The organism is Sphingopyxis sp. QXT-31 (assembly GCF_001984035.1).
GTDB lineage: Bacteria > Pseudomonadota > Alphaproteobacteria > Sphingomonadales > Sphingomonadaceae > Sphingopyxis.
Genome location: NZ_CP019449.1, coordinates 3,380,457 through 3,434,835 on the forward strand (window position 1 = coordinate 3,380,457; position 54,379 = coordinate 3,434,835).

Here is a 54,379-nt window from a genome sequence, read left to right on the forward strand (position 1 = left end):
CCGAGCTGCTGATCTCGGTCAACGGCAGCCCCTATGAGATCGACAAGGACGAGCGGCGCCTCAGCCAGGTTTTCGCGGCGCGCGTCGCCGAAACCGCGCTGCCGGTGATCTTCCTCAACCGCATCGGCGGGCAGGACGAGATCGTGTTCGACGGCTGCTCCTTCGTGCTGAACGGCGACGGGACGACGGCGCACCGGCTGACCGACTGGGAGGCGGAGGAACGCGTCACGCATTGGACGAAGGGCTCGGCGGGATGGACTTGCGAACCCGGCGCGATCGCCGAATGGGAGGCGCATCCCGCCGATATCTACAGCGCGATGATCCTGAGCCTGCGCGACTATGTCGAGCGCAACCACTTCCCGGGCGTGGTGCTCGGGCTGTCGGGCGGGATCGATTCGGCGATCTGTGCCGCGATCGCCGCCGACGCGCTCGGCCCCCACAAGGTGTGGTGCGTGATGCTGCCGAGCCGCTTCACGGGGCAGGCGAGCCTCGACGATGCCGCGGGCTGCGCGGCGATGATCGGCTGCCGCCTCGACACGATCCCGATCGCGCCCGCGGTCGACGCCTTCGATACGATGCTTTCGGACAGCTTCGCCGACCGGAATGTCGATACGACCGAAGAAAATGTCCAGTCGCGCATCCGCGGCGTGACGCTGATGGCGCTCAGCAACAAATTCGGCCCGATGCTGCTGACGACGGGCAACAAGAGCGAGATGAGCGTCGGTTATGCGACCATCTATGGCGACATGGCGGGCGGCTACAACCCGCTGAAGGACGCGTACAAGATGACGGTCTTCGCGCTCGCCAAGTGGCGCAACGAGACTATCCCGCGGCTGTCGCGCAATCGCGTGACGCCTATCATGCCCGACACGATCATCACCAAGCCGCCGAGCGCCGAGCTGCGCCCCGACCAGAAGGACGAGGACAGCCTGCCGCCTTACGCCGATCTCGACCGCATGCTGCAAATGCTCGTCGAGGAGGAAAAGAGCGTCGACGATGTCGTCGCGACATATGGTTTCGATCGCGATACGGTGGCGCGGATCGAGCGTCTGCTGGCGATTGCCGAATATAAGCGCCGCCAGGCGCCGCCGGGGGTCAAGCTCTCGACGCGCAATTTCGGGCGCGACCGCCGTTATCCGATCACCCACGGTTTCCGAACGGGTTGACGCGCCAAAAAGGGGAGAGGAAATGGCTTTTGTCGGACCGCAAGTGTCGCCCGCGCGCGCTGCGACCGCGATGGAGGCACTGCGCATCACCGTCGCGCTGCTGATCCTGATCCACGGGGTCTACCGGCTGACGATGGGGCTCGTCGAACCCTTCGGGACATGGCTGGACAGCATCGGCCTTCCCTATAGTTATGGCTGGGCGATGGCGGTGACGCTCTACGAGCTTATCGGGCCCGCGCTGATGCTGGTGCGGCGCTGGACCAGCCTCGCCGCGCTCGGCCATGCCGCGATCCTGACGCTCGGCGCGATCCTCGTGCACCTCCCCGCGGGCTGGTTCGTCGTCGGCGCGGGGCGCAACGGGGTCGAGTACAGCGTGCTGCTTATCGCCGCGCTGCTCGCGATCGCCTGGGCCTGGTGGCCGCTGCGACCGGCGGGGGCGGCGGCGACGCGGCACTGACCGGCGCAGCGTCGCGCGCGGGTTTGGCGGCGTAAAGCGCGGCGTCGGCGACGCGCATCAGCTCGAGCAGGTTGACGCCGTCGGCTGGCGCCGCGGCGAGCCCGGCGGTGGCGCCGATGCGGATCGGCTGGCCGTCGATGGGGAAGGGCGGGGCGAGCGCGGCGAGCAGCGCGCTGGCGCGTACGTCGAGCGCGGTGGCGTCGCCATCGGGCAGCAGGATCGCGAACTCGTCGCCGCCGATGCGCGCCACCGTGGCGCCCTCGCCTGCATGCGCGCGCAGGCGACCGCCGATGGCAATGAGCAGCCGGTCTCCCGCGGCGTGGCCGTGGCGGTCGTTGACCGGCTTGAACCCGTCGAGGTCGAGCAGGATCAGCGCCGCGCCCGCACCGCCCTCGGCGAACATCTCGTCGGCGGCCATGTGCAGCGCGCGGCGGTTGGCGAGCCCGGTCAGCGGGTCGGTCATCGCCTGGCGCTGCAGGCGGCGGCGGAGCAGCAGCATCTCGACCTGCTGCGCATGCTGGTCGGACACCAGCCGGATCAGGAAAACGACCGCGAGCAGGACGATCGCGACCGCGATCTGGTCCATGCGGTTGCCTGTGGCGAGCAGCGACACGACGATGGGGGCGAGCCCCGCGCCGAGCACCGCGAGCGTCGCGCCGCGCACCGAGGCGAGGCAGAAGGCGGTGGTGAGCGTGCCCATCACCATGAACATCGGATAATAGCTGCGCTGGCCGGGTTCGGCGAGCAGCCAGCTCGCCGCGGTCCAGGCGCCGCACAGCGCCGCGATCGGCACCGCGATCAGGGCAAGCCGCGCGGTCAGGCGGCGCGCGGCGGCAGCGGTCATCGGCCGCGACCGGCTGCGCAGCCAGTGGACGAGCCGCACGGCGGAGATGACGATGGCGGTGAGCGGCATGCCGTAGCGGATCAGCCAATGCGCCTCGCCCGCCGCGGCGAGCATCGCGACCGCGACCACCGCGATCATCGTGGCATAGAGGATCGGTACCAGCACCTGCAGCCGTGCGACGCGCGCGAGCGCGAGCTCGTCGGCAATCGCCGCCGGTACGCGCGGCCACAGCCGCGAGCGCCATCCCCTCGTTTCACCCTCCATCGCGCCGGGCTAGCGGCAAAGCGCGAAGAAGCGGTTAATCGCGGCGGGGCGGCGCAAGAGATGGGTAAAGAGGGGGGCAAGTTGATGGTCGCCACACTGCGATCATTGCGGCTATAGGCGCGACCATGACCGTCACCACGCGTTTCGCCCCCTCGCCGACCGGCAGCCTCCACGTCGGCAATGTCCGCACCGCGCTCCACAATTGGCTGTGGGCGCGCAAGCATGGCGGGCGTTTCCTGTTGCGCATCGACGACACCGACCTCGAGCGCTCGAAGGAGGAATATGTCGCGGGGATCCGCGCCGATCTCGCGTGGCTCGGGCTCGATATCGACGGCGAGGAACGCCAGTCGGCGCGCTTCGCGCTTTACGAGGCCGAGTTCGAGAAATTGAAGGCGGCGGGGCGCGTCTATGCCTGTTACGAGACCCCCGAGGAGCTCGACATCCGCCGCAAGGTGCTACTTTCGCGTGGGCTGCCGCCGGTCTATGAGCGCAAGCCCGAGGGCGCGCCGGTCCCCGAGGGCGTGGCGCCGCACTGGCGTTTCCGTCTCGACCATGAGGCGGCGATCATATGGACCGATCTGGTACGCGGGTCGCAGCATTTCGAACCAAAGACTATGTCCGACCCAGTGGTGCGCCGCGCCGACGGCAGCTGGCTCTATCTGCTGCCCAGCGTCATCGACGATGTGGCGATGGGCATCTCGCATGTGGTGCGCGGCGAGGACCATGTGTCGAACACCGCGGCGCAGATCCAGATGTTCGAGGCACTCGGCGCAAAGCCGCCCGCATTCGCGCATGAGGCGCTGCTCGTCGGGACCGAGGGCAAATTGTCGAAGCGCCTGTGCTCGCTCGGCATGGCGGCCTTGCGCGAACAGGGGATCGAGCCGGTCGCGCTCGTCGCGCTGCTTGCGCGCCTCGGCACCAGCGATCCGGTCGAGCCTGTCACCACTGCCGCGCCGCTGATCGACACGATCGATTTCGCGCATTTCGGTCGCGCCCCCGCGCGCTTCGACGAGGCCGAACTGGCGCTGCTCAACCAGAAGATCGTGCATCAGCTGGACCATGGCGACGTCGCCGCCCGGCTCCCCGCCGCGATCGACGCCGCGCGCTGGCACGCGATTCGCCCCAATCTGATGACCGTCGCCGAAGCTGCCGACTGGGTCGCGGTGTTCGACGGGCCGTTCGCGCCGCCGCCCGCCGCCGCTGAGGATCGCGCCGTGCTCGAAGCCGCGGCGGCCGCGGCCCCCGGCATCGACTGGGGCGTCGACCCCTGGCACGCGCTGACCGGCGCGGTGAAGGACGCGACCGGCGCCAAGAGCCGCGCGCTGTTCCTGCCGCTGCGCCGCGCGCTCACCGGCCGCGACCACGGCCCCGACATGGCCGAACTGCTGCCGCTGATCGCGCAGGAGCAGGCGGTGGCGCGGCTTTCGGCGTAAGCTTCTCTCAGCGTCGCCGCCTTGCCGACCTTTCCGCTTGACAATTGTGGGGATGTTATAATATCACATCATTCCGACCTGGCCGACAGCAGCACAAGCGCGGCGGCCCGGGGTCGCTCACGGCAAGGAGAGAGGCCATGACCCTGATACCGATGCTTTCGTCCGTCCTGTCGGCACGCCGAACCGCAGTGCCCGCCGGACCCGACCTGTTGCAGCGCGGCGGTTACAACCCGGGCGCCGGGCATCGACCTGCCGCCGCGGCGATCGCGATCGGCCTGTCCGCGGCGCTGCTCGTCGCGGTCGCGCTGTCGCCGATGATCATCGAACCCAAGCCGATCGTCGAGCCGACCATCGGCACGCTGATCGAACTCGACAAGCCGGTGCCGCCGCCCCCCGACCCCACCGACCAGGCGCTGCCGCCGCAAAGCGCGCTGTCCGCGGCTCCGCCGCTTGTCCCGACGCCGCCGACGAGCGACTTCACCGCCCCGGTGCTGCCCCCGATTCCGGTGCCGCCGACTGCCGAGCCGGGGCCGGTCTCGATCCCCGAAACGCCGCCCGCGCCGCCGCCCAAGCTGGTGCTCGCGCAGCTCGACCAGCGCTATATCGGCGGTTTCCAGCCCGACTATCCGCCGCGCGAGCAGCGCGAGGGGATCGAAGGTGTGGCGAAGGTCCGGGTGCTGATCGGCGCCGACGGCAAGGTGAAGCAGGTCGAACTGGTCAGCAGCGACAGCCCCGGTTTCTTCGAGGCGACCAAGCGGCGCGCGCTCGCCAAATGGCGCTTCAAGCCCGCGACGCGCGGCGGGGTCGCCGAGGAAAGCTGGAAGGAGATGACGGTGCGGTTCGAAATCCGCAACGCCTGACTCTCCCCCGGGCGGGCGGCGGCCGCGCACCTGACACCGGCCGTCGTTCGTTCGTTTCGCTTGACATAAGCGCCGAATCCCGTCAGAGGCGCGCGCTTATCGGGGGCGGCGTGCTTGCGCGCTGCCCTGTTGTTTTTCACACCATCAGTCGGGGCCAACCGTCCCGCGCGCCGCGACCGCCACCGGTTTCTGCGTCAAATTTTCGAGGAACAGGGCCATGGCCAAGCCGACGACCGTCAAGATCAAGCTCGTGAGCACCGCCGACACCGGCTTCTTCTACGTCACCAAGAAGAACCCGCGCACGATGACCGAGAAGATGGCGCAGCGCAAATATGACCCCGTCGTGCGCAAGCATGTCGAGTTCAAGGAAGCCAAGATCAAGTGATGCATTTCTCCGTGCGCTAATAGCGCGCGGGCCGGAAATGCATCGTCCCGCGAAAGCGGGGATCGCGATCCCGAAGGGCGGCCGTTGCGCCGCCCTTTTTCGTGCGCGCGGGAAGGGGCGGGTTCGGGGTGGTTTCCAAGCCGGCCTCCATTTCCGTTCGACACGAACGGGATTTATAACTTGGCTCGGCAGTTGGCGCCCAAAACCCCGCCACCCCTCACCCCTCACCCCTCGCGCAACGGGCGCCGCGCGACGTCGTTCTCGATGATGTTGCGGATCGCGATCATCGTCGTGAAGCTGTGCACGCCCCTGTCCTCGCCCAGCGCGCGGCGGGTGAAGCGGTCGTAATCTTCCATCGTCCCGACCTGGACCTTGAGCAGGAAGTCATCCTCGCCGGTGACATCCCACGCGCCGGTGATTTCGGGGTGGCGGACAATCTCGCGCGCGAAATGGTCCATAGTCTGCGGCCCCGCCTGCTGCATCCGGACGAGCACATGCATGGTCAGCGCCGAGCCGGTCAGCGCTGGATTGACCACCGCGATATCGGCGACGATTACCTTCTCGTCGCGCAGCCGCCGCAGGCGGCGCAGCACCGCCGACAGCGACAGTCCGACCTTGTCGGCGAGCACCCGCGCGGGCTGTTGATTATCCTCGCGCACCAGCGCGAGCAGGCGGCGGTCGAAGATGTCGAGATCGGGCATTTTTCGCATGAATCGCCCTATAGCGCGAAAATTGGTCGCAGATATGATCAATTTCAGCGCCAATCGCCGCGCAGGCGGGCGTATAAAAATCGCGTCCGGGCCGCCCTCCCCACCCTTGCCGGCCCGGACACAGGAGACACCCCATGACTCATGCCCGTAACGAATCGAACTGGATCGCCAGGCTCTACGCCGCGCTGGTCGAGGCCTCGGCGACCGCCGTCGCAGTGCACTATGACGCGCCGTGGAAGCGGGCGAATTGCGATAGAGCCGCTAAGGTCTGAGCGGTCCGACGGCCAATGCGGACCATGTACCGCCGACGCGCGGTCAACGATTATCCCTGCTATTCGGTATAGGAAAATGGCGGGAGCGCTCCGGCAATGGCCACTTTCGCGCTGAGATGTAGCGGGACCGCCTGGCCCAGTGCAAAGAGTTGGTCGTCGGAAACGGCAGGAAGTATCAGCACAGCCAAGCCTTCATCGTCGCGCTCGACCCTTATAGGCGGATAGCCGCGCTCGGCGAGATAGGCCACTGCCTGTTCTGCATTCTCGGGCAGAACGCAAAATCGTATCGACGTCGGCTTAGCCATATGGTCTCCCAATCAAGCGAAAGCCCCCACGCTCTCGATGAACTTGATCACCGAAATCGGTTTCGAGACATAGGCCTCGGCCCCTGCGGCGCGGATCTGGTCCTCGTCGCCCTTGCCGGCATAGGCGGTGACCGCCATGATCGGCACTTCGCGCAGCATCAGGTCGGCCTTCATCTGGCCGATCAGTTCGAGCCCGCTGACGTGCGGCAGCTGGATGTCCATGATGATCAGGTCGGGGGTCAGCTCGCGCGCCTTGTCGAGCGCATCGCGCCCGTCGCGCACCGGATGTGCGCTATAGCCATGGGCGTTGAGCAGATCGCAGAACAGGCGCAGGTTGAGTTCATTATCCTCGACCACCAATATGGTCTTGCCCATGATTAATCGCTTCCCCACCTTGTATCTGCGGCCCGTTTAGGCGAAGCGGCCCGCGGAAACAATCGCTGCGACCGGAAAGCCGGGGAAGGAAGGATCGCCCTTGCACGATGCCGACGAAGCGCTGGCGCTGAACGCGCTGGGCTGGATCCTGACCGACGAGCCGCGCGCCGAACGGCTGGTCGCGCTCACCGGGCTGGCGCCCGAGACCTTGCGCGAATCGCTCGGCGAACGGACGACGCTTGCGGCGATCCTGTCGTTTCTGACCGCGCATGAGGCCGACCTCGTCGCTTGCGCTGTCGGGCTCGACATCAAGCCCGAGGATATCGCTGCCGCTGCCCATCGCCTGTCCGGCGACGAAAGGATCGATACATGACCCGCCCGCTCGTCATCACCGATTGCGACGAAGTGCTGATGCACATGGTCGTGCCCTTTGCCGAGTGGGTCGACGCCGAACATGGCGTGCTGTTCCGCATCGAGGATGCGAGCTTCGCCGGCGCGCTCAAGCGCAAGGAATGCGGCACGCCCTTGGAGGCGGCCGAGGTCTGGCCTTTGCTCGACGGTTTTTTCACCAGCCAGATGACACGGCAATATCCGATCCCCGGCGCGCTCGCCGCGATGGCTGAGATTGCGAAGCACGCCGACATCGTCGTGCTCACCAATGTCGGGCCCGAGCATCAACAGCGCCGGATCGACCAGCTCGCGGAGCATGGTTTCCATGCCCCGGTGATCGGCAGCCGCGGCGGCAAGGGCGAACCCGTACGCCGGCTGATCGAGCAATATAAGCCTTCGGTCGCGGTGTTCATCGACGACCTCGGCGGGCATCACACATCGGTGGCGCAGGAGGCGCCGGAAGTGTGGCGGCTCCACCTCGTCGGCGAGCCCGCGATCGCGGACAAGATCGCGCCGTCGAAACACGCGCACGCGCGGATCGACAACTGGACCGAGGCGCGGGACTGGATTTTGGCGCGCCTCACCGAAAACATCCCTGCCCCCGCCCCCGTCACCGTATAAGGAATCCCACATGGATATCGCCGCCAAGCTCGCCGACCTCGGCCTCGAACTGCCCAAGGCCGCGGCGCCCGTCGCCGCCTATGTGCCCGTCGTCGAACAGGGCGGCATGCTCTATGTCAGTGGCCAGCTGCCGTTCGACGACGGCAAGGTCGTCACCGGTCGGCTCGGCGCCGATGTCGATGTCGCGGGCGGCTATGACGCCGCGCGGCGCTGCGCCTTGATGCTGCTCGCGCAGATCGGCAATGCGCTGGACGGCGACTGGTCGCGTGTCGAGAAAGTCGCGAAGCTCGGCGTCTTCGTGAACAGCACGCCCGATTTCACCGACCAGGCCAAGGTCGCCAATGGCGCGTCCGAATTATTCGAATCGCTGTTCGGCGATGCCGGGCGCCATGCGCGCGCGGCGGTCGGGGTCGCGGTGCTGCCGCTCGGCGCCGCGGTCGAGGCCGACGCGATCGTCGCGGTGCGGCCGGCCTAAGGACGCTGGTGGCCGAGGCCGACCCGCCCGCGCGCAGCATCTCGCTCGGCACCGGCGTCGAGGCGATCGACGCCGCGGCGTGGGATGCGCTGCACGACGGCGGCAATCCTTTCGTCTCGCACCGCTTCCTGTCGCTGCTCGAACGATCGGGCAGCGTGGGGCCGGGGACCGGCTGGCAGGCCGCGCCCTTGCTGGTCGAGGACGAGGGGGGGGCGCTCGTCGCCGCGGCGCCCGCTTACCTCAAATCGCACAGCCAGGGCGAATATGTCTTCGACCACGCCTGGGCCGATGCCTGGGCGCGCGCGGGCGGCGATTATTATCCCAAGCTGCAGATCGCCGCGCCCTTCACCCCGGTGCCGGGGCCGCGGCTGCTCGCGAAGAATGACGAGGACGCGATCCTGCTGCTCCGCGCCGCCGAGGCCGTGGTGCGCCAGAACGGCCTGTCGTCGGCGCACGCCACTTTTGTGGCGCCCGAACAGATGCCGCTGTTCGAGGAGGCGGGCTGGCTTGTCCGCCGCGACATCCAGTTCCATTTCGCCAATGCCGGCTATGCCAGCTTCGACGATTTCCTCGCCACTTTGACCTCGATGAAGCGCAAGCAGTTGCGCAAGGAGCGCGCGCGCGCGGTCGATGGCCTACGGATCGAAGAGTTCAGCGGAGCCGCGATCCGGCCCGGGCATTGGGACGCGATGTGGCTTTTCTATCAGGATACCGGCGCGCGCAAATGGGGGCAGCCGTATCTCACGCGCGAGGCGTTTGACCTGATGGGGCAGACGATGGCCGAGGATATCATTCTCGTCCTCGCCTTTGACGGTGACGGGCGCGCAGTCGCGGGCGCGATGCATCTGCTCGGCGCCGACACGCTCTACGGGCGTTACTGGGGCTGCCTGATCGACATCCCCTATCTGCATTTCGAACTCTGCTATTATCGCGCGATCGACATCGCGATCGCGCGCGGCCTGAAGCGCGTCGAGGCGGGCGCGCAGGGCGGGCACAAGCTCGCGCGCGGCTACGGCCCCGTCGCGACCTGGTCGGCGCATTTCATCGCCGATCCGGGTTTCCGGCGCGCGGTCGCCGACTATCTGGAAACCGAACGCCGCGCCGAAGAATCGGAAATGGAGTGGCTCGAAGGGCATATGCCCTTTCGGCAGAAGGTCTGAGCCGACCTCAAATCCCGTTTGTGTCGAGCGAAGTCGAGACACGCTGAACACGGGGCGTCCCAAGCGTGTCTCGACTACGCTCGACACGAGCGGGGAAGGTAGGCGTGCCTCAGGCAGCAAACCGCCGGGCGGCCGGGCGGCGCGCGGTTTCGTCGAGCCAGGCGCGCGCCTGACGCTGCGCTTCCGCGATTTCCTCGCGCGTCATTTCGTCGGACAGGTCGGCGCGGCATTGCTGGCCTTCCTTGTTGCCGCCGAGCGCCGCGAGATTGAACCATTTATGCGCCTGGATCAGGTCGACGTCGACCCCGCCGCTTCCGGTCGAAAAGGCAATGCCGAGATCGAAATAGGCATTGGCGTCGCCGCGCGCGGCGTCGAGCAGCCGGCTTTCGATCAGATATTGCGCAGACTTCAGACTGTTGGCCATGATAACCCCCTGTCGCCTCTCCCCACCGAGAAGCTTCGGGTTCGAACCTTGCGGATCATGGTCAACAAAGCGTTAACGATGCGGCGACTTTTTCGGGGATAAGTGGCGAAAGCGGCAGAAATCTGCCATTTCCAGCGTTAATCAGCCGACCGGATAATTGTCGATCAGCCGCGTTTTTCCGATTCGCGCCGCCGCGAGCAGCCGCGTGGGGGTGCGAAACTCGCCGAGCCGTTCGAGGCTTTCGGCGTCGGCGAGCGCAACATAGTCGACGCTGTCGAACCCGCCCGCGACGATCGCCTTTTCGGCGGCGGCAAGGCTTGAAGCGACGTCGGCGCCGCCCATAATCGCCGCGGCTGCGGCTTTCAGCGCATCGGGAAAGGCGGTCGCCGCCGCGCGCTGCGCCTCCGAAAGATAGGCGTTGCGCGACGACAGCGGGAGCCCGTCGGCATCGCGCGCGATCGGCGCGCCCAATATGTCGAGCGCGAAGTCGAGGTCGCGCGCCATGCGGCGGATGATCGCGAGCTGCTGCCAGTCCTTCTCGCCGAAGATCGCGACGTCCGCGCGCACCTGATTGAACAATTTGGCGACGACGGTCGCGACGCCGTCGAAATGGCCGGGCCGCGCGGCGCCGCAATAATCGCTGCCGAGTTCGGCGACCTCGATATGCGTCGAATGGCCGCCGGGATACATGGTCGCCACATCGGGCGCCCAGAGCAGGGCGACGCCCTCTTGCGCCAGCATCGCGGCGTCGCGCGCCTCGTCGCGCGGATAGGCGTCGAAATCCTCGTTGGGTCCGAACTGCGTCGGGTTGACGAAGATCGACACCACGACATGATCGGCGACGCGTTTGCCCATCCGGACCAGCGACATATGGCCGTCGTGCAGCGCGCCCATCGTCGGGACCAAGGCGACGCTCTTGCCGCCCTGCTGCAGTGCCGAAACGGCACGGCGGAGCATCGCGATGTCACGGATGATTTGCACGGCTGCCCCGCCTCCGATAATGGCGGCGCATACGCCACCCACGCGGCCCCCATGCGCCGCCGACAGGAAAATCGCAACGCCCATGACGACCCCCGCGCCGCACCGCATCATCTTTGCCAATGAAAAGGGCGGGACCGGGAAATCGACCTGCGCCGTGCATTTTGCGGTCGCGCTGGCGGCGCAGGGCTGGAAGGTCGCGGGGCTCGATCTCGACCCGCGCCAGCGCACCTTTCACCGCTATCTCGAGAACCGCTTGGCGACCGAAAAGCGCCGCGGCATCGACCTGCCGACCCCCGAATTCGAGGTGTTCACCGGATCGACGATCGCGGAGCTCGACGAGCAGGTCGCGCGCCTTTCCGCGGGCGCCGATTATTTCGTCGCCGACACCCCGGGCCGCGACGATGTTTTCGCGCGCCACCTCGCGACCGGCGCCGACACGCTCATCACCCCGATCAACGACAGCTTCATCGATTTCGACCTGATCGGCCAAGTCGATCCCGAGACGTTCCAGGTCACGCGCCCCAGCTTTTATTCGGAGCTGATCTGGGATGCGCGCAAGGCGCGCGCGAAGACCGACGGGCGCACGATCGACTGGATCATCCTGCGCAACCGCCTCCAACATGTCGATGCGCACAATATGCGCCGCGTCGGCGAGGCGCTGACCCAGCTGTCGCGCCGCGTCGGCTTCCGCGTCATCCCCGGGCTCGGCGAGCGCGTTATCTATCGCGAACTTTTCCCCGCGGGGCTCACGCTGCTCGACAAGGCGCATCTCGGCGGCATGGGCATCGGCCATGTCGTCGCGCGGCAGGAACTGCGCGAAGCTATGGCGGGACTGAACCTGCCCGTGCGCCAGCGGCTGCACCCCGACGGCGACCTGTTCGCCGCCGCCTGACCTCTCTTCTCTCCCCCAAGAGGACCGACGATGACCCATGATTTCCACCCGACGATGCTGCGCGAATATGATATCCGCGGCGTCGTCGGCGACACGCTGTCGGACGCCGACGCCTATGCCATCGGGCGCAGCTTCGCGACGATGATCCGCCGCGCGGGCGGCAAGTCGGTCGCGGTCGGATACGACGGGCGGCTGTCGTCGCCGATGCTCGCCGAGGCCCTGATCCGCGGGATCAACGAGGCGGGGGTCGATGCGCTGAACGTCGGGCTCGGGCCGACGCCGATGCTCTATTATGCGGCGTCAACCGAGCCAGTGGACGGCGGCATACAGATAACCGGCAGCCACAATCCCCCCGACTATAACGGCTTCAAGATGGTGTTTCAGGGACGTCCGTTCTTCGGCGCCGATATCCAGGCGATCGGCGCGATGGCCGCGGCGGGCGACTGGGACAGCGGCGAGGGATCGGCGCAGACCATCGACATCGTCGACGCCTATGTCGACCGGCTGGTCGAGGGTTTCGCCGGCACCGCCTTCCGCATCGGCTGGGACGCCGGCAACGGCGCCGCGGGCACCGTCATCGAAAAGCTCACCGCGAAGCTGCCGGGCGAGCATTTCCTGTTGTTTACCGACATCGACGGCCATTTTCCGAACCACCATCCCGATCCGACCGAAGAGAAGAATCTGGCGGATTTGCGGAAGCTCGTCGCCGAGAGGAACCTCGATTTCGGCGTCGCTTTCGATGGAGACGGCGACCGCATCGGCGCGATCGACGGCGAGGGGCGGGTGATCTGGGGCGACCAGCTGCTGCAGATCTACGCCGCCGCAGTGCTGCAGGACCGGCCCGGCGCGACGGTGATCGCCGATGTGAAGGCGAGCCAGGCGCTGTTCGACCGCGTCGCCGAGCTGGGCGGCCAGCCCTTGATGTGGAAGACCGGCCACAGCCTGATCAAGGCGAAGATGAAGGAGGTCGGCAGTCCGCTCGCGGGTGAGATGAGCGGGCATATCTTCTTCGCCGACCGCTATTACGGCTATGACGATGCGCCCTATGCCGCGATCCGCCTGATCGAGGCGGCGACGAAGCTTGGACAGAGCGTCACTGAACTCCGCGGCGGCATGGCGCCGATGGTGAATACGCCCGAACTGCGCTTCCAGGTCGACGAGGTCCGCAAATTCGCCATTGTGGACGAGGTTCTCGCGCGGCTCGCGGCTTCGGGCGCGCAGGTCGACCGCACCGACGGCGCGCGCGTGTTGACCGACGACGGCTGGTGGCTGCTCCGCGCGTCTAACACGCAGGATGTGCTCGTGGCGCGCGCCGAGGCGAAGGACGAGGCGGCGCTCGGCCGGCTGATGGCGGCGATCGACGAACAGCTGGCGCTGTCGGGCGTCGTGCGCGGGGAAAGCGTGGGGCATTGAGCGGAGTTCGCCCTAGCCTTTAGGGGAGGGCAGCGAGACTTGGCAGCTTGCTGCCTAGTCGCAGCGGGTGGGGCCAGCGGCCTTGCGCAACCTCGACAGCCCCCACTCCACCCCTGCCCTAAAGGAGAGGGGCTTTAGAAATTGCCCCTGCAAAAATCTTGCCAGATTGACCTTGGCGGCGCTCCTCGGGTAACGCCGGGGGGACTTTGTGAGGACAGCGACGACCTTATGACTGACGATACCTCTCTTGCGAGTCCTCCGAGCGGCGGCGACCATGGCGTCGCCGACCATGTCGCGCATGTCCAGGACGATGCCGCGGCGGGCAACGGGCTCGCGGTCGTGTCGATCGCCAAAAGCTACGACAAACGCGTCGTCCTCTCCGACGTCTCGCTCTCGGTGGCCAAGGGCGAGGTCGTCGGCCTGCTCGGCCCGAACGGCGCGGGCAAGACGACCTGCTTCTATTCGATCATGGGGCTGGTAAAGCCCGACGCCGGGCGCATCATGCTCGACGGCGCCGACATCACCGCGCTCCCGATGTACCGCCGCGCGATCCTCGGCCTCGGTTATCTGCCGCAGGAAACCTCGATCTTTCGCGGCATGACCGTCGAACAGAATATCAGCGCGGTGCTCGAACTCGCCGAGCCCGACCGCGTGTCGCGCGAGCGGCGGCTCGAGGAACTGCTCGAGGAATTCGGCCTGACGCGGCTGCGCGCGTCGGCGGCGATGGCGCTGTCGGGCGGCGAACGCCGCCGCGCCGAAATCGCCCGCGCGCTCGCCGCCAATCCGTCGATCATGCTGCTCGACGAGCCTTTCGCGGGCATCGATCCGCTGTCGATTTCGGACATCCGCGATCTCGTCGCCGATCTGAAGACGCGCGGCATCGGGGTGCTGATCACCGATCACAATGTCCGCGAGACGCTCGACCTCGTCGACCGCGCCTGCATCATCTATGACGGCAAGGTGCTGCTCGCGGGCTCGCCGGCCGAACTCGTCGCCGACCCCGAGGTGCGCCGCCTGTATCTGGGCGAGGGTTTCTCGCTGTGACGGGTTGGGGCCGTGCCGGTGTCGACTAAGCCTCCAGTTTCCGTTCGTGTCGAGCGAAGTCGAGACACGCCGAGTTCGTGCATGACTTTACGTGTCTCGACTTCCGGCTTTGCCGGAAGTTTATCCCGAGCGCCTGCCAAGGCAGTCGAGGGGCTCGACACGAACGGGAAAGTATAGAGGTAATTTCCGATGGCGTTGGGTCCGCGCCTCGATCTCCGCCAGTCGCAATCGCTGGTGATGACGCCGCAGCTGCAGCAGGCGATCAAGCTGCTCGCGCTGTCGAACCTCGAACTCGACGCCTATCTGGCCGAGGCGCTCGAGGGCAATCCGCTGCTCGACACCGCGTCGGGCGACAGCGACGCCGGCCCCGAAGACCCCGCGCCCGAAGCCCCCGCGGCCGAGGCGGCGAGCCTCGACGCCGACCAGGCGCTCGCGGCCGACGGCGGCGCGAGCGACGACCTCGACGTCGACCTTGGCGCCGAAAGCTTCCACCACGACAGCGCGAGCGACAGCGTCGGCCTGTCGGGCGACAGCGAGGGCATCGATTTCGACAGCTTCGCCGAGGAATCGGACAGCCTCTACGAACATCTGCTGGCGCAGGTCGGCGAGCGATTCTCGGGGCTGGAAGCGCTGATCGCCGAGCAGCTGATCGCGATGATCGACGAGGCGGGCTATCTGCGCGCCGACCTCGCCGAACTCGCGCAGCGGCTCGGCGTGCCGCTCGCGCTCGTCGAGGCGGTGCTCGCGGGGGTGCAGTGCTTCGACCCGTCGGGGATCGGCGGGCGCGATCTCGCCGAATGCATCGCGATCCAGGCGCGCGAGGCCGACCGCTACGACCCCGCGATGGCGACGATGATCGCGCACCTCGACCTGGTCGCCAAGGGCGCCTTCCCGCAGCTGAAGCGCATCTGCGGGGTCGACGACGAGGATCTCGCCGACATGATCCGCGAATTGCGCGGTTACGATCCCAAGCCCGGGCTGCGGTTCGGCGGGTCGGTGACGCAGGCGGTCGTCCCCGACCTCTATGTGCGCCAGACCGCGAAGGGCTGGGCGGTCGAGATCAACAGCGGGACCTTGCCGCGGCTGCTCGTTAACCGGCGCTACTACACCGAGCTTGCGACGGGCGCCGCGGCGAAGAGCAAGGCGTGGCTGTCCGAACAGCTCGCCGGCGCCAACTGGCTGGTGCGCGCGCTCGACCAGCGCCAGCGCACGATCGTCAAGGTCGCGAGCGCGATCGTCAAGCAGCAGGAGGGGTTCTTCCTCCACGGCGTCGCGCATATGCGCCCGCTGACGCTGCGCCAGGTCGCCGAGGACATCGGCATGCACGAATCGACCGTCAGCCGCGTGACGAGCAACAAATATTTGAGCTGCGCGCGCGGACTGTTCGAGCTCAAATATTTCTTCTCATCGGGCATTTCGGCGGTCGAGGGCGATGGCGCGGTGTCGGCCGAGGCGGTCAAGAGCCGGATCAAGGCGATGATCGAGAGCGAGGATGCGAAAGCGATCCTCTCGGACGAGACGATCGCGCAGAAACTCTCGGCCGAGGGCCACGACATCGCGCGGCGGACGGTCGTGAAGTACCGCGAGGCGATGGGCTATGGCTCGTCGGTGCAGCGGCGGCGGCAGAAGGCGCTGGCGGGCTAATAGATCCTCCCCTTGGCGAAGCCATGGGGAGGTGGCAGCGCGAAGCGCTGACGGAGGGGTTTTGGGTAACCGTCGCTACCCCTCCACCACCCGCTTCGCGGGCGGCCCCCCTCCCCAACGCTCCGCGATGGGGAGGATCTGATAGGTGGCGCTAACCATTTCCTAACCACGTCGCGGCTAGCGTTTCGGCCAAAGGAGCCGACCGCGTGACCGCACAGCCGCATCCCTTCACCGTCCTCGTGACCGGCGGCGCCGGCTATATCGGCAGCCACGCCGTGCTCGCCCTGCTCGACGCCGGCTGGCGCGTCGCGGTGCTCGACAATCTCGTGACCGGCTTCCGCTGGGCGGTGCCCCAGGGTGCGGTCTTCTATGAAGGCGATATCGCCGACGCGGCGCTCGTCACGCGCATCGTCGCCGAACAGGACGTCGGCGCGATCATGCATTTCGCGGGGTCGGTCGTGGTCCCCGAATCGGTGACCAACCCGCTCAAATATTACGACAATAATTCGTCGCGCAGCCGCGCGCTGATCGACACCGCGGTGCATGCCGGGGTGCGCCATTTCATCTTCTCCTCGACCGCCGCGACATACGGCATCCCCGATGCGATCCCGGTGCGCGAAGACGCGCCGCAGCGGCCGATCAACCCCTATGGCATGTCGAAGCTGATGACCGAGGCGATGCTGCGCGACGTCGCGGCGGCGCACGACTTCAACTTTTGCGCGCTCCGCTATTTCAACGTCGCGGGCGCCGATCCCAAGGCGCGCAGCGGCCAGTCGACCGCGGGGGCGACACACCTGATCAAGGTCGCGGTCGAGGCCGCGCTCGGCCGCCGCAGCCATGTCGACGTCTTCGGCACCGATTTCGCGACCGCCGACGGCACCGGGGTGCGCGACTATATCCATGTCAGCGACTTGGCCGCGGCGCATCTGCTCGCATTGGACGCGCTGATCGCGGCGCCCGACGTCAGCCACAAGCTCAACTGCGGCTATGGCCGCGGCTTTTCGGTGCTCGAGGTGCTCGATGCCGTCGACCGTGCGACGAATCGCAAGATCGAGCGTCGCCTCGGCGACCGGCGGCTGGGCGATCCCGACGCGCTGATCGCCGACAATGGCGCGATTCGCGCCGCGTTCGGCTGGCAGCCGCGCTATGCCGACCTCGACACGATCGTCGCGCACGCGCTGGCGTGGGAACGCGCTTTGGTCGAACGCCGCCTCGCGGCCTGACCTCAGGATAAAAGTTTCACGCAGAGACCGCAGAGATCAAAGAGATCGCAGAGGAGAAGGAATTCACGCGGACGCGCGGGGACGCCGAGGAAAGAGAGATTGGCGGCTTTGCCGCTCTCATTCCTTCTCGCTGCGGTCTCTCCTCCCTCGGCGCCCTCTGCGTGAAACCCTTTTCGTCGGCGTTTCCGTGTGAACCTTCTTTGGTATCCGCCAACCGCACGAAAGCCACGAACCCCGGTTGACTTTTCCTGCCCATCCCCATAGTTGCGCCGCTTCGCGTGCAACGCCAAGTTTTACGGAAATCAAAGCCATGAAGATTCGCAACAGCCTGAAGTCGCTGAAGGACCGCCACCGGGACAACCGCGTGATCCGCCGTCGCGGCCGGACCTATGTGATCAACAAGACCAACCGCCGCTTCAAAGCGCGCCAGGGCTGATGCCCCTGCGCGGGGCAAATCTGCCCCGTTTGCTTTTGCTGAACCGCGTAACGCCGTCGGATCCTTCCGGCGGCGCTTTCGCGTGTCCGGGGGGCGCATGATCGACCGCTGCGTGATCTTCGACGTCGGCAAGGTGCTGTTCGACTGGGACCTGCGCCATCTGTTCGGCAAGCTGATCGCCGATCCGGGCGAGCTCGAATGGTTCGTCGCTAACGTCATCACGCCGCAGTGGCATTTCCAGCACGACGCGGGACGCCCCGCCGCCGAGATGGTCGCCGAGCGCAAGGCCGAATTTCCCGAACATGCTGCGCTGATCGATGCCTATGGCACGCGCTTCAACGAGACGATCCCCGGGCCGGTGCCGGGCAGCCTCGAACTGGTCGCGCGGCTCGACGCCGCGGGCGTGCCGCTCTTCGCGATCACCAATTTCGGCCATGATTTCTGGGAGGGCTTTCGCCCAACGCAACCGGTGTTCGAGCGGTTCCGCGATATCATCGTTTCGGGCACCGAGAAATTGATGAAACCCGACCCCGCGATCTACCGCCTCGCGATCGAGCGATTCGGCATCGACCCGGCGGGGGCCTTGTTCATCGACGATGTCGCGGAAAATGTTGCGGGCGCCGAATCGGTTGGAATTGCTGGGCATCAGTTCGTCGATGCGGCGACGCTGGAGCGTGATTTGGTGGCGCGAGGCTATCTGGCAGGCTGACCAGATGGAAGTTTCCTCTTTCGACTTCGCGCGCGACGGTGCCTGGCTATATTCGGGTGCAGCGGCTGACGTGTTGACTGAGCTCCGCGAATTATTTTACGATCAACCGCAACATGTTGCTGGCATCCGGCTTCACGGTATCGATGGGCTGCGACCGCACCTGGCGCCGGAGGGGCCTGTCGGCGCGATCGCGGCGTCGCTGATCGGCTCACGCAGCAGGCCGGTGCGCGCGATCCTGTTCGACAAGACAGCCGAGACCAACTGGTCGCTTGGCTGGCATCAGGACCGGACGATCAGCGTTCGCGAACGGGTCGATGTCGATGGTTACGGGCCATGGACGATCAAGGGCGGGATGCAGCATGTTGCGCCGCCTTTCGACCTCCTGTCGCGAATGGTCACGCTCCGCGTTCATATGGACGATGTTCCCGAAAACAATGCCCCGCTATTGATCGTGCCGGGCTCGCACAAGCTGGGGCGCATTGCGGAATCCGAGATCGAATCCGTGGCGTCGCGCCTCGGTGAGCGGCCCTGCCTGGCGGCTGCGGGCGATATCTGGGCCTATGCGACGCCGATCATCCACGGATCGAAAGCAGCAGCGGTGCCGGCCAGGCGGCGCGTACTGCAAGTCGATTATTCGCGCGACGATCTGCCCGCAGGCCTCGACTGGCTTGGGGTTTGAGGCGCGCGCGCCCTATTTCTCCACCCCCAGCTGCGTCAGCACGAAGGCGAATTCCTCGGCATCTTCGCGCAGCGCGCCCCAGCGGCCCGACTTGCCCGCATGGCCCGCGCCCATGTTGGTGCGCAGCAGCAGCGTCGAATCATTGGTGCGCGTCGCGCGGAGCTTGGCGACCCACTTCGCCGGCTCCCAATAGGTTACGCGCGGGTCGTTGAGCCCCGCCGACACCAGCATCGGCGGATAGGCCTTCGCGGTGACATTGTCATAGGGGCTGTAGCTCAGCATATAGTCGAACGCGGCCTTGTCGGTGATCGGATTGCCCCATTCGGGCCATTCGCCGGGCGTCAGCGGCAGCGTCTCGTCGACCATGGTGTTGATCACGTCGACGAAGGGCACCCCCGCGAGCACCGCGCCCCACAGTTCGGGCGCCTCGTTATAGATCACGCCCATCACCTGCCCGCCCGCCGAGCGGCCCTCGACCGAAATCTTGCCCGCGCTGGTGTATTTTTTGGCGATCAGCCCCTTCGCGACATCGATGAAGTCGTTGAAGGTGTTCTTGCGCTCGGTCGTCTTGCCCGCGAGATACCAGGCGCGGCCCATGTCGTCGCCGCCACGGACATGCGCGATCGCATAGACCATGCCGCGATCGACGAGGCTGAGTCGCGTCGTCGAGAAACCCGGCGGGACGCGATAGCCGTAGCTGCCATAGGCATAGAGATGCATCGGCGCGCTGCCGTCGAGCTTCGTCCCCTTCTTGTACACGAGCGAGGCGGGGATCATCGTCTTGCCGTCGCGGCTCGGCAGACTAACCCGTTCGGTTACATATTGCGTGGCGTCGTAACCGGAAGGAATTTCCTGCACCTTGAGCGTCTCGAGCTTGCCGCTTGCGAGGTCATAGTCATAGACGGTGTCGGGGGTGACCATCGATTCATAGTCGAGCCGCAGCTTGTCCTGATGATATTCGGGATTGTCGCCGAGCCCGGCCACATAGGTCGCGGCGGGGAATTTGATGCGGCCCGGGACCAGCGGCGCGTCATATTTGCGGACATCGACCTGGTCGAGCCCGTCCTCGCGCGCTTCGAGCACAAAAGAGTCGCGAAACACCGAGAAACCGGTGATGTAGCTGTGGTCCGATCCGGGGATCAGCGTCTTCCATTCGCCCGGCGTCTTGATGCTCGCGGTCGCGACGCGGAAGTTAGGATGCTCGTCGTTGGTGTGGATGTAGAGCGTGCCGTCGCGCTCGTCGACGCTGTACTCGCGGCCCTTCTGGCGCGCCGAGACGAGCTGCATCGGCGCTTCGGGATTGTCGGCGGGGAGCAGATAGACTTCGCTCGTTTCGTTATCGCCCGTCGCGATCACGATATAATTGTCGGCCGCGGTCTTCCCGATGCCGACGCCGAAACCGATGTCGGGCTCCTTGTAGAGCAATTTGTCTTGCGCAATCGGCGTGCCGAGCTTGTGCAGCCGGACATTGTCGGTGCGCCAATTTTCGTTGGCGAGGCCATAGAGCAAAGCGTCATTGCCCGCGGTCCAGACCAGCGACGACAAGGTGCCGGGGATGACGTCGGGCAGCATTTCGCCGGTTTCCAGATTGCGGATGCGGACTTCGAAACGTTCGGAGCCATTGTCGTCGAACGAATAGGCCATCAGCTTGCCGTTCGGGCTGACCGACACTTCGGCGAGGCGGAAATAATCTTTACCCGCCGCCATCGCGACCTCGTCAAGGATCAGGACGGCATCCCCGGCGCCTGACGCAGGCTTGCGGTACCATTTCTTATACTCGGCGCCTTCCTCGAACTCGACCCAATAGACCCAGTCGCCGTCCTTCTGCGGCACCGACGAATCGGCCTCCTTGATGCGGCCCTTCATTTCCTGGAACAGGGTTTCGACGAGGTCGGCGTGCGGTTTCATCGCCGCGTCGAAATACGCATTTTCGGCTTTGACGTAATCGAGGACGTCCTTGTCGTCGATCACCGGATAGCTCTCGTCCTTCAGCCAGTGATAGGGGTCCGAGAGCGTCTTGCCGTGCAGCGTCATTTCGTGCGGGCGCTTCTCCGCGACGGGGGCGGCGCCCGGGGGAGGGGTCGTATCGGTCAAAATCGTCTCTTTCTCTTCGGCCAAAGCGCCGGGGGGCGCGACAAGCGGGGTGGCAATTGCCGCCAGAAACATCCAAATAGCGCGCATAACCAGAAACCCCCGCGGTGTCGCCCGGATCGGGCGGGATTGCCGCGATGTAGGAACAAGGAACATCCGATGTCCAGCCCCGTCCACGCCGATCGCCTGACCCGCCTGCGCGCCGAACTCGCGAAGCGCGGGATCGACGGCTTCGTCGTGCCGATCAGCGACGAGCATATGAGCGAATATGTCGGCGCCTATGCGCAGCGCATGGCGTGGCTGACGGGCTTTGGCGGCTCGGCGGGGACCGCGGCGGTGCTGCCCGCGAAGGCCGCGGTGTTCATCGACGGGCGCTATACGGTGCAGGTCCGCGACCAGGTCGACGGCGCGCTTTTCGACTATGTCGGCGTGCCGGCGTCGAGCGTCGCCGAATGGCTCGGCGCCAATGTCAGCGCGGGGCAGAAGGTCGGTTATGACCCGTGGCTCCACGGCATCGACTGGGCCAATGCCACGGCGAAGGCGCTGAAGGCCAAGGGCGCCGAGCTCGTCGCGGCGGACAGCAACCCGATCGACGCGGTGTGGGACGACCAGCCCGCGCCTAGCGACGCGCCGATCGCGGTGCACGACGTCAAGCTCGCCGGGCAGAGCGCGGTCGACAAGCGCCAGGTGATCGCCGACTGGCTCAAGGACAAGGGGCTCGACACCAGCGTGATGACCGCGCTCGATTCGATCGCCTGGACCTTCAATATCCGCGGGCAGGACGTCAGCCACACACCGGTCGGGCTCGCCTTCGCGCTGCTCCACGCCGACGCCACCGCGGACCTGTTTATCGCGCCCGAGAAGATGACCGACGCGGTGCGCGCGCATCTGGGCAACAGCGTCCGCATTCATGATCGCAGCGCGTTCGAGGCGGCGCTCGCGGATCTCCAGGACAGACAAGTCGCGGTCGATCCCGGCTCGGCGGTCGCGGCGATCTTCACCGCGCTCGAGGCGGCGGGCGCGAAGATCGAACGTCACCGCGACCCCGCGGTGCTGCCCAAGGCGATCAAGAACGACGTCGAGCTCGACGGCACGCGCGCCGCGCATGTCCGCGACGGCGTCGCGGTGGCTCGCTTCCTGCAATGGATGGAGGAGGTCGCGCCGCAGGGCGGCCTCGACGAGCTCGGCGCCGCGGCCAAGCTGCGCGAATTCCGCGAGGCGAATGGCGGGCTTGTCGACTTGAGCTTCGACACGATTTCCGCGGCCGGCCCCAATGGCGCGCTGCCGCATTACAAGGTCGACGAGACGACCAACCGCGCGATCGAGACCGGCACGCTCTATCTCGTCGATTCGGGCGGGCAATATGCCGACGGCACGACCGACATCACGCGCACCATCGCGATCGGGACGCCGACCGCCGAGATGCGCCGCCGCTTCACCCAAGTGCTCAAGGGCCATATCGCGCTCGCGACCGCGCGCTTCCCCAAGGGCACGCGCGGCAGCCAGCTCGACATCCTCGCGCGTCAATATCTGTGGGCCGACGGGGTCGATTATGCGCACGGCACCGGCCACGGCGTCGGCACCTATCTCGCGGTCCACGAAGGGCCGCAACGCATCGCCAAGCCTTCGGGCGGGCAGGCGGGGACCGAGGAGCCGCTGCACGCCGGCATGATCCTGTCGAACGAGCCCGGCTATTACAAGGCGGGGCATTTCGGCATCCGCATCGAGAATCTGGTGATCGTCGTGCCGCAGACGATCGACGGCGCCGAAGAGGATATGCTGGGATTCGAGACGATCACTTTCGCGCCGATCGCGCAGAACCTGGTTGATGTCGCGCTGCTGTCGGGGGCCGAGGCCGACTGGCTCGACGCCTATCACGCGACGGTGCTCGAAAAACTGGCGCCGGGCATGGAAGGCGCCGACCGCGAGTGGCTCGCCGCCGCCTGCGCGCCGCTCGACCGCCGCGCCGCCGCGCTCGCCGCCTGACTATGGGACTCGAACAGGTTCCGCTCGGCGATTTTCGCGTGCAGGAGACGGTGCGCGTGCGCTTCAACGAGATCGACGGGCAGAATATCGTCTTCAACGCGCATTATCTGGTCTACGCCGACATCGGGGTGACCGAATATTTCCGCGCGCTCGGCGAGGGCCAGCCCGGACCCTATTTTCACCAATATGGTACGGACATTCGCGAGACGCATTGCGAGATCGACTATCATTCGCCCGCGCGGCTCGACGAGCTGATCACCATCGCCGCGCGGATCAGCGCCTTCGGGCGGACAAACTTCACGCTCCATTGCGGAATTTTTCGCGATAACGAGCGGCTTACCGATATAGAAATCAGCTACGCGCATATCGACAGCGACAGCGGCCAGCCGACCGCGCTGCCGGGAAGTTTCATCGCCGAGGTGCGCCGATTCGAATCGCGGACGCCCGTCCAGCAGTGATTCGCAGCCGCTGATTCGAACCGGATCGCATTTCTCGACTTAAAAAGTCGAGAAATCGGCGGTTTTAGGCTAAAAAAAGGGCCACCCGAAGGTGGCCCGTGAAAGTTTTGGGAGAGGATGCCTAAAAGGCATGCTCATATTGCAGCGCACAAAAAATTGTGCAACTGCGAAATGAGCATCTGCTGTTGCATTTTCTGCAATCGTGACACCGGGCGGCGTGCGGCGCGCGCAATCGCTACCCCCTCGCAAATCGGTGCGATATCGCCTAAATTGCGGACATGCGCATGTTCACCCCTCCCGACCTTGGCGGCGGCCTGTCCGATTTCTGGGCCTATATCCGCGAGCCGCGGCCGCATCGCTGGGCGGTGTGGGGCGTCGCGCTTGCGCTGACCTACATCGTGTTCAACGGCGTGTCGCAATATCTGATCCCTTATGAGAAGCCCAAGGCGCAGATCGTCTATTTCGAGAATTGGTCCGAAAAGCGCAGCGACGCCGAGATACGCGCCGACTGGGTCGCGCGCGCCAAGGAGATCACGCAGCGCAACGCTGAAAAGCGCGCCGAATATCAGCGCCTCGCCGACATGATGGGGGTCGAATATGATTCGGCCGAAGCCGACAAGCTGACGCAGGAAACGCTCGGCGCCGATGCCGCGGCGGCGGCGAAGAAGAAACCCGAGCCGCCGAAGCGCTCGACGCTCGCCGAACGCGCCGCGCGGGGGCCGAAGGCGGAGCCTGCCGGGCCGCCGGCGCCAGCCACGCCTCCCGCGACCGCCCGCTAATCGATGCAGCAACGCGCCCGCGCCGATGCCGACTGGATGGCGGCGGCGATCGCGCTGTCGTGGCGCGGGCGCCCGGGCTCGGCGCCCAACCCCAATGTCGGCTGTATCCTCGTGCGCGGCGGCCGCGTCGTCGGGCGCGGCTGGACGCAGGCCGGCGGGCGCCCGCACGCCGAGGCGGCGGCGCTCGCCGCCGCCGGCGACGCGGCGCGCGGGAGCACCGCTTTTGTCAGCCTCGAACCCTGCGCGCACGCCAGCCCGCGCGGCCCGGCGTGCAGCGACGGCCTGATCGCCGCGGGGGTCGCGCGCGTCGTCGTCGCGGCGCAGGATCCCGATCCGCGCACCGACGGGCTGGGCATCGCGCGGCTGCAGGGCGCCGGGATCGAGGTCGTCTTCAACGTCCTGCCCGCCGAAGCCCGCGCCGTGATGGCGCCCTGGTGGACGCGCCAGGTCGCGGGGCGGCCCTTCGTGACGCTCAAGCTCGCGACCTCGCTCGACGGCTGTATCGCACTGGCCGATGGATCGAGCCGCTGGATCACCGGCGACCGCGCGCGGGCGCACGGCCATCTCGAACGCGCGATGCATCAGGCGATATTGGTCGGGCGCGGCACCTACGAAGCCGATTCGCCCACACTGGATGTACGCCTGCCCGGCCTCGCGGATCGCAGCCCGCAGCGGTTGCTGCTCACGCGCGGCGAAGCGCCCGCCGGCTGGACAGCGGTCGCTTCGCCTGAAGCGATCGAGAGCGTCGATTCGCTGCTCGTCGAGGGCGGCGCGGGTGCGGCGTCGGCCTTTCTTGCCGCCGACCGCGTCGACCGGCTCCTGCTCTATCGCGCGCCGATCCTGATCGGCGGAGGCGTGCCCGCGCTCGGCGATATCGGGCTCACCGATCTTGGCGCTGCGCATGGGCGCTGGCGGCTCGCCGACAGCCGCCTGCTTGGCAGCGACCGGCTCGACGTATACGAGCGCGTCAGAGAAGGATAAGACCCACATGTTCACCGGCATCATCACCGACATCGGAACCGTGCGCGCGCGCGAAGATCGCGGCGACGCACGGCTCGTCATCGCCACCGCCTACGACACCGACGGCATCGACCTGGGCGCCTCGATCGCCTGTTCGGGGGCGTGCCTGACCGTGGTCGACAAGGGCAAGGGCGCCGACGGCGACTGGTTCGCGATCGACGCCAGCGCCGAGACGATCGCGCGTACCGCGCCGAGGATGTGGGAGCCGGGGCGCCGGCTGAACCTCGAACGCGCGCTCAAGGTCGGCGACGAACTCGGCGGGCATATCGTCACCGGCCATGTCGACGCGGTCGGGCGGATCGTGTCGGTGACGCCGGTCGGCGACAGCATCGCGGTCACCGTCGCCGCGCCCCCCGCGCTCGCGCCGCATATCGCGGCCAAGGGCTCGATCACCGTCGACGGCGTGTCGCTGACCGTGAACGAGGTCGCCGACCTCGCATCGGGCGAGGCGCATTTCACGCTCAACATCATCCCGCACACCCAGGCGATGACGACGCTCGACGAGGCGGCCGAGGGGCGGCCGGTGAACCTCGAGATCGACATCCTCGCGCGCTATCTCGCGCGGATGCAGGCGCGCGGCGCCTAGCCCTCGACCCAGCCCGCCGCGATTTCGGGATCCATCGCGACCATCGAGCGCCGCATCGCCAGCCGGCCGATGCGCAGCAGCTCGGCCTTGCGCCGTGCGGGGGCGAGGTTGCAGCTTGCCGCCTCGCGCACCACCGCCGCGCCATAGCGGTCGGCGACGATCAGGCCGGAGGTCTCGGGGCGATAGCCCTCGGTCTCGAGGATCGCGGGGTCGAGCCCGGCGGCGAGCGCCCAATAGAAGCGGTCGCACCAGTCGCAATAGTCGGGCCATTTGCCGTCGCCGTGCAGGTCGGCGCGGCTGACCTTGATCTCGACGATGGTGATATGGCCCTTGGCATCGATCGCGGTGAGGTCGGTGCGCCGCCCGTTGGGCAGCGGCACCTCGGGGATCGCGACGAGCCCTTGCTGCGCGAACAGCCGGCACACGCCGCGCGCGACGTCGGCGGCGATCAGCAGGTCACTCGCCATGGCTCAGCGCCTCAGAAGGGGACGTCGTCGTCCAGATCGTCGTCGAACGGCGGGCGTCCGCCGCCGCCGCCACCCGAGCCGCCGCCGAAGCCGCCACCGCCCGAGCCGCCCGACGAACCGCCGCCGCCTTGGTTCCAGCCGCCGCCCGAGCTTCCGCCCGAATCGCCGCCCCAGTCACCGCCGCCACCGCCACGCGAACCGCCGCCACCGCCCGGCGCGCCGTCGAGCATCGTCAGCGCACCGCCGATGCCCGCGATCACGACTTCGGTCGTATATTTGTCGTTGCCGTCGCGGTCCTGCCACTTGCGGGTGCGCAAGGAGCCTTCGATGTAAACCTTGCTGCCCTTTTTCAGGTAGCGCTCGACCACCCCGACCAGCCCGTCGCCGTTGATCACGACATTATGCCATTCGGTGCGCTCCTTGCGCTCGCCGGTCATCCGGTCCTTCCAGTTCTCCGACGTCGCGATGCGGATATTGGCGATCTTACCGCCGTTCTGGAACGACTTGATCTCCGGGTCCGCGCCCAGATTGCCGATCAAAATAACCTTGTTGACGCTGCCAGCCATCGCCGCTCCGCTCCCGATAGATTGAGGGGACGTCAGCCGAGTCCGAAGGCGACCGCCGTCCAGTAAGTGATACCTGCTGCGGCATAGGCGAGCAGGAACAAATAGCCAACCATGAACATCGGCCATTTCCAACCATTGGTCTCGCGGCGCGTGATCGCGATCGTCGAAATGCACTGCGGCGCAAAGACGAACCAGGCGAGGAAGGCGAGTGCGGTGGCGAGGCTCCACTTGCCCTGCAGCCGTTCGCCCAGCGTCTCGGCCATCGCATCCTCGTCGCCATCGGCGTCGATCGCGTTCGCGGTCGCCATCGCCGAGACCGCGACCTCGCGCGCCGCCATCGCAGGGATCAGCGCGAGCGCGATGTCGTGGTTGAAACCGATCGGCTCGACGACGACCTCCAGCCCGCTCGCGATGCGGCCCGCGACGCTATACTCGACCTGGCTTTCGCCCGGGGGTGCCTTGGGGAAGGTCAGCAGCAGCCAGAGTATGACGGTGGTGAGCGCGATGATCGTGCCTGCGCGGCGCAGGAAGATCCACGCGCGCTGCCACAGCCCGAGCGCGATGTCGCGCCACTGCGGCATCTGGTAACGCGGCATTTCCATCATGAAGCCCGCGGCATTGCCCTTGGCGACGGTGCGGCGGAGCGCATAGGCGACGACGAGCGCGCCGACGATGCCCGCCAGATAGAGGCCGAACAGCACCAGCCCCTGCAGCCCGATCCCTGTGCCGCCGACGCCGCGGTTCGGGACGAAGGCGGCGATGATCAGCGCATAGACGGGCAGCCGCGCCGAGCAGGTCATCAACGGCGCGATCAGGATCGTCGTCAGCCGGTCCTTTTCATCGGGAATCGCGCGCGTCGCCATGATGCCGGGCACTGCGCAGGCGAAGCTCGACAGCAAGGGAATGAAGCCGCGCCCGGACAAGCCGACCTTGGCCATCAGCCCGTCCATCAGGAAGGCGGCGCGCGTCATGTAACCCGACGCCTCGAGCAGCAGGATGAAGAGGAAGAGGATCAGGATCTGCGGCAGGAAGACCACAACCGCGCCGACGCCCGCGAGCAGTCCCTCGACGACCAGATCGCGGAGGAAATTCTCGGGGATATTCGCGACGACCCAGCTCTGGAGCACGCCGACCCCGGCTTCGAGCGCGTCGGCGGGCGGTCCGGCCCAGGCATAGACCGCCTGGAACATGACGAACATCAGCGCGAGCAGGATCAGGAAACCGACGACGGGGTGCAGCACCACCGCGTCGACGCGCGCGGTCCAGCGGCGCACCGGGGTTTCGGATAGGGTCGCGGCGCGCGCGATGGCGCGCGCGCGGCTGTGCAGCGCGGCGTCGCTCGGGGTCGGGACCTGCGCGATCGATGCCGCGGGCTTGGCGGTCCGCAGCGCCTCGTCGACCGCGCCGAGCAGCTCGGCCATGCCGCGCTTGCGCACCGCCACCGTCGGCACGACGGGCACGCCGAGTTCCTGCGACAGCCGCGCGGGGTCGAGCGTCAGCCCGTCGCGTTCCGCCAAGTCGAGCATGTTGAGCGCGACCACCGTCGGCAGCCCGAGCGCGATCAGTTCGAGCGCGAAGCAGAGATGATTGTCGAGGTTTGCGGCGTCGAGCACGACGATCAGCGCGTCGGGCTGGCGCTCGCCGTCCTGACGCCCAAGGATCACGTCGCGCGTCACCGCCTCGTCGGGGCTTGCGGGGATCAGGCTGTAGGTGCCGGGCAGGTCGATCAGCGACATCGGACGGCCGTCGGCGAAGCTCGCGTGCCCCGCCTTGCGCTCGACGGTGACCCCCGGATAATTGGCGATCTTCTGCCGCGCGCCGGTCAGCGCGTTGAACAGGCTCGATTTTCCGGCATTGGGATTGCCGACGAGCGCGATGGTAGGGACGGCGCCGGTCATGCGGGTTTGGGCTCGCTTTGCGGCGCCTCGACCGAAATCATCGCCGCCTGCCGCGCGCGGATGATCACGCGCATCCGCCCGACCGCGAGCGCGAGCGGGTCGCGCGAAAAGAGGCTGCCGCGGTGCAACGGGGTGATCTCCACCCCCTCCATCAATCCAAATTCGCGCAGGCGCCGTCCTTCGTCCTCGGACATGGCGGACCAGTCGATCCCGGCGATCCGCACCGCGACGCCCAGCGGCGCGCTATCGAGCAAAGCAGTCATTTGCGAGCGATTATCAATATCGCCCGCGCGGCGCCAGTTCTTTATCTTGGGCGCTCAGCGGCCCGGGTAGCGGAGCCGCCCGACGAAGCGCGCGAGGCTGGGGCGTTCGACCTTCGTCGCGGCGCGGCGGTGCTTCCAGCCTTCGAAGCGCATCACCTGATCGATGCGGCGCGCGAGAAAGGCGCGGGTGTCGGCGTGGCCCTCGCTCTCGTCGTTCAGGAACACCGCCGTCGTCGCGCCATAGACGCTGCCGAGGATGGCGCGCTTGCTGTAGTGATTATAGTCGGTCGCGGTGTCGCCCGCGAGGCGCCACATCAGGTCGGCGGCGCGCCAGCCCAGCTTCGCGGCGAAGGGAATATTGGTCGGCAAGGCGAGCAGCGCCAAGGCGCGGCGCAGCGCCTCGCGATTCGGCGCGAGCAGGTCGATCCGGGCTTCGACCAGCGTCGTGATGCGTTCGCGAATCTTGAGCGTGGCAAGCTTTTCGGCGGGCCATTTCGCGGCCATCGCCGCGTCGATATCGGCGAACCAGGCGTCGACCATGTCGCGCCCGCCGCCGGGAAAGGCGAGCCGCGCGACATCGGAATCGACCGCGGCCCGCGCCGCGGCGTCGGCCAGGGCGGCTTCGCCGAAGCCATCGAAGGCGGCGTTCGCGGCGATCAGCGGTGCGAGCGCGGCGCGAATCTCTTCGAGCGTGGGGTCGGCGGGCAGGGTGGAAGCCATAAGTGTCAGATAGGCCGTTCGCCGCGGCTCGGCAACCGGATCAGCACCAGCGCCGCGCCGACCAGCAGGCCTCCGAGCAGGTCGACGGGTCCGAGCAGTTCGCCGAACATCAGCCAGCCGGCGAGCGCGGCGAGCGCGGGCTGCACGAGCAGGGTGAGTCCGATGACGAGCGGGCTGAAGCGCGGCAGCGACCAGATCATCAGCCCCTGGCCGATAATCTGGCTGGTCAGCGCGAGCAGCAGCAGCGGGGTCCAGTTGTGCGGCATCACCGCCTCGCCGAGCGCCAGCGCGGTGGTCAGCAGGATCGGCGGGCAGACGAGCGACGCGATCGCGAGCGCCGACCAGGCGCCGATCGTCCCTCGCACCCGCTGCATCAGGATCACATAGCCGGTGTAGAGCACCCCCGCGAGCAGGCTGAGCAGGTCGCCGACCAGATAGTCGGGCGACAGTTCGTAGCTTTGCCCCATCAAGAGCGCCGATCCCGCGAAGGCGAGGCCGATCGCCAGCGCCTGCCATCCGCGCGGCAGGGTGCGCGCCAGGAAAATGCCCCAGATGACGAGCAACAGACTGGCGCAATTGCCGAACAAAGTCGCATTGGCGACCTTGGTCTGGAGGATGCCGATGTGCCAGGCGGCGAGGTCGAAGGCGAAGAAGATGCCCGCGGCGGCGGCGATCAGCATGGCGGGGCGCGGCGGCAACCGCCCGCCGGTCTCGCGCCAGGCGAGGACGATCAGCACCGGCGCGGCGAGCGTCATGCGCCAGAAGGCCGAGGCGGTCGGCCCGGTATCGGCGAGGCGCACGAGCATCGCGCCGATCGACAGCGCCATATTGCCCGCGAGCAGCGCGGCAAAGGCCCAGCGGCTCGGCTGATTCGCTGCGCTGTCCTCGGTCACCGCTTGTCCTGCCGTTAGATTTTCTTTTGCTACCCATGCTTGCGCCGGGGCGCCGCTGTCCATAGCTTCGCTGCCCATAGCGGCGACCCCGGGGGGCGTCGCTTATAAAAAGACGACGAGGAGAATTCCATGTCCGTGACTTTGTTCGATCCGATCAAGCTGGGCGCCATCGAGGCGCCGAACCGCATCATCATGGCGCCGCTGACGCGCGGCCGGGCCGGCCCCGGCTTCGTGCCCAACGAGCTTGCACGCGAATATTATCGCCAGCGCGCCTCGGCGGGCCTGATCATCTCCGAAGCCACCGGCATTTCGCAGGAAGGCCTTGGCTGGCCGAGCGCGCCGGGCCTGTGGACCGACGCGCAGGTCGAGGGCTGGAAGCCCGTGACCGAAGCCGTCCACGAAGCCGGCGGGCGCATCGTCGCGCAGCTGTGGCACATGGGCCGCCTCGTCCATTCGGTGTTCAACGACGGCAAGCCGCCGGTGTCGGCTTCGGCGACGGTCGGCGAGGGCCGCGCGCACACCCCGGTCGGCCGCCGCGACCTCGAGGTCGCGCGGCCGCTCGAGCTCCAGGAGATTCCGCGCGTGATCGCCGATTATGTCCATGCAGCGGAGAATGCGAAAAAGGCGGGCTTCGACGGGGTGCAGCTGCACGGCGCCAACGGCTATCTGATCGACCAGTTCCTGCGCGACAATTCGAACCTGCGCGACGATGATTATGGCGGCTCGGCCCAAAACCGCATCCGCCTGCTGCGCGAAGTCACCGAAGCGCTGATCGGCGTGTGGGGCAAGGACCGCGTGTCGGTGCGCCTGTCGCCCAACGGCGCCACCCAAGGCGTCGATGATAGCGCGCCCGAAAAGCTCTTCCCGGCCGCCGCGGCGGCGCTGAGCGAGCTCGGCATCGCCTTCCTCGAGCTGCGCGAACCCGGTCCCGAGGGGACGTTCGGCAAGACCGACGTGCCCAAACAGTCGCCGGCGATCCGCGCGGCGTTCAAGGGGCCGCTGATCCTCAACAGCGACTATGATGCCGCACTCGCCGAAGAGGCGGTCGCGAGCGGGCGCGCCGACGCGATCGCCTTTGGGCGTCCGTTCATCGGCAATCCCGATTTGGTCGAGCGGATTCGCGCGGGCGCCGAATGGTCGGCGGACAATCCGCAGACCTGGTATTCGGCGGGCCCCGAAGGCTACACCGACTATCCGGCGCTGCAGGTGGCGTAAGGCTCCAGATCCTCCCCTTGGCGCAGCCATGGGGAGGGGGACCGCCGCCGCAGGCGGTGGTGGAGGGGTCGAACGGTTGCACCGACGTCAGACGGCGTAGACCCCTCCGTCAGCCGCTACGCCGGCTGCCACCTCCCCATCGCTGCGCGTGGGGAGGATCTTTTTCGCTAATCGCGCTCCGCCAGCGCCTTGTCGACGATACCCGCGCCGATCGGCCCGAGCACACCGCTGCCGAAGCGGACGAAGAGGAAGCCGACGATGAATAAGATCACCGGCTCGATCATCAGCAGCACGATCGCTGCGATCAGCGCGACGAAGAAGATGGTGACGAAACCGCCGCTCAGCGCCGCCTGACCCTTGGGGCCGAGCTCGATCGTGCGCGGGCCTTTGCTGTCCCACCATTTGCCGGTGACGATGGTCTTGCGTGCGCCGGCTTGCGGTGCCGGGCGGCTCGGGATGCGCGCAGGCTCGGCATTGGCTTGCAGCGCGGGGCGGTCGTTCGATTTCTGGGTCCACGGCCGCTTGTTGCGTTTGGCGATCGCGGCCGCCATCGCCCCCTTGCCGCTATCGGCGGCCTTTGGCGGAGCAGGCGGCGTGGCGGCCTGCTGAGCGGGCGCCGGCCGCGCGCTCAGTCCCGATTCGGCCCGCGCCGCGGTGGACATGTCGGGCGCTCGGCTGCGTTCGGGGCGGATCGGCTCGACGCCCATCGCGCGGTCGTGCTGGTCCATGCGCTCGGCGGCGCTCAGCGGGATCTGGCCGGTCGTCCTGTCGATCACCACCAGCCGCCCGCCGCGTTCGACGACGGAATAGCGGCTGGGGGGTGGTCGGTCAGCCAATGCCGAACTGCTCCTTCAGGGCCAGCATCGCGAGCGCGGCCTTCGTCGCTTCGCCGCCCTTATCCTTGCGCGTCTTGTCGGCGCGCGCAAGCGCTTGCTCTTCATTCTCGACGGTGAGGATGCCGTTGCCGATCGCCAGCCCGTCGAGCGTCAGCGCCATGATGCCGCGCGCGCTCTCGTTCGAGACGACCTCGAAATGATAGGTTTCGCCGCGAATCACGACGCCGAGCGCGACATAAGCGTCGTAGCGTCCGCTGTCGGCGGCCAGCGAAATCGCTGCGGGCACTTCCAGCGCGCCGGGGACGGTCACCGTCTCGTGGCTGTGCCCTTCGGCTTCGAGCGCCGAGCGCACGCCGTCCAGCAGCATGTCGTTCAGGTGGGAATAGAAGCGCGCTTCGACGATCAGGACATGGGCCATCAGGATTCTCCGGGAATGGGGCGTTCGCCGACGACCGACAGGCCATAGCCTTCGAGCCCGACGATATTGCTGTGGGTGGGGGTGAGCAATTCCATCGCATGGACGCCGAGGTCGGCGAGGATCTGCGCGCCGATGCCATAGGTTCTGAGGTCCATGCCGCCGGTCGGCGCAGGGGCCGCCTCGGCGTCGGCCGAACCGGGCAACGGACGCATCAGCATCACGATGACCCCCGACCCCGCTTCGCCGATAGCGTCCATCGAGCGTTGCAGGCGGCGCTTCTTCGGACCCGGGCGGCCCATGATGTCGTCGAAGATCGACACCGCATGCATGCGGACCAGCGTCACGCCCTCGGGATCGACCGGCCCCTTCTGCAACACCAGATTGACGCTGCCGTCGATCTTGTTGCGATAGGATTTGAGCCGCCAGTCGCCGCCATAGTCCGATTCGAACGGTTCGTCGGCGACGCATTCGACCAGCCGGTCGCTGCGATTGCGATAGGCGATCAAGTCGGCGATCGTGCCGATCTTCAGCCCGTGGCGCCGCGCGAAGGGGACGAGATCGTCGAGCCGCGCCATCGTGCCGTCGTCGTTCATGATCTCGCAGATCACGCCCGACGGGTTGAGCCCGGCGAGCCGCGCGATGTCGACCGATGCCTCGGTGTGGCCGGCGCGCACGAGCACGCCGCCGTCGCGCGCGATCAGCGGAAAGACATGGCCCGGGGTGACGATATCGTCGCGCGTCTTGCCGGCGTCGATCGCGACCGCCACGGTGCGCGCGCGGTCGCCCGCCGAAATGCCCGTGGTAACGCCCTCGCGCGCCTCGATCGAGGTGGTGAAGGCGGTTTCGTGGCGCGTGCCGTTCTGGCGGCTCATCAGTTCGAGCCCCAGCATGTCGACGCGCGCCCTGGTCAGCGTCAGGCAGATGAGGCCGCGGCCATGCGTCGCCATGAAGTTGATCGCGTCGGGGGTCGCCATCTGCGCGGGGATGACGAGGTCGCCCTCATTTTCGCGATCCTCGTCGTCGACGAGAATGAACATGCGGCCGTTGCGCGCCTCGGCGATGATTTCCTCAGGGCTGGCCATCGGCGACAGGTCGCTGCCGTGCGCGAGCCAATTCTCGAGCTTGCGCAGCGTATCCGCCGTCGGGTTCCAGCCCGGCGAATCGAGGTCGCGCAGGCTGTTGGCGTGGAGACCGGCGGCGCGCGCGAGCCCCGAACGGGACATGGCGCCGTCATCGACGATGGCGCGGATGCGCTCGATGAGTTGTGTGGACATGATGCAAAGTTTTCACACCATGATGTGATTGTCAATTGCAGAATCACATTGAGGCGTCGCGTGCGCCTATTTGGGGCCGAAAGTCGTCCCCAGCTCGCGCACGGGTGCGTCGGCCTTGGCGTCGAGCATCGCGGTCAATTGTCCGCTGCGGTCGTCGCGCTTGGCGTAGTCGCGCGCCGACATGCCCGCGATATGGTCGGCCTTGTCGGGGTTGGCGCCGCGGCGGACGAGCAGGCGCACCATCGCGCTGTTCTTGGCCTGCACCGCCAGGATGAGCGCGGTCTCGCCTCGGCGGTTCGTCTGGTCGACCGGCGCCTTCTTGCCCAGCAGCTCCTCGGCGGCGTCGGTGGTGTTGAGCAGCGCGGCGTGCATCAACGGGGTCATGCCCTGGCGGTCGCCGATCGACGGATCGCCGCCTTTGCCGAGCAGGAAGCGCACCCACGTCGTATCGCGGCGCTTGGTGACCAGGATCAGCGCGGTCTCGCCGGTGTCGGGGTTGCGCGTGTTCACGATCGCCGGATCATCCTTCAGCGCGTCGGTCGCCTTGGTCCCGTCGCGGTCGTCGACCGCCTGCAGGAAAGCGTAACCGCCGCGGAACTGCGCCTGCGCGGCCGGGGTGAGCGCGAGCGCGGCGATGCTGGCGACCAGCGACAGCGAGGCGAGGCGAAAGGCGGTGCGACGGAGCATGACCAGCGGGACCCTGTTCGAAACGGCCGCGCGTCCCTTTTGGCGGGGACGACGACAAAGGTTGATTTTCGCCGCCTAGCCCAGCAAGGCTGGCGCGATGATGAATGGACTGAATATGGGCCAAAAGGCCGTTCGCGCAAGCCTGCTCCTGCTCGCCGGCGTCGCGCTCGCCGGTTGCGGCGGTCCCGCCGGGCCCGCGGCCGACGCCCGCCCGCCGCTCGAAGGCGCGAAGATCGGCGGGCCGTTCACGCTGACCGACCAGGACGGCAAGACCGTCCGCGACACCGACTTTGCCGGGAAATACCGTCTCGTCTATTTCGGCTACAGCTTCTGCCCCGACATCTGCCCGGTCGACGTCCAGAAACTGATGCGTGGGCTCGCCGCTTTCGAAAAGAGCGACGCGGCGCGCGGCGCGAAGGTGCAGCCGATCTTCATCACCGTCGATCCGGCGCGCGATACCCCCGCGGCGCTCAAACCCTTCGTTGCGCGCTATCACCCGCGGCTGCTCGGCCTCACCGGCACGCCCGAACAGATCGCCGAGGTCGCCAAGGCTTTTGTCGTCACCTATCACAAGGTCGATGGCTCGGCGCCCGACCGCTATCTGATGGCGCACAGCCAGCTCGCTTTCCTGATGGACCCCGCGGGCAAGCCGCTGGTGCTGCTGCCGCTCGACGATCCCTCGACCGACATCGACGAGGGCGCGCCCGACAAGGTCGCCGCCGACCTTCAGAAATGGGTGAAGTGACGGCGCGGCGCTTCTGGGACATGCCGCTCGCCAGCCTCGACGCCGGCGAATGGGAGGCCTTGTGCGACGGCTGCGGCAAATGCTGCCTGCACAAATTGGAGGATGAGGACACGGGCCGCATCTATCCGACCAATGTCGCGTGCCGCCTGCTCGACCTCCAGACCGCGCGCTGCGGCGACTACAAGCACCGGCGGCGCCACGTCCCCGATTGCCTGACGCTGACCAAGGCAAGTGTCGCCGACATCGAATGGCTGCCGCAAAGCTGCGCCTATCGCCTGCGCGCCGAGGACCGGCCGCTGCCCGACTGGCATTATCTGGTCAGCGGCGACCGCGACGCGGTGCACCGCGCGGGCCAGTCGATCGTGGGCTGGACGGTCGCCGAACAGGTCGCGGGGCCGCTGGAAAATCATCTTGTCGAACGCATCGTCTGAGCTGAAGGCGGCCGAGGGCCCGCATATCCGCGTGGGCGAGACGCTGTGGCCGGTGCGCTTGGTCCATCATGCGCAGTCGCGCCGCTACCGCCTCGTATTCGACGCCGCGCGCGCCGAGCTCCGCCTGACCCTGCCACGTCGCGGCAGCGCGGCGAAGGCGCTGCGCTGGGCGAGCGAGCAGCAGGACTGGCTGGCCGAGCAGGTGGGCAAGGCCGTGGTGCCGGTCGAGATCGGCCCCGGATCGACCGTGCCCCTGTTCGGCATCGACCGGCTTATCGCATGGAACCCGGGGCTGCCGCGTGCGGTTCGCCTTGACGGCGACACCCTGTATCTCGGCGGCCCCGCCGACGGTGTCGGCCGCCGCGTTGAGCGCTGGCTGAAGGCGCAGGCGCTCGACCTGATGGCCGCGGAAAGCCGCGACATCGCGGGGCGCGCCGGACTTGCCCTCGGCCGCATCGGCATCGGCGACCCGCGCAGCCGCTGGGGCAGCTGCACCGCGACCGGCGACCTGCGCTACAGCTGGCGGCTCGTCATGGCACCCGACCATGTCCGCCGCGCGACCGTCGCGCACGAGGTCGCGCATTTGCGCCACATGGACCATGGCCGCGCCTTCCACGCGCTCGTCAACGAACTCCACGACGGCGACGTCGCCGCGGCGCGGACCTGGCTGCGCCGCGAAGGGCGCGGTCTGCACCGGTATAGGTTTGGCTGAATAGATCCTCCCCTTGGCGTAGCCATGGGGAGGGGGAGTGCAGGGTTGGATTGCCCCCTGCAATCCAAGTCCAGTCCGGGGGACTGGACGACCCAGCACTCGCCCGAAGGGCGTGGTGGAGGGGTCGAAAGATCGCACTGACATCGGGCGGCGTCGACCCCTCCGTCAGCCCTGCGGGCTGCCACCTCCCCATCGCTTCGCGTGGGGAGGATCGCACAGATCAATTCCCCTGGTTGTTTCCGCTCTGCACGCGCACCGTCGAGCTTTTGACCGCGGGCGGCAGCGCCTTGTTCGCGGGGGGGGCTTTCGGTGCGGGCTGCGGCGCCTTGGGCTGCGCGCCATTGCCGCCGCCGGTCTGCTCGTCGAGCCAGCGCTGGTCCATTACCGGCGGCTCGACCTGCGGCTCGTCGCCTTCCTCGGGAGGGCGATTCTCGCTGCCCCCGTAAGGAAGTTCGACCGGCATGCCATTCTCGTCGACGAAGCCGCCCTCACCGGGCTCGCCCAGATAGGCTTCGTCCTCGTCCTCGAGCTGCCAGTCGGGCAGCTTGACCTCGGTGTCGAATTGCTCGACCGGGCGTCGCGCGACCGCGACGCGCATGAAGTCGGCAAAGGCCGCCGCGGGCGCCCGCCCCCCCTGTAGCCCGCCGACCGCCTTGGCATCGTCGCGCCCCATCCACACGCCGGTGGTGAGGCCGCTGGAGAAGCCCAGGAACCAGCCGTCCTTGTTGCTCGTCGTCGTGCCGGTCTTGCCCGCGACGGGGCGGCCGATCTGCGCCGCGCGCCCGGTGCCGGTGGCGACCGCGGTCTGCATCAGGTCGGTGATCCCCGCGGCGACCCAGTCGTCGACCAGCACCGTCCCGCGCTCGGGCGCGCGCTGATAAAGCAGCCGGCCGTCGGCGGTGGTGACCTTGGTGATGCCATAGGGCGCCGCTGACACGCCCTTGCGCGAGATCGCGGCAAAGGCGGCGGTCATGTCGATCACGCGCACTTCCGAGCTGCCCAGCACCATCGCCGGCTGGGTGTTGATCGGAGTCGAGATGCCGAAGCGGCGCGCCATGTTGGCCACCGACGAGGTGCCGACCTCGTCGCCCAGCTTCGCGGCGACGGTGTTCACCGAATAGGCAAAGGCGGTGCGCAGGTCCATCGCGCCGGCAAAGCGCCCCGACGAGTTGCGCGGGCTCCAGCCGCGGATGGTCACCGGCTCGTCGACCACTTCGTCGTCGACCTTATAGCCCGATTCGAGCGCGGCCATATAAACGAAGACCTTCCACGCCGATCCCGGCTGGCGCGTCGCCTGCGTCGCGCGGTTGTAGTTCGACGCGACATAATCGGTGCCGCCGACCATCGCGCGCACCGCGCCGTCGCGGTCGATCGACACCAGCGCACCCTGCGCGCCGCCCGGCACGTTGGCCTGGATCGCACTGGTCGCCGCGCGCTGCATGCCGAGGTCGATGGTGGTGTAGACGTCGATCGCCTCGCTGCCCTCGTCGATCAGCATGTCGAGCTGCGGCAGCGCCCAGTCGCTGAAGTAACGCGCGCTGTTCTGCCCCGTCTCCTGCGCCATCTGGACGTCGGCGGGCTTGGCGCTGTCGGCCTGCGACTGGGTGATCACCCCCGCATCGACCATGACGCCAAGCACCACGCCCGCGCGGCCGAGCGCGGCCTGCGCGTCGGCGGTCGGCGAATAGCGCGACGGCGCCTTGACGAGGCCTGCGACCACCGCCGCCTCGGACAGCGACATTTCGGTCGCGCTATGGCCGAAGAAGCGCCGCGACGCGGCGTCGATGCCGTAACTGCCGCCGCCGAAATAGACCTTGTTGAGATAGAGCTCGAGGATTTCGTCCTTCGAGAATTTCCATTCGAGCGCCATCGACAGCACCATCTCGCGCGCCTTGCGCGTCCAGGTGTAGCTGTTCGACAGGAAGATGTTGCGCGCGAGCTGCTGGGTGATCGTCGATGCGCCCTGCAGGCGGCGGCCCGAGCCGCGATTCTGCACCGCGACGACCGCGGCGCGCGTCATGCCGACCGGATCGACCCCGGGGTGATAGCGAAACCGCCGGTCCTCGACCGCGACCATCGCGTCCTGCATCACCTGGGGGGTTTCGCGCAGCGTCAGCCAGCGCCCGTAATTGGGCCCGAGCGAGAGGAACACCGTGCCGTCGGCGGCATGGACGCGGATCGTCTGTCCCGCGGGCGATTTCTTGAGCTCCTCGAAGCTCGGGATGCGCTGCACCGCGATGCCGACCGCGACCGCCAGCGCGACCAGACCGACCAGCGCGAGGCCAAGGCCCCAGCGGACGATGCGGCGCAGCCACAGCCGCCAGCGCGTCGGCTCGCCCTTGGGAGCCGAACCGCCCGATCTGGGACTGGCCGACGATTTACCTGCGGATACCTGCTGTCTTTCGCGGCGCAAAGCCGATGTCCTTCCCTCGCTGCGCCCCTGTACGCGTCAGCAGCGAGGGTCGGTGGTCAACCCTCGCCGGTGACTGCGTCATCCTGCCCGCGGTCCGCGAAGTCAAGCGCCGCGCTGTTGATGCAGTAGCGCAGCCCCTCGGGCCCAGGACCATCGGGGAAGACATGGCCGAGATGGCCTTCGCATTTCGCGCAGCGCACTTCGGTGCGGACCATGCCGTGGCTGGTGTCGGTCAGCTCGGTCACCGCGGCATCGGCGGCGGGCGCGGTATAGCTCGGCCAGCCCGACCCGCTGTTGTACTTGGTGCGACTGTCGAACAGGGGCGCACCGCAGCCAGCGCAATGATAGACGCCGTCGCCCTTGTGGTCGGTATATTTGCCGGTGAAGGCGCGCTCGGTGCCGCCCTCGCGCAGCACATGGTGCGCCATCGGGTCGAGCTTCTTGGTGTTGGGATCGGTCATCGGATGATCTCCTGTTGACGGGCCCCGCGGGGGCGCCGTTTTCCTGTGGATAATATCGGTCGGGACACGCGCCGCCGCAAGGGGCAGGGGGTTCAACTGCCGCGGATGCGCGTCGTTCGCGATGCACTTCGCACCAAAGACGGAAAAAGTGACGCCGCCGCGGTAATTGCGGGCGCGCTGCGCGGATTTTCGCCCAGGCGCCATATCAGATTGGCCAGCGCAAAGGGCCGCGCCATGCGCGCCGCGAGTCCGCGCTGATAGTCGGGCGCCGCGTCGCCGCCGCCGCGCCGCCATGCCGCCACCGCGGCCTCGGCGCTGGCGACCGCGAGCCCCATGCCCTCGCCCGCCAGGCTCGGGATCACCCCCGCCTGGTCGCCGAGGCGGAACAGCCCGGGCGCGGCGTCGGCGGTGCGCCAGCCATAGGGGACATGGCCGATCGCATCGACGCTGTACGACCAGTCGGCAAAGCCAAGCCGCTCGCCGAGCTGCGGCAGCGCGTCGCCGAGCATGCGCAGCAGCGCGGCGGGCTCGCCACCGGCTTCGTCGAGCCGCGACTTATGCACCGCGAGGCACAGGTTTCCGCTGCCGTCCTCCTGCCGCACCAGCCCGGCGTAACCGCGGTCGAAGAGATGCAGCTCGACCGCTTCGCCGACCAGCCGATCGAGCGCCGGATGCGCGGGCAGCCGCAGCCGCAGTCCCATGACCGGGTCTTCGCGCTGCCAGGCGGCAGGCTCGCGCGGAAATCCCCGGAAACCATGCTTGCCCGCGGCGAGGAAGATTGCCGGGGCATCCAGCACCGCCCCGTCGCGCGTCTGCACACCGCCGTCGGCGATGCCCGTCGCGTGGACGCCGCGCTCCAGACCGGCCCCGGCCGCCATCGCCGCGTCTTGCAGCACCGAATCGAGCCGGTGGCGCGACACGCCCAAGGCGGCCTCGGGCAGCCGTGTTTCGCTCGAGCGCCGGCCCGCGAACAGGCGCACGCAGGTCACGCGCTGCCCCCCGAGCGCCGCGCTATCGATCCCGAGCGCTTCGAGCCGCGCCAGCGTCTGCCAGCTCAGAAATCCCCCGCACAAAGCGTCGCCCGTTTCGCGCGTGCGTTCGATTAGTTGTACTTTGGCCCCGGCGCGCGCCAGCCCGATCGCCGCCGCCGACCCGGCGGGTCCAGCGCCGATTACGATCGCGTCGGTCACCGGATGCGCTCGACGCAGAGGCGGTAGGGGAAGCTGCGAAAGATGCGGCAATCATCCGCCACGGCGGGCAGCGCTTCGCTCAGCATCGCGGCCCATTCGGTCCGGCGAAAGCTCCGCCCGACCGAGAGCTGCCCGTCGCGCCGCACGATCGGGTCGACCAAGGCCAGCGTGGCGAGCAAGGGATAGCCCGCGAAGGGCAGCCGCCGGCGGTGGAGGTCGTTGACCAGCCAGCCACGCGCGGCCTCCTTCTCCATGAAGCGCAGGAACTCGCCGCGCTGGTCCGGCGTCATATGATGTGTGACGAGGCTCGACATCACGATGTCCCACCCCTCGCCCGAGAGGTCGCGATAATCGCCGGTGACCAGCCGTGCCCGCTCGCCGAGCCGCGCTGCGGCAACGGGCGCACTCTTCGGATTAAGATCGACCCCCACGAGATCGAGCGTGATGCCGCGCTTGTCGCCCCAGCGCGCGATCCGCGCCAGCATGTCGCCCGCGCCGAAGCCGACGTCGAGGATTCGCCACGGCTTGCTGCCGATCCCGCGCGCCCGCACCCGCTCCAGAAACCCCAAAGTCGGCCGCGCCGCGAGCGTCAGCGCGTTGATCCGCGACAGGTCGGCGAGCACCCTGGCGTAGCGCGCGGGCGGCAGTTCGACCGCATCCATCTCCTCCTCGGCCTCCATCGGCGCGGCGAGGCTGGCGAAGGGGTTCATGATGCGGTGAAGCGGATTGCTTCGGCGGCGAGCCCGGGGCCGAAGGCGATCGCGATCCCCTCGCCCTGCGCCTGCCGTTCCATCATCCGCGCGAGCACGAAGAGGATCGTCGCCGACGACATATTGCCCCACGCCGCGAGTACCGCGCGACTGTCGGCGAGCGCGTCGGCGGGCACGTGCAGCGCCGACTCGACCGCGTCGAGCACCGAGCGCCCGCCCGCGTGCACCGCGAGCAGCGTTGGCGCGTCGCCGCCGAACAATTGCGCCTGCACCCCCGGCTCGCCGAGCGCTGCACGCAGCCGCCCCGGCACCTCGCCCGACAGCTGCATCTCGAACCCCTTGTCGCCGATATCCCAGCGGATGAGGTCTTCGCTCGCCTCTAGCGCGAGGCTGCGGCCCTCGCCGAGCGCGAGCCCGCCGGGCTCGGCCGAGACGATCCCCGCCGCGGCGCCGTCGCTGAACTGGAGCATCGCGAGCAGCGGTTCGGGCTGGTCGGCGAGGCTGAGGTGCAAGGTCGAGAGCTCGACGCTCACCACAAGCACGACGGCCTCGGGCTCCGACCGCACGATGTGGCGCGCGTTGCGGAGCGCCGTGACCCCGGCGTAACAGCCCATGAAGCCGATCAGCACGCGTTCGACGGTCGGCGGGAGGCCCAGCCTGCGCGCGATGATCTGGTCGATCCCTGGCGCGACGAAGCCGGTGCAGCTCGCGACCACCAGATGCGTAACGCGCGCGGGGTCGAAAGCGTCGCCGAGCTCCGCGATCGCCTGCAGCGCCAGTTCGGGCGCATGCTTTGCATAGGCCGCCATACGCACCGAGGTCGGCGGCAGGCCGGGCACGTCGTAGAAACCCCCGCGCGCGACCGGCGATCCGCCGTCGGCAGTCGGCGGCAGGACCGACCAGCGATGGTCGATGCCCGAGCGCGCGGCCATGCGCGCAAAGAGCGCGCGCGTCCGCTCGTCGGCAACGCGCGGCGTCGCCCAGTCGATGAAGGCGTGATGGATATCGTGATCGGGCGTCGCGGTGGCGAGCGCGTTGAGCCAGGCGGGGGGAGCGGGGAGCATGGCGCTCCTTTGGGCCAAAAGCGGGGGAGTCGCCAGCGGATAAGCGCCTTCGCCCCTTTACCGCGGCTTAACCATGAAACGGCTATCGCACAGGCGTGGGACCGCGCCTTTTCCTTGCCCTTGCCATGCTGGCCGCATCGACACCGGTCTCGGCGCAATGCCTGCTGTGCGGAGCGGACGGCGCATCGGGCGCGAGCGCCGCCCGCCAGGCCGAGATGCCGCTGCGCGTCGAGGTCGAAACCCAGCTCGATTTCAGCCGCGTCGCGGTCGGCGCGATGGGCGGCGCGGTCGAGCTCGACCCGCTGTCGGGCGCGCGGCGGCTCAGCGGCGACGTCGTCGACCTCGGCGGCTTCGCGGTCACCGGCATTGTGACGGTCACCGGCGAACCCGGCGCCGCGGTGCGTGTGATCCTGCCGACCAGCGTCGATCTCGAAGGCGACCGGGGCCGCAGCGCGCGCGTCAGCGGCCTCGTCACCAACCTCTCCGCCGCACCGCGCCTCGGCTCCGACGGGCGGCTGCAATTCCGCTTCGGCGGCCGGCTCCAGATCGCCGGGCTCGACGACGGCGACTATCGCGGGCGGATTCCGGTGACGGTGGAATATGAATAGGGTGGCGTCGGCTTTGGGGTGGTTAGCGGACATTCCAGAACGGAGTGTCGACACCTCGTTGCCACAAGTCTTCAAACTCAGCCTCAGTCATCGCCAAAGGCTCCCCATCGCCAAAGCCGTCATCAAGAGAAGTATCGATTAGCGACGGGCACGGCCTGCCGTCACGCTCCTCGATCTCGATGCTATTTCGGGTGATGCGGCCGTCGGGAAAGACTTCTATGGATCGACGGACGGCATCGTTGTCCTTGTCGATCTCGTAATACAGCCACGAGGGTTCGTTCGCCGGAACCTCGCCCTCTGGCCACGGCAAGCGAAAGTAGATGGGTAGCTCGCTGGATTTCATAGCGACATAGTAGCCCGCGCGATCAACAGAGCAATGTCTGACATCGGTCGCTTGCCGACGTTGCGGTTGTGTCGTCCGATGCGTCCGGTTATTCTTGTCTCGCGCAAAGGCGCAAAGGCACGAAGAGGTCGTGCTGGCCGCGAAGCGGCTTGTTCGTTCGACGTTGCAACCCGATGCGGCGATGATGGAAAGGCGACCTTGCGGTCGCGGTCTTCTTCTTTGCGCCTTTGCGTGAAGTCTATCTCGCGACGTTGCTAAGCGGGACCCCGGATCGAGTCCGGGGTGACGAAGAAGGGATGTCCGCTAACGCCGCGACGCCCCTCAGTCCCGCCCCCCGAACAACGCCGTCCCGACGCGCACATGCGTCGCGCCGAGCATCACCGCGCCTTCATAGTCGCCGCTCATCCCCATCGAGCGCAAAGGCAGGCCGTGGCGTTCGGCGAGTTCGTCGAGCAGCGCGAAATAGGGGGTGGGCGCGACATCGGCGGGCGGGATCGCCATCAGGCCCTTGATTTTCAGCCCCGCGTCGGCCGCTTCGGTGAGCAGCGCGGGCAGGTCGGCGACCGCGCAGCCGCCCTTCTGTTCTTCGTCGCCGATGTTGACCTGGACGAAAAGCTGAGGCTGCTTGCCCGCCTTCGCGCACGCCTTCGCGAGTGCCTGCACCAGCGACGGGCGGTCGAGCGAATGGATCGCGTCGAATAGCGCCACCGCCTCCTCGGCCTTGTTAGACTGCAGCTGGCCGATCAGGTGGAGCGTGATATCCGACGTGTCGGCGCGCAGCGCGGGCCATTTGCCCGCAGCCTCCTGCACGCGATTCTCGCCGAAATGGCGCTGGCCGGCGGCGATCAGCGGGCGGATCGCGTCGGCGTCATGCGTCTTCGACACCGCGATCAGCGTCACGTCGGACGCCTTGCGCCCGGCGCGCGCCGCGGCGGCGGCGATTCCCGCTTCGACTTCGGCCAATCGCTGCGCTGCGTCTTCCATCGCTGATCCTTCGCTGGCGGCGGCGCGTTGCGCGCGGCGGCGACGCGCCTATAGAAAAGCCGATGCCCCGGCGCCACCCCTCGCCCTTGCCGTTGATCTGGCTGTTCACCGATGCGCGGCTCGGCGACGCGCTGTTCGTGGCGGTCGCGGCGCTGCCGCCGGGGAGCGGCATCGTGCTGCGCCACGACGATCTGGCGCCGGGCCGGCGCTGGCGCCTCGCGCGCCGCCTCGCGCGCACCGGGCATCTGCTGCTGCTCGCCGGCTCGCCCGCGCTCGCGCGGCGCTGGGGCGCCGCTGGGGTCCACCTGCGCCAGCCATCGGCGAAGCAGGCGGCGCAGGCGCAACGTCTCGGCCTGATCGTCTCGATGCCCGTGCACGATGCTCGCGAAGCCCGCGCCGCGCGGCGCGCCAACGCCGACCTGGCCTTCGTCTCGCCGCTCCACACGACGGGCTCGCACGCCGGCGCCCCTGCGCTCGGGCAAAAGGCCTGGCTACGCCTCGCGCGACTCACCGGCGCGCACTCCGTCGCACTCGGCGGCATGACCGCGAAGCGTGCCTGCGGGCTCCGCCGAGCCAGTGCGGCGAGCGGCCTCACGCCCGGTTGGGCGGGAATCGATGCGTGGATGAGAGGAGCGGGCGGGAGCGGCCGCAAAGGTCCTCCCCACGCGAAGCGATGGGGAGGTGGCAGCGCGAAGCGCTGACGGAGGGGTAATGGCGCCACGTTGCCGACCCCTCCACCACTCGCTTCGCAAGCGGTCCCCCTCCCCAACGCTGCGCGATGGGGAGGATCTTGACGACAACCAGCTACGAAGAAGCTGAAGTCACCGCTCGTTTAGCAATAATAAGGAAACGAAACGCCGCGCGTTTAGAAGCGGAACGCGGTGCCCACATAGACCGCCTGGCTGTCGCGGCGGGCGTCGGTCAGCGGCTGGACGCCGTCGTCGCTCTTGTAGCGCACGCCCGCGGTGACATCGAGGTTCTTGGTCACGCGATAGCTGCTGACGACATCGACCGTCTGGTCGTCACCGGGCGCGGTCAGCCGGTCGGTCGCGCCGGCGGGATCGCTGGGCTGCGCGAGCATCCGCGTCGCAAAGCGCGATTTCTTTTCATTCTGCTCGGGCGCCTTCGCCTGCGGCAGGTTGCGCAGGTCGAGCCCGCGCGGCAGCGCCGGGGTGACGAATTTCTCGAACCCGACCGATGCGCCGAGGTTATAGGCGACGGGGGTAATCGCGACGGGCGCCTTGCGGCCCTGCGCGAGCGCGGTGGTCAGCGCGGCGCTCGACGATTCGTCGCGGCTGCGCACGACCACGGTGATTGCGCGGTTGCCGCGATTCTCGTCGGTCAGCGCGGGGGTGAAGCTGAAGCTGCGGCGCGCGTCGGCCGACACCTTGGCGTAGCGCGCGATCAGGCGCGGATCGCCCGATGCCGGGGTGAACTGCCCCAGCAAGGTGTCCGACAGCGAGGTTTCGCGGATGCGGTCAGCGCGGCTCATCGCGGCGAGCGGGGGGGGCAGGGCAAGCGGAACGGCCGCCAGAACGACGACCCCTGCTTTCCAGAAATGGCGCGATGTGCGCGGCATTGTCTGCGACTCCAATCCCAGTACCCAGCCCAGATAGGCCCCTTGCGCCGACTTTTCCAGTGATTCGCGCCAAAGCAAATCTTTAGGCCCTGATTTTTACGGGCCTGTTGCGCGATGACCACAGTGGGGCCGCCACCTGACTCCCCGATGAACGGCGCAAACAAGCGCATTGCCGCGCTTGCCGCCGCGCGAGAGGCGCGATAGAGACGCTCGCAATTCTTTAGCAGCGCGGCGGTCGCCCGCGCCATTTTGATAAGGTGTTTCGGCATGTCCAAGCTTTCCGTCCTTGCCCTGACCGGTCGCCGTACCGCCACGCTCGCGCTGCTCGGCGTCGCTGCGCTCGGCCTTGCGGCGTGCGGCGGCAAGGAACGGCCGCGCGCCGATCTCGCCGCGTCGCAGGTCACCACCATCGGCGTGAACAGCTATTTGTGGCGCGCCTCGCTCGATGCGTTGTCGTTCATGCCCTTGCTCCAGGCCGATTCGTCGGGCGGGGTGATCATCACCGACTGGTATGCGAACCCGGGCAACCCGAACGAGCGGATGAAGGTCACCGTGTCGATCCTCGACCGCGACCTGCGCGCCGACGCGCTGCGCGTCGCGGCCTCGCGCCAGGTCGCGCAGGGCGGCACCTGGGTCGATGCCCCGGTGCAGGCGGCGACGGTGCAGAAGCTCGAGGAAATCATCCTCACCCGCGCCCGCGACCTGCGCCGTTCGGCCTTCGAGGGCTAATTTCCGGGCGCGGACGCGCGCCGCCAGACAGACAGGGTAGAGAACGAATGACCCGCGAACCGCGCTTTGGCGCTCTCGCCGCCGACGCCCGCTGGCAAAAGGCGTGGGAGGCGGCGAACAGCTTCGCCACCACCGATACCGACGGCAAGCCCAAGGCCTATATCCTCGAGATGTTCCCCTATCCGTCGGGGCGCATCCATATGGGGCATGTCCGCAACTATGCGATGGGCGATGTGCTCGCGCGCTTCAAGCGCATGACCGGGCACGACGTGCTCCACCCGATGGGCTGGGATGCCTTCGGCATGCCCGCGGAAAACGCGGCGATGGAAAAGGGCGTGCACCCCGGCGGCTGGACGCGCGACAATATCGCCGCGATGCGCAGCCAGCTGAAGCGCCTCGGCCTCGCGATCGACTGGAGCCGCGAGCTCGCGACGTGCGAGCCCGATTATTATGGGCAGGAACAGGCGCTGTTCCTCGACCTGTTCGCGCACGGCCTCGTCACGCGCAAGGAAAGCTACGTCAACTGGGACCCCGTCGACATGACCGTGCTCGCCAACGAGCAGGTGATCGACGGGCGCGGCTGGCGCTCGGGCGCGCTGGTCGAGAAGAAAAAGCTGTCGCAGTGGTTCCTCAAGATCACCGACTTCGCCGACGAATTGCTCGAAGGGCTGCAGAGCCTCGACAAATGGCCCGACAAGGTCCGGCTGATGCAGGAAAACTGGATCGGCAAGTCGCAGGGGCTGGAGTTCAGCTTCCGCATGGCGGGCGGCGCGCCGGGTTTCGACGTCTTCACGACGCGCCCCGACACCCTTTATGGCGCGAGCTTCGCGGCGGTCTCGCCCGATCACCCGTTGGCCGAGAAGCTCGCGAAGGATTCGCCCGAGCTCGCGGCGTTCATCGAGGAATGCCGCCGCCAGGGCACCGCCGCCGAGCAGATCGACACGGCCGAGAAACTGGGTTTCGACACGGGCCTCGCGGTCGAGCATCCGCTCGATCCCAACTGGCATCTGCCGGTTTGGGTCGTGAACTATGTGCTGATGGACTATGGCACCGGCGCGATCTTCGGCTGCCCTGCGCACGACCAGCGCGACCTCGACTTTGCGCATAAATACGGGCTGCAGGTCCACCGCGTGATTGCCGACGGCGACGAGACCGCGCAGCATTTCACCGGCGACGAGGCCTACACCGGACCCGGCAAGCTGGTGAACAGCCACTTCCTCGACGGCATGACGATCGACGAGGCCAAGGCCGCCGTGATTGCGCGCGCCGAGCATGAGGGCTGGGGCAAGGGCACGACCGTGTGGCGCCTGCGCGACTGGGGCGTCTCGCGCCAGCGCTATTGGGGCACGCCGATCCCCTTCATCCATTGCGACGCCTGCGGCCTGCTGCCGGTGCCCAAGAGCCAGCTCCCCGTCGTGCTGCCCGAGGACGCCGATTTCTCGGTCCCCGGCAATCCGCTCGACCGCCATCCGACGTGGAAGCACGTCGCTTGCCCGTCGTGCGGCGGCGAAGCGGTGCGCGAAACCGACACGCTCGACACCTTCGTCGATTCGTCCTGGTATTTCCTGCGCTTCGCCTCGGCCCCGTCGGACAAGCCCTTCGATCCCGAGGTGATCCGCCGCTGGCTGCCCGTCGACCAATATATTGGCGGCATCGAGCATGCGATCCTCCACCTGCTCTACGCGCGCTTCTGGACGCGCGCGCTGAACAAGCTCGGGATGATCGACATCCAGGAGCCCTTCGCCAGCCTGTTTACGCAGGGCATGGTGACGCACGAGACCTACAGCCGCGAGCAGGGCGAAGGCCTGCCGCCGATCTTCTTCACGCCGGAGGAAATCACCCGCACCGCCGACGGCGCGACGCTGAACAGCGAAGGCACGCCGGTGCAGGTCGGCCGCGTGATCAAGATGTCGAAGTCGAAGAAGAATGTCGTCGATCCCGACGCCATTCTCGACCAATATGGTGCCGACGCCGCGCGCTGGTTCATGCTCTCCGACAGCCCGCCCGAGCGCGACCTGCCGTGGAGCGAGGCGGGGATCGAAGGCGCGTGGCGCTTCGTCCAGCGGCTGTGGCGGATTTCCGGCGACACCGACAAGGTCGGCGACGGCGCCGAGGATAAGGGCCTTGCCCGCAAGCTGCACCAGACGATCGCCGGCGTCGCCGCCGATATCGAGGCGTTGGGTTTCAACAAGGCCGTGGCCAAGATCCACGCGCTTGCGAACGACATCGAAAAGGCGCCGCCGTCGGCGACCCGCGCCGAGGCGTGCCGCAACCTGATCCTGCTCGTCGCGCCGATGCTGCCGCACCTCGCCGAGGAGGCCTGGGCGGCGCTGCCCGAGGGCCAGCGCTCGACCGCGATGATCGCCGACGCCGTTTGGCCGACCGCCAATCCGGCGCTGCTCGTCGACGACGAGGTGACGATCGCGATCCAGGTCGCGGGCAAGCTGCGCGACACGATGACCGCGGCGAAAGGCGCGGCCAAGGACGACCTCGAAGCCGCCGCGCTCGCGCGCCCGCGGATCGCCGAGCTGCTCGGCGGCGCTGCGCCGCGCAAGGTGATCGTCGTGCCCGACCGGCTCGTGAACATCGTTCCCTGACCGGCGGGCCGCGGAACCTATGCGCCCTACCTCCGTTCGTCCCGAGCGAAGTCGAGGGACGTCCGGCGCCGCCCTCGGCGTGTCTCGACTTCGCTCGACACGAACGGGGATTAGAGGCATGGATGTTCGCGATGCATAAGCTTGTCACTGCCTCGATCGTCGCCGCGTCGCTGCTCCTCGGCGGCTGCGGCCTGCGTCCGCTCTACGCCAGCGGCAGCGACGGCGCGGTGGCGACGATCCTTGCCGATATCGACGTCGCGCCGATCGAGGGCCACAACGGCTGGCTTGTGCGCAACGCGCTGCGCGACCGGCTCGTCGCGGCGCAGAACGGACAGGGCGCGGGCAAGCGCCTGCGCCTCGACGTGCGGCTTGAGGACAGCATCACCGGCTTCGGCGTGCGCGCCGACGATGCCGTGACGCGCGAGCGCCGCACCCTGCGTGCGCGATACCAGCTCGTCGATGCGGGCAGCGGCCAGGTGCTGCTCGACGCGACCGCCTTCTCCGACGCGGGGATCGACGTCGTCGGCAGCGAATATGCGACGATCGCCGCCGAATCGACCGCGCTCGAACGCCTGTCGCAGGCGGTCGCCGACCAGATCGTCGCGCGCATCGCGGTCTTCGCCGACCGCGGCGGCGGCCGCACCCCCGACGCCCCCGCCGCCCCGGGCCTGTGAAGAGCGTCAAGCCCGCCGAGCTCGAACGCGTCAGCCGGCTCGACCCCGCGGTCCGCCTCACCCTGCTCATCGGGCCCGACGAAGCGACGATGGAAACGCTCGCCGCGCGGCTGGTCGGCCTCGCGGGCAAGGAGGCCGAGCGGCTCGACCTGACCTCGTCGCAGATGAACCAGGACCCCTCGCTGCTCGCCGCCGAGGCCGCGTCGATGTCGCTCTTTTCGAGCGCGCGGATCATCCGCCTCGAAATCAGCGGCAGCGGCGACGACTGCCTCGCCGCCGTCGAAGCCTTGCTGGCGACCGAGAATGCGATCAACCCGGTGATCGCAACCGGCGCCTCGGTCACCGCCAAGTCGAAGCTGGTCAAGCTGATCGAGGGATCGAGCAGTGCGGTCGCAGCGATCTGTTACCAGCCCGACCGCCGCGCGCTGGTCGGCATCGCGATGTCGGCGGCCGAGCAGCAGGGCCTCCGGCTCGGCAATGCCGAGGCGCAATTGCTCGTCGACCTCGTCTCGGGCGACCAGGCGCTGATGCGCCGCGAGCTCGAGAAGATCGCGCTCTACCTCGACGCGGGCCCCGACCGCCAGCGCCAGGTCACTGCCGCCGATCTCGCCGCATTGGGCGCCGCGACGCACGAGGAGGATGTCAGCGAGTGCATCAACATCGCACTCGGCGGCAAGGTGCGCGAGCTGCCCGCGATGCTCGCGCAGGCGGCGGCGGTCGGCGTCGCCGAGATCCGCTTGATCCGCGCGTTGGCGATCCGGGCGACGCAGCTCGCGCGCCTCCGCGCCGAGGTCGATGCGGGCGCGCATCCTGCGACGGTGGTGTCGGCGCGCAGCAGCGGCGTATTCTGGAAGGAGCAAAGCGCGGTGACCGCGCAGCTCCACATCTGGGATTCGGTGCGCATCGCGCGGCTGATGAGCCGGCTGCTCGACTGCGAACGCGCGCTGAAGGCGTCGGGCACCGCGGGGGCGGTGCTGTTCAGGAAACTGGTCACCGACATCGCGCATCAGGCGGCGCGGGCTCGGTAAGGCGGCTCAGGCGGCCTTCGCCCTGCGGCGCAGCGACAGGCAATAGGCCAGCGTCACCGCCATCCCGCCGAGCACTGCGGCGCAGCCGCCGCCGACCGCGACGTCGATCGGCGCAAAGGCCCAGAGCGCCGCATAGACGAGCCCGCTCAGGACGAAGGCCCAGCCGCCGACCCGCTGGACGCGGCGGGCGATGTTGCCTGGTGCCAGTGTCTTGGGCATGCGATTACCATACCAGGCGATCATGATGCCGTTGATCCCGACGACGACGCGCGTCATGGTGTCGGCGTCGATGTAGCCGAACTGGCGCAACGCGGTCGCACCGAGCGCCAGCGCGATGATGCCCCCGCCCCAGGCGAGGCCGCCTTTGATGTCCTTGTTCATCGCGCATTCTCCTTGGGTGCATGGGGTTCGGGCGCGGGCGCATCGGCGCCGAGCCCGAACGAATGGACGAAGCCGAGCAATGCTTCCTCGAGCACCGAGAGCTTCAGATGATAGACGACCGACTTGCCCGTCTTTTCGGCGTGGACCAGATCGGCCTCGCGCAGCACCGCGAAATGCGCGGACATCGTCGGCTTCGATACCGCGAACTGGTCGCTGAGTTCGCCTGCGCTCATCGGCCCCGCGCGCAGCAGTTGCAGCACGCGGCGGCGCGTCGGATCGGAAAGGGCGCGGAAGACCTGGCTCATGAATCGACATTTAGCTAAATGTCGAAATGAGTCAAGCGGCGGATTATGCGCGAGCCTCCGTTCCCCGGGCCTGGGCCCGCCGCGGCCGTGCCCTGACCGCGGCGGACCTCCCGCCCCACCCCTCGCGGGGCGGGGGGAGAGCCCGGATCAGAACTGCCCGCGCAACGTCAGGCCATAAGTCCGCGGTTCGCCCGGAAAGCCGACGAACAGCTGGTTCGCCGTCCCCGCCAGCCCGCTCGATGCCGGTGCGGCGACGGCGCGGAAGGTGCCGCCGCCCTGCAGCGGCATGTCGGCGCCGATCTGATAATATGTCTTGTTGAAGATATTCTGCGCCCAGAGCTCGACGCCCCAGCGCCGCTCGGCGCCGTAGATACCGAGCCGCCCGTTGAACACCGCGAAGCCGTCCTGAATTTTCTCTACGTCGAGGTCCGATCCGGTGTTGGTATCGCTCTGCAGGCGGGTGTCGAAATAGACGAGCCCGGTCAGCCCCGAATTGCCGATCGGCGGGGTCCAGCTGATCCCCGCGGTCGCGACATATTGGGACGAATTGGATACGCTCCGCCCGGGCAGCTGGAACAGCACCGGCGACAGCGGCCGGCCCCCGGTGCCCACCAGGTTGCGGCGATAGAGGGTATCGACATAGGTCAGCCCCATATTGACCGTGAAATAGCGCGCCGGGCGCAGAAAGGTCTCGATCTCGATCCCCTTGGCGCGCACCCCGGGCTTCAGCTGGTCGGGCGCGCAGGCCCCCGTCGTCGCCGATCCGTCGCTGTCGGCACCGGCGAGGTCGGTCTTGCACGCCTGGATATTGGTGACCTCGAAATTGACGCCGTTGAAGGTGTTGAGCTGGTAATTGCTATATTCCTGGTAGAAAGCCGCCAGGTTCACATCGACGCCGTCGCCGTCATATTTGACCCCGAATTCATAGGCGTCGACCTTCTCGCTCGCGAATTGCAAATCGCTCGCCTCGGCGCGGCCGTTGCCCGGGGTGTTCGCGGGCAGCGCGAGCCTTGCGGCGCAGGCGGCGTCGAACGCGGTGTTGCACGGCCGGTCGAGCGCCGAGAAATCGAGGTTGAAGCCCCCCGCCTTGTAACCCTTCGACGCCGAGCCATAGACGAGCAGGTCGTCGGTCGGTTTCCAGCTCAGCACCACCGTGCCGGTCCATTCATTGTCCTTGAACTTGGTCCCCGCGCTGCCCGCGGGCAGGTCGGGCGCGGTGCCGTTGATCACGCACGGCAGCGAGGCGAGCGACTGGAAGGGCGAATTGACGATCAGCGAGCAGATGCCGTTGTTGAAATTGGCGTCGGCATCCAGCGCCTTGCGCTCGCTGGTGTAGCGCGCGCCGACGGTCAGCGTCAGCCGGTCCTCGATGATGTCGAAGCTGTTGTGCGTGAAGACCGCGAAATTGCGGCTCTTCTGCTCGAAGGTCGAGCCCTGGTTGCCGGTGCCGTTGATCGCGAGGTTCGGCTGGCCGAGCGCCGCGGCGAGCGAACCGAAGCCCGGCCGCGCCGGGTTGGCGATCAGCGCCGACAACAGCGGGATCGACGCGCGCCGCGGATCGCCGATCGGCAGCGCCGACAGTCCGGCGATCGTTCCCTGCACCACCGGGACGTTCACGCAGCTGGCGTTGCTCGGCAGCACCGCGGTCGGCAGCGCCTGCGCGAAGAGCAGGCAATTGGCGAATTTCTCGTAATTGGCGCCATAGACGATGTCGTCGTCGACATCGAGCCGCTCGTTGGCGTAATAGCCGCCGACCAGCCAGTCGAGCCGCCCGTCGAACGCCTCGCCCTGCAGCCGCAGTTCCTGCGTGAACAGCCGGAAGCGGCGGTCGAGATCGGTGCGCCGCAATATGTCGAGCGCGTTGAAGTCGGCGTCCTGCCCCTGCGCATTCTTGTAATCGCGATAGGCAGTGATCGAGGTCAGCGACGCACCGCCCAGGTCCCAGCTGACCTCGCCCGAAACACCCCAATCCTTGGTGTCCGAACGATAGGTCACCCCGGGGGTCGTCGCCTGGCGGCGCACGAAGCTTGTCCCCGCGGGGGCCTGCTGGTGGTTCGATCCGAGCGCGAGCAGCAGCGGCAGCAGCGTGTTCGCCGACGCGACGGG

General features: G+C 67.8%; 61 protein-coding genes (2 of these 61 only partly in view). 33 read left to right on the top strand and 28 right to left on the bottom strand.

Annotated elements, in window-relative coordinates; genetic code table 11:
• Nucleotides 1–1,166, top strand: the 3' portion of a protein-coding gene (locus BWQ93_RS16295) for an NAD+ synthase (RefSeq protein WP_077031424.1). The gene continues 502 nt to the left of window position 1, outside the view; 1,166 of the gene's 1,668 nt are visible here — the last part of the coding sequence; the start codon falls outside the window, past its left edge; it ends in the stop codon at nt 1,164–1,166.
• Between the two features lie 22 nt (nt 1,167–1,188).
• Nucleotides 1,189–1,623 (top strand): DoxX family protein, encoded by a 435-nt coding sequence (locus BWQ93_RS16300; RefSeq protein WP_083720966.1) that lies wholly within the window; start codon nt 1,189–1,191, stop codon nt 1,621–1,623.
• Here the strand turns inward: BWQ93_RS16300 and BWQ93_RS16305 are convergent.
• Nucleotides 1,547–2,731 carry a GGDEF domain-containing protein gene (locus BWQ93_RS16305; protein ID WP_077031425.1) on the bottom strand — a complete coding sequence of 395 codons (1,185 nt, stop codon included), beginning with the start codon at nt 2,729–2,731 and terminating at the stop codon, nt 1,547–1,549. The two genes, BWQ93_RS16300 and BWQ93_RS16305, sit on opposite strands and share 77 nt — an antisense overlap.
• A 125-nt stretch (nt 2,732–2,856) precedes the next feature.
• Here BWQ93_RS16305 and gltX point away from each other — a divergent pair, with 125 nt between their 5' ends.
• From gltX to rpmG, 3 genes are all read left to right on the top strand, one after another.
• Nucleotides 2,857–4,164: a glutamate--tRNA ligase gene (gene gltX, locus BWQ93_RS16310; protein ID WP_077031426.1), complete on the top strand. Its 1,308-nt coding sequence runs from the start codon at nt 2,857–2,859 to the stop codon at nt 4,162–4,164.
• 137 nt (nt 4,165–4,301) lie between these two features.
• Nucleotides 4,302–5,024, top strand: coding sequence for an energy transducer TonB (locus BWQ93_RS16315; RefSeq protein WP_083720967.1), 723 nt, complete (start codon nt 4,302–4,304; stop codon nt 5,022–5,024).
• A 217-nt stretch (nt 5,025–5,241) separates the two neighbouring features.
• A complete protein-coding gene (gene rpmG, locus BWQ93_RS16320; protein ID WP_058810591.1) occupies nt 5,242–5,409 on the top strand; it encodes a 50S ribosomal protein L33 in 168 nt (55 codons plus the stop codon).
• 224 nt (nt 5,410–5,633) lie between these two features.
• Here rpmG and BWQ93_RS16325 read toward each other — a convergent pair whose 3' ends face one another.
• Nucleotides 5,634–6,119 (bottom strand): Lrp/AsnC family transcriptional regulator, encoded by a 486-nt coding sequence (locus tag BWQ93_RS16325; protein WP_077031427.1) that lies wholly within the window; start codon nt 6,117–6,119, stop codon nt 5,634–5,636.
• Nucleotides 6,120–6,253: 134 nt separating this feature from the next.
• Between BWQ93_RS16325 and BWQ93_RS20915 the strand changes: the two genes are divergently transcribed.
• Nucleotides 6,254–6,391 carry a hypothetical protein gene (locus tag BWQ93_RS20915; protein ID WP_156878267.1) on the top strand — a complete coding sequence of 46 codons (138 nt, stop codon included), beginning with the start codon at nt 6,254–6,256 and terminating at the stop codon, nt 6,389–6,391.
• Nucleotides 6,392–6,450: 59 nt separating this feature from the next.
• On the opposite strand, the gene BWQ93_RS16330 is transcribed toward BWQ93_RS20915, so the two are convergent.
• Nucleotides 6,451–6,696, bottom strand: a complete 246-nt coding sequence (locus BWQ93_RS16330; protein WP_232314634.1) for a hypothetical protein — start codon at nt 6,694–6,696, stop codon at nt 6,451–6,453.
• Between the two features lie 12 nt (nt 6,697–6,708).
• The gene (locus BWQ93_RS16335) at nt 6,709–7,071 is read right to left on the bottom strand and encodes a response regulator (RefSeq protein ID WP_077031428.1); all 363 of its coding nucleotides are present in this window, start codon (nt 7,069–7,071) and stop codon (nt 6,709–6,711) included.
• Between the two features lie 100 nt (nt 7,072–7,171).
• Here BWQ93_RS16335 and BWQ93_RS16340 point away from each other — a divergent pair, with 100 nt between their 5' ends.
• Genes BWQ93_RS16340 through BWQ93_RS16355 form a run of 4 tightly spaced genes read left to right on the top strand, consistent with a single transcriptional unit; the run spans nt 7,172 to nt 9,717 of the window.
• On the top strand, nt 7,172–7,444 hold the full coding sequence (locus BWQ93_RS16340; protein WP_077031429.1) for a DUF3572 domain-containing protein: 273 nt from the start codon (nt 7,172–7,174) through the stop codon (nt 7,442–7,444).
• Complete coding sequence (locus BWQ93_RS16345; protein ID WP_077031430.1) at nt 7,441–8,082, top strand: hypothetical protein; 642 nt, start codon at nt 7,441–7,443, stop codon at nt 8,080–8,082. The genes BWQ93_RS16340 and BWQ93_RS16345 overlap by 4 nt, the downstream gene beginning before the upstream one ends.
• A 10-nt stretch (nt 8,083–8,092) precedes the next feature.
• The gene (locus tag BWQ93_RS16350; RefSeq protein ID WP_077031431.1) at nt 8,093–8,557 is read left to right on the top strand and encodes a RidA family protein; all 465 of its coding nucleotides are present in this window, start codon (nt 8,093–8,095) and stop codon (nt 8,555–8,557) included.
• A gap of 8 nt (nt 8,558–8,565) precedes the next feature.
• Entirely contained in the window at nt 8,566–9,717 is a 1,152-nt protein-coding gene (locus tag BWQ93_RS16355; RefSeq protein ID WP_077031432.1) for a GNAT family N-acetyltransferase, read from the top strand.
• A 109-nt stretch (nt 9,718–9,826) separates the two neighbouring features.
• Here BWQ93_RS16355 and BWQ93_RS16360 read toward each other — a convergent pair whose 3' ends face one another.
• Nucleotides 9,827–10,141: a sel1 repeat family protein gene (locus BWQ93_RS16360; protein ID WP_058806615.1), complete on the bottom strand. Its 315-nt coding sequence runs from the start codon at nt 10,139–10,141 to the stop codon at nt 9,827–9,829.
• A gap of 141 nt (nt 10,142–10,282) precedes the next feature.
• Nucleotides 10,283–11,122 carry a pantoate--beta-alanine ligase gene (gene panC / locus BWQ93_RS16365; RefSeq protein ID WP_077032469.1) on the bottom strand — a complete coding sequence of 280 codons (840 nt, stop codon included), beginning with the start codon at nt 11,120–11,122 and terminating at the stop codon, nt 10,283–10,285.
• Nucleotides 11,123–11,204: 82 nt separating this feature from the next.
• Between panC and BWQ93_RS16370 the strand changes: the two genes are divergently transcribed.
• The 8 genes from BWQ93_RS16370 to BWQ93_RS16405 all read left to right on the top strand — a co-directional run bounded on the left by BWQ93_RS16370 (nt 11,205) and on the right by BWQ93_RS16405 (nt 19,162).
• A complete protein-coding gene (locus tag BWQ93_RS16370; protein ID WP_058806617.1) occupies nt 11,205–12,014 on the top strand; it encodes a division plane positioning ATPase MipZ in 810 nt (269 codons plus the stop codon).
• A gap of 30 nt (nt 12,015–12,044) precedes the next feature.
• Nucleotides 12,045–13,427, top strand: coding sequence for a phosphoglucomutase/phosphomannomutase PgmG (gene pgmG / locus BWQ93_RS16375; protein ID WP_077031433.1), 1,383 nt, complete (start codon nt 12,045–12,047; stop codon nt 13,425–13,427).
• Nucleotides 13,428–13,655: 228 nt separating this feature from the next.
• On the top strand, nt 13,656–14,471 hold the full coding sequence (gene lptB / locus BWQ93_RS16380) for an LPS export ABC transporter ATP-binding protein (RefSeq protein WP_077031434.1): 816 nt from the start codon (nt 13,656–13,658) through the stop codon (nt 14,469–14,471).
• Nucleotides 14,472–14,660: 189 nt separating this feature from the next.
• On the top strand, nt 14,661–16,115 hold the full coding sequence (gene rpoN / locus BWQ93_RS16385; RefSeq protein WP_077031435.1) for an RNA polymerase factor sigma-54: 1,455 nt from the start codon (nt 14,661–14,663) through the stop codon (nt 16,113–16,115).
• Between the two features lie 206 nt (nt 16,116–16,321).
• Complete coding sequence (galE, locus tag BWQ93_RS16390) at nt 16,322–17,338, top strand: UDP-glucose 4-epimerase GalE (protein WP_077031436.1); 1,017 nt, start codon at nt 16,322–16,324, stop codon at nt 17,336–17,338.
• Nucleotides 17,339–17,648: 310 nt separating this feature from the next.
• Nucleotides 17,649–17,774: a type B 50S ribosomal protein L36 gene (gene ykgO, locus BWQ93_RS16395; protein WP_003046794.1), complete on the top strand. Its 126-nt coding sequence runs from the start codon at nt 17,649–17,651 to the stop codon at nt 17,772–17,774.
• 97 nt (nt 17,775–17,871) lie between these two features.
• Nucleotides 17,872–18,483 (top strand): HAD family hydrolase, encoded by a 612-nt coding sequence (locus BWQ93_RS16400; RefSeq protein ID WP_077031437.1) that lies wholly within the window; start codon nt 17,872–17,874, stop codon nt 18,481–18,483.
• Entirely contained in the window at nt 18,404–19,162 is a 759-nt protein-coding gene (locus tag BWQ93_RS16405) for a phytanoyl-CoA dioxygenase family protein (protein WP_232314635.1), read from the top strand. The genes BWQ93_RS16400 and BWQ93_RS16405 overlap by 80 nt, the downstream gene beginning before the upstream one ends.
• Before the next feature lie 12 nt (nt 19,163–19,174).
• On the opposite strand, the gene BWQ93_RS16410 is transcribed toward BWQ93_RS16405, so the two are convergent.
• A complete protein-coding gene (locus BWQ93_RS16410) occupies nt 19,175–21,328 on the bottom strand; it encodes a S9 family peptidase (RefSeq protein ID WP_083720969.1) in 2,154 nt (717 codons plus the stop codon).
• Between the two features lie 84 nt (nt 21,329–21,412).
• Between BWQ93_RS16410 and BWQ93_RS16415 the strand changes: the two genes are divergently transcribed.
• From BWQ93_RS16415 to BWQ93_RS16435, 5 genes are all read left to right on the top strand, one after another.
• Entirely contained in the window at nt 21,413–23,239 is a 1,827-nt protein-coding gene (locus BWQ93_RS16415; RefSeq protein WP_077031439.1) for an aminopeptidase P family protein, read from the top strand.
• Between the two features lie 2 nt (nt 23,240–23,241).
• Nucleotides 23,242–23,697: an acyl-CoA thioesterase gene (locus BWQ93_RS16420; protein WP_077031440.1), complete on the top strand. Its 456-nt coding sequence runs from the start codon at nt 23,242–23,244 to the stop codon at nt 23,695–23,697.
• Between the two features lie 278 nt (nt 23,698–23,975).
• Nucleotides 23,976–24,476, top strand: a complete 501-nt coding sequence (locus BWQ93_RS16425) for a hypothetical protein (RefSeq protein WP_077031441.1) — start codon at nt 23,976–23,978, stop codon at nt 24,474–24,476.
• Nucleotides 24,477–24,479: 3 nt separating this feature from the next.
• The gene (gene ribD, locus BWQ93_RS16430) at nt 24,480–25,457 is read left to right on the top strand and encodes a bifunctional diaminohydroxyphosphoribosylaminopyrimidine deaminase/5-amino-6-(5-phosphoribosylamino)uracil reductase RibD (protein WP_232314636.1); all 978 of its coding nucleotides are present in this window, start codon (nt 24,480–24,482) and stop codon (nt 25,455–25,457) included.
• A gap of 7 nt (nt 25,458–25,464) precedes the next feature.
• A complete protein-coding gene (locus BWQ93_RS16435; protein WP_077031442.1) occupies nt 25,465–26,082 on the top strand; it encodes a riboflavin synthase in 618 nt (205 codons plus the stop codon).
• Here BWQ93_RS16435 and BWQ93_RS16440 read toward each other — a convergent pair.
• The 6 genes from BWQ93_RS16440 to BWQ93_RS16465 are packed head-to-tail and all read right to left on the bottom strand — an operon-like array spanning nt 26,079 to nt 30,889.
• Nucleotides 26,079–26,549, bottom strand: a complete 471-nt coding sequence (locus BWQ93_RS16440; protein ID WP_077031443.1) for an MmcB family DNA repair protein — start codon at nt 26,547–26,549, stop codon at nt 26,079–26,081. The genes BWQ93_RS16435 and BWQ93_RS16440 overlap by 4 nt on opposite strands.
• 11 nt (nt 26,550–26,560) lie before the next feature.
• Nucleotides 26,561–27,115 (bottom strand): single-stranded DNA-binding protein, encoded by a 555-nt coding sequence (gene ssb / locus BWQ93_RS16445; protein ID WP_077031444.1) that lies wholly within the window; start codon nt 27,113–27,115, stop codon nt 26,561–26,563.
• Nucleotides 27,116–27,147: 32 nt separating this feature from the next.
• On the bottom strand, nt 27,148–29,013 hold the full coding sequence (gene feoB, locus BWQ93_RS16450; protein WP_077031445.1) for a ferrous iron transporter B: 1,866 nt from the start codon (nt 29,011–29,013) through the stop codon (nt 27,148–27,150).
• The gene (locus BWQ93_RS16455) at nt 29,010–29,276 is read right to left on the bottom strand and encodes a FeoA family protein (RefSeq protein WP_077031446.1); all 267 of its coding nucleotides are present in this window, start codon (nt 29,274–29,276) and stop codon (nt 29,010–29,012) included. The genes feoB and BWQ93_RS16455 overlap by 4 nt, the downstream gene beginning before the upstream one ends.
• A 54-nt stretch (nt 29,277–29,330) precedes the next feature.
• Entirely contained in the window at nt 29,331–29,996 is a 666-nt protein-coding gene (locus BWQ93_RS16460) for a COQ9 family protein (protein WP_077031447.1), read from the bottom strand.
• A 5-nt stretch (nt 29,997–30,001) separates the two neighbouring features.
• On the bottom strand, nt 30,002–30,889 hold the full coding sequence (locus BWQ93_RS16465) for a DMT family transporter (RefSeq protein WP_077031448.1): 888 nt from the start codon (nt 30,887–30,889) through the stop codon (nt 30,002–30,004).
• Nucleotides 30,890–31,018: 129 nt separating this feature from the next.
• On the opposite strand from BWQ93_RS16465, the gene BWQ93_RS16470 reads away from it, so the two are divergent.
• Nucleotides 31,019–32,104, top strand: coding sequence for an alkene reductase (locus tag BWQ93_RS16470; protein WP_077031449.1), 1,086 nt, complete (start codon nt 31,019–31,021; stop codon nt 32,102–32,104).
• 167 nt (nt 32,105–32,271) lie between these two features.
• On the opposite strand, the gene BWQ93_RS16475 is transcribed toward BWQ93_RS16470, so the two are convergent.
• The 4 genes from BWQ93_RS16475 to BWQ93_RS16490 form a co-directional block, all read right to left on the bottom strand.
• Complete coding sequence (locus BWQ93_RS16475; protein ID WP_156878268.1) at nt 32,272–32,940, bottom strand: hypothetical protein; 669 nt, start codon at nt 32,938–32,940, stop codon at nt 32,272–32,274.
• Entirely contained in the window at nt 32,933–33,358 is a 426-nt protein-coding gene (gene ribH / locus BWQ93_RS16480; RefSeq protein ID WP_077031451.1) for a 6,7-dimethyl-8-ribityllumazine synthase, read from the bottom strand. Before ribH ends, BWQ93_RS16475 begins: the two co-directional genes overlap by 8 nt.
• Complete coding sequence (ribB, locus tag BWQ93_RS16485) at nt 33,358–34,632, bottom strand: 3,4-dihydroxy-2-butanone-4-phosphate synthase (protein ID WP_077031452.1); 1,275 nt, start codon at nt 34,630–34,632, stop codon at nt 33,358–33,360. Before ribB ends, ribH begins: the two co-directional genes overlap by 1 nt.
• A gap of 66 nt (nt 34,633–34,698) precedes the next feature.
• Entirely contained in the window at nt 34,699–35,319 is a 621-nt protein-coding gene (locus BWQ93_RS16490; RefSeq protein ID WP_077031453.1) for an ankyrin repeat domain-containing protein, read from the bottom strand.
• Nucleotides 35,320–35,416: 97 nt separating this feature from the next.
• Between BWQ93_RS16490 and BWQ93_RS16495 the strand changes: the two genes are divergently transcribed.
• From BWQ93_RS16495 to BWQ93_RS16505, 3 genes are read left to right on the top strand one after another with little or no spacing between them, the layout of a single operon-like run.
• Nucleotides 35,417–36,064: an SCO family protein gene (locus tag BWQ93_RS16495; protein WP_077031454.1), complete on the top strand. Its 648-nt coding sequence runs from the start codon at nt 35,417–35,419 to the stop codon at nt 36,062–36,064.
• Nucleotides 36,052–36,495: a YcgN family cysteine cluster protein gene (locus tag BWQ93_RS16500; RefSeq protein WP_077031455.1), complete on the top strand. Its 444-nt coding sequence runs from the start codon at nt 36,052–36,054 to the stop codon at nt 36,493–36,495. The genes BWQ93_RS16495 and BWQ93_RS16500 overlap by 13 nt, the downstream gene beginning before the upstream one ends.
• The gene (locus BWQ93_RS16505; RefSeq protein WP_232314637.1) at nt 36,476–37,207 is read left to right on the top strand and encodes a M48 family metallopeptidase; all 732 of its coding nucleotides are present in this window, start codon (nt 36,476–36,478) and stop codon (nt 37,205–37,207) included. Before BWQ93_RS16500 ends, BWQ93_RS16505 begins: the two co-directional genes overlap by 20 nt.
• 220 nt (nt 37,208–37,427) lie before the next feature.
• Here the strand turns inward: BWQ93_RS16505 and BWQ93_RS16510 are convergent, their stop codons facing one another.
• The 5 genes from BWQ93_RS16510 to BWQ93_RS16530 form a co-directional block, all read right to left on the bottom strand.
• Nucleotides 37,428–39,620, bottom strand: a complete 2,193-nt coding sequence (locus BWQ93_RS16510) for a transglycosylase domain-containing protein (RefSeq protein ID WP_077031456.1) — start codon at nt 39,618–39,620, stop codon at nt 37,428–37,430.
• A 56-nt stretch (nt 39,621–39,676) separates the two neighbouring features.
• The gene (gene msrB / locus BWQ93_RS16515) at nt 39,677–40,081 is read right to left on the bottom strand and encodes a peptide-methionine (R)-S-oxide reductase MsrB (protein ID WP_077031457.1); all 405 of its coding nucleotides are present in this window, start codon (nt 40,079–40,081) and stop codon (nt 39,677–39,679) included.
• A gap of 92 nt (nt 40,082–40,173) precedes the next feature.
• Nucleotides 40,174–41,271 (bottom strand): NAD(P)/FAD-dependent oxidoreductase, encoded by a 1,098-nt coding sequence (locus BWQ93_RS16520; protein ID WP_156878269.1) that lies wholly within the window; start codon nt 41,269–41,271, stop codon nt 40,174–40,176.
• On the bottom strand, nt 41,268–41,981 hold the full coding sequence (locus BWQ93_RS16525) for a methyltransferase domain-containing protein (RefSeq protein WP_232314638.1): 714 nt from the start codon (nt 41,979–41,981) through the stop codon (nt 41,268–41,270). Before BWQ93_RS16525 ends, BWQ93_RS16520 begins: the two co-directional genes overlap by 4 nt.
• Nucleotides 41,978–43,045, bottom strand: a complete 1,068-nt coding sequence (locus BWQ93_RS16530; protein WP_077031458.1) for a type III polyketide synthase — start codon at nt 43,043–43,045, stop codon at nt 41,978–41,980. The genes BWQ93_RS16525 and BWQ93_RS16530 overlap by 4 nt, the downstream gene beginning before the upstream one ends.
• Nucleotides 43,046–43,140: 95 nt before the next feature.
• On the opposite strand from BWQ93_RS16530, the gene BWQ93_RS16535 reads away from it, so the two are divergent.
• Entirely contained in the window at nt 43,141–43,653 is a 513-nt protein-coding gene (locus BWQ93_RS16535) for a DUF4402 domain-containing protein (protein WP_232314639.1), read from the top strand.
• A 22-nt stretch (nt 43,654–43,675) separates the two neighbouring features.
• Here BWQ93_RS16535 and BWQ93_RS16540 read toward each other — a convergent pair whose 3' ends face one another.
• Nucleotides 43,676–43,996: a DUF6881 domain-containing protein gene (locus tag BWQ93_RS16540; protein WP_077031460.1), complete on the bottom strand. Its 321-nt coding sequence runs from the start codon at nt 43,994–43,996 to the stop codon at nt 43,676–43,678.
• A gap of 321 nt (nt 43,997–44,317) precedes the next feature.
• On the bottom strand, nt 44,318–44,980 hold the full coding sequence (locus BWQ93_RS16545; protein ID WP_077031461.1) for a YggS family pyridoxal phosphate-dependent enzyme: 663 nt from the start codon (nt 44,978–44,980) through the stop codon (nt 44,318–44,320).
• 62 nt (nt 44,981–45,042) lie between these two features.
• Here BWQ93_RS16545 and BWQ93_RS16550 point away from each other — a divergent pair, with 62 nt between their 5' ends.
• Nucleotides 45,043–45,681, top strand: a complete 639-nt coding sequence (locus tag BWQ93_RS16550; protein ID WP_077031462.1) for a thiamine phosphate synthase — start codon at nt 45,043–45,045, stop codon at nt 45,679–45,681.
• A 164-nt stretch (nt 45,682–45,845) separates the two neighbouring features.
• On the opposite strand, the gene BWQ93_RS16555 is transcribed toward BWQ93_RS16550, so the two are convergent.
• Nucleotides 45,846–46,559 carry a hypothetical protein gene (locus BWQ93_RS16555; protein ID WP_077031463.1) on the bottom strand — a complete coding sequence of 238 codons (714 nt, stop codon included), beginning with the start codon at nt 46,557–46,559 and terminating at the stop codon, nt 45,846–45,848.
• 267 nt (nt 46,560–46,826) lie between these two features.
• Between BWQ93_RS16555 and BWQ93_RS16560 the strand changes: the two genes are divergently transcribed.
• From BWQ93_RS16560 to holA, 4 genes are all read left to right on the top strand, one after another.
• The gene (locus BWQ93_RS16560; protein ID WP_077031464.1) at nt 46,827–47,288 is read left to right on the top strand and encodes a DUF3576 domain-containing protein; all 462 of its coding nucleotides are present in this window, start codon (nt 46,827–46,829) and stop codon (nt 47,286–47,288) included.
• Nucleotides 47,289–47,335: 47 nt separating this feature from the next.
• On the top strand, nt 47,336–49,885 hold the full coding sequence (gene leuS / locus BWQ93_RS16565) for a leucine--tRNA ligase (protein WP_077031465.1): 2,550 nt from the start codon (nt 47,336–47,338) through the stop codon (nt 49,883–49,885).
• A gap of 131 nt (nt 49,886–50,016) precedes the next feature.
• Nucleotides 50,017–50,559: an LPS assembly lipoprotein LptE gene (gene lptE, locus BWQ93_RS16570; protein ID WP_077032475.1), complete on the top strand. Its 543-nt coding sequence runs from the start codon at nt 50,017–50,019 to the stop codon at nt 50,557–50,559.
• Nucleotides 50,556–51,587 carry a DNA polymerase III subunit delta gene (gene holA, locus BWQ93_RS16575; protein ID WP_077031466.1) on the top strand — a complete coding sequence of 344 codons (1,032 nt, stop codon included), beginning with the start codon at nt 50,556–50,558 and terminating at the stop codon, nt 51,585–51,587. Before lptE ends, holA begins: the two co-directional genes overlap by 4 nt.
• 6 nt (nt 51,588–51,593) lie before the next feature.
• Here holA and BWQ93_RS16580 read toward each other — a convergent pair whose 3' ends face one another.
• From BWQ93_RS16580 to BWQ93_RS16590, 3 genes are all read right to left on the bottom strand, one after another.
• The gene (locus BWQ93_RS16580) at nt 51,594–51,968 is read right to left on the bottom strand and encodes an SdpI family protein (RefSeq protein WP_198040406.1); all 375 of its coding nucleotides are present in this window, start codon (nt 51,966–51,968) and stop codon (nt 51,594–51,596) included.
• A complete protein-coding gene (locus BWQ93_RS16585) occupies nt 51,965–52,273 on the bottom strand; it encodes an autorepressor SdpR family transcription factor (RefSeq protein WP_077031467.1) in 309 nt (102 codons plus the stop codon). Before BWQ93_RS16585 ends, BWQ93_RS16580 begins: the two co-directional genes overlap by 4 nt.
• A gap of 147 nt (nt 52,274–52,420) precedes the next feature.
• Nucleotides 52,421–54,379, bottom strand: partial view of a TonB-dependent receptor gene (locus BWQ93_RS16590; RefSeq protein WP_077031468.1) — the 3' portion only. 858 nt of this gene lie beyond the right edge of the window; 1,959 of the gene's 2,817 nt are visible here — the last part of the coding sequence; its start codon lies beyond the right edge, outside the window; it ends in the stop codon at nt 52,421–52,423.

Excerpts from the sequence above, each read along its gene's own strand:
- ribB (WP_077031452.1), bottom strand. The coding sequence starts at position 34,632 with ATGTCCACACAACTCATCGAGCGCATCCGCGCCATCGTCGATGACGGC.
- BWQ93_RS16545 (WP_077031461.1), bottom strand. The coding sequence starts at position 44,980 with ATGGAAGACGCAGCGCAGCGATTGGCCGAAGTCGAAGCGGGAATCGCC.
- BWQ93_RS16370 (WP_058806617.1), top strand. The coding sequence starts at position 11,205 with ATGACGACCCCCGCGCCGCACCGCATCATCTTTGCCAATGAAAAGGGC.
- BWQ93_RS16525 (WP_232314638.1), bottom strand. The coding sequence starts at position 41,981 with ATGAACCCCTTCGCCAGCCTCGCCGCGCCGATGGAGGCCGAGGAGGAG.
- leuS (WP_077031465.1), top strand. The coding sequence starts at position 47,336 with ATGACCCGCGAACCGCGCTTTGGCGCTCTCGCCGCCGACGCCCGCTGG.
- BWQ93_RS16580 (WP_198040406.1), bottom strand. The coding sequence starts at position 51,968 with ATGAACAAGGACATCAAAGGCGGCCTCGCCTGGGGCGGGGGCATCATC.
- BWQ93_RS16585 (WP_077031467.1), bottom strand. The coding sequence starts at position 52,273 with ATGAGCCAGGTCTTCCGCGCCCTTTCCGATCCGACGCGCCGCCGCGTG.
- BWQ93_RS16530 (WP_077031458.1), bottom strand. The coding sequence starts at position 43,045 with ATGCTCCCCGCTCCCCCCGCCTGGCTCAACGCGCTCGCCACCGCGACG.
- pgmG (WP_077031433.1), top strand. The coding sequence starts at position 12,045 with ATGACCCATGATTTCCACCCGACGATGCTGCGCGAATATGATATCCGC.
- ribD (WP_232314636.1), top strand. The coding sequence starts at position 24,480 with ATGCAGCAACGCGCCCGCGCCGATGCCGACTGGATGGCGGCGGCGATC.
- lptB (WP_077031434.1), top strand. The coding sequence starts at position 13,656 with ATGACTGACGATACCTCTCTTGCGAGTCCTCCGAGCGGCGGCGACCAT.
- BWQ93_RS16560 (WP_077031464.1), top strand. The coding sequence starts at position 46,827 with ATGTCCAAGCTTTCCGTCCTTGCCCTGACCGGTCGCCGTACCGCCACG.
- BWQ93_RS16495 (WP_077031454.1), top strand. The coding sequence starts at position 35,417 with ATGATGAATGGACTGAATATGGGCCAAAAGGCCGTTCGCGCAAGCCTG.
- BWQ93_RS16330 (WP_232314634.1), bottom strand. The coding sequence starts at position 6,696 with ATGGCTAAGCCGACGTCGATACGATTTTGCGTTCTGCCCGAGAATGCA.
- BWQ93_RS16305 (WP_077031425.1), bottom strand. The coding sequence starts at position 2,731 with ATGGAGGGTGAAACGAGGGGATGGCGCTCGCGGCTGTGGCCGCGCGTA.
- BWQ93_RS16425 (WP_077031441.1), top strand. The coding sequence starts at position 23,976 with ATGCGCATGTTCACCCCTCCCGACCTTGGCGGCGGCCTGTCCGATTTC.
- BWQ93_RS16335 (WP_077031428.1), bottom strand. The coding sequence starts at position 7,071 with ATGGGCAAGACCATATTGGTGGTCGAGGATAATGAACTCAACCTGCGC.
- BWQ93_RS16360 (WP_058806615.1), bottom strand. The coding sequence starts at position 10,141 with ATGGCCAACAGTCTGAAGTCTGCGCAATATCTGATCGAAAGCCGGCTG.
- BWQ93_RS16345 (WP_077031430.1), top strand. The coding sequence starts at position 7,441 with ATGACCCGCCCGCTCGTCATCACCGATTGCGACGAAGTGCTGATGCAC.
- BWQ93_RS16410 (WP_083720969.1), bottom strand. The coding sequence starts at position 21,328 with ATGTTTCTGGCGGCAATTGCCACCCCGCTTGTCGCGCCCCCCGGCGCT.
- BWQ93_RS16400 (WP_077031437.1), top strand. The coding sequence starts at position 17,872 with ATGATCGACCGCTGCGTGATCTTCGACGTCGGCAAGGTGCTGTTCGAC.
- msrB (WP_077031457.1), bottom strand. The coding sequence starts at position 40,081 with ATGACCGATCCCAACACCAAGAAGCTCGACCCGATGGCGCACCATGTG.
- rpmG (WP_058810591.1), top strand. The coding sequence starts at position 5,242 with ATGGCCAAGCCGACGACCGTCAAGATCAAGCTCGTGAGCACCGCCGAC.
- lptE (WP_077032475.1), top strand. The coding sequence starts at position 50,017 with ATGCATAAGCTTGTCACTGCCTCGATCGTCGCCGCGTCGCTGCTCCTC.
- BWQ93_RS16300 (WP_083720966.1), top strand. The coding sequence starts at position 1,189 with ATGGCTTTTGTCGGACCGCAAGTGTCGCCCGCGCGCGCTGCGACCGCG.
- ykgO (WP_003046794.1), top strand. The coding sequence starts at position 17,649 with ATGAAGATTCGCAACAGCCTGAAGTCGCTGAAGGACCGCCACCGGGAC.
- rpoN (WP_077031435.1), top strand. The coding sequence starts at position 14,661 with ATGGCGTTGGGTCCGCGCCTCGATCTCCGCCAGTCGCAATCGCTGGTG.
- BWQ93_RS16540 (WP_077031460.1), bottom strand. The coding sequence starts at position 43,996 with ATGAAATCCAGCGAGCTACCCATCTACTTTCGCTTGCCGTGGCCAGAG.
- ribH (WP_077031451.1), bottom strand. The coding sequence starts at position 33,358 with ATGGCCCATGTCCTGATCGTCGAAGCGCGCTTCTATTCCCACCTGAAC.
- BWQ93_RS16440 (WP_077031443.1), bottom strand. The coding sequence starts at position 26,549 with ATGGCGAGTGACCTGCTGATCGCCGCCGACGTCGCGCGCGGCGTGTGC.
- BWQ93_RS16420 (WP_077031440.1), top strand. The coding sequence starts at position 23,242 with ATGGGACTCGAACAGGTTCCGCTCGGCGATTTTCGCGTGCAGGAGACG.
- BWQ93_RS16550 (WP_077031462.1), top strand. The coding sequence starts at position 45,043 with ATGCCCCGGCGCCACCCCTCGCCCTTGCCGTTGATCTGGCTGTTCACC.
- feoB (WP_077031445.1), bottom strand. The coding sequence starts at position 29,013 with ATGACCGGCGCCGTCCCTACCATCGCGCTCGTCGGCAATCCCAATGCC.
- BWQ93_RS16555 (WP_077031463.1), bottom strand. The coding sequence starts at position 46,559 with ATGCCGCGCACATCGCGCCATTTCTGGAAAGCAGGGGTCGTCGTTCTG.
- BWQ93_RS16415 (WP_077031439.1), top strand. The coding sequence starts at position 21,413 with ATGTCCAGCCCCGTCCACGCCGATCGCCTGACCCGCCTGCGCGCCGAA.
- BWQ93_RS16470 (WP_077031449.1), top strand. The coding sequence starts at position 31,019 with ATGTCCGTGACTTTGTTCGATCCGATCAAGCTGGGCGCCATCGAGGCG.
- BWQ93_RS16350 (WP_077031431.1), top strand. The coding sequence starts at position 8,093 with ATGGATATCGCCGCCAAGCTCGCCGACCTCGGCCTCGAACTGCCCAAG.
- BWQ93_RS16325 (WP_077031427.1), bottom strand. The coding sequence starts at position 6,119 with ATGCGAAAAATGCCCGATCTCGACATCTTCGACCGCCGCCTGCTCGCG.
- BWQ93_RS16460 (WP_077031447.1), bottom strand. The coding sequence starts at position 29,996 with ATGGCTTCCACCCTGCCCGCCGACCCCACGCTCGAAGAGATTCGCGCC.
- BWQ93_RS16315 (WP_083720967.1), top strand. The coding sequence starts at position 4,302 with ATGACCCTGATACCGATGCTTTCGTCCGTCCTGTCGGCACGCCGAACC.
- BWQ93_RS16435 (WP_077031442.1), top strand. The coding sequence starts at position 25,465 with ATGTTCACCGGCATCATCACCGACATCGGAACCGTGCGCGCGCGCGAA.
- BWQ93_RS16455 (WP_077031446.1), bottom strand. The coding sequence starts at position 29,276 with ATGACTGCTTTGCTCGATAGCGCGCCGCTGGGCGTCGCGGTGCGGATC.
- BWQ93_RS16500 (WP_077031455.1), top strand. The coding sequence starts at position 36,052 with ATGGGTGAAGTGACGGCGCGGCGCTTCTGGGACATGCCGCTCGCCAGC.
- BWQ93_RS20915 (WP_156878267.1), top strand. The coding sequence starts at position 6,254 with ATGACTCATGCCCGTAACGAATCGAACTGGATCGCCAGGCTCTACGCC.
- ssb (WP_077031444.1), bottom strand. The coding sequence starts at position 27,115 with ATGGCTGGCAGCGTCAACAAGGTTATTTTGATCGGCAATCTGGGCGCG.
- BWQ93_RS16490 (WP_077031453.1), bottom strand. The coding sequence starts at position 35,319 with ATGCTCCGTCGCACCGCCTTTCGCCTCGCCTCGCTGTCGCTGGTCGCC.
- gltX (WP_077031426.1), top strand. The coding sequence starts at position 2,857 with ATGACCGTCACCACGCGTTTCGCCCCCTCGCCGACCGGCAGCCTCCAC.